59 protein-coding genes, 3 tRNA genes and 1 pseudogene (1 of these 63 cut by a window edge) are annotated in these 54,793 nt (G+C 53.2%); 42 read left to right on the forward strand and 21 right to left on the reverse strand.

Translation table 11 applies throughout. From position 1 onward, the window contains the following. Positions 1 to 660 (forward strand): annotated as a pseudogene (locus tag KCG48_RS11735) (oxaloacetate decarboxylase subunit alpha); the annotation flags it as partial. Positions 661 to 717: 57 nt separating this feature from the next. Here KCG48_RS11735 and KCG48_RS11740 read toward each other — a convergent pair. Beyond that, positions 718 to 918: a DUF4177 domain-containing protein gene (locus tag KCG48_RS11740; RefSeq protein WP_211802395.1), complete on the reverse strand. Its 201-nt coding sequence runs from the start codon at positions 916 to 918 to the stop codon at positions 718 to 720. Between the two features lie 295 nt (positions 919 to 1,213). Here KCG48_RS11740 and KCG48_RS11745 point away from each other — a divergent pair, with 295 nt between their 5' ends. Further along, a complete protein-coding gene (locus tag KCG48_RS11745; protein WP_211802396.1) occupies positions 1,214 to 1,930 on the forward strand; it encodes a hypothetical protein in 717 nt (238 codons plus the stop codon). A gap of 86 nt (positions 1,931 to 2,016) precedes the next feature. On the opposite strand, the gene citF is transcribed toward KCG48_RS11745, so the two are convergent. Genes citF through citD form a run of 3 tightly spaced genes read right to left on the reverse strand, consistent with a single transcriptional unit; the run spans position 2,017 to position 4,768 of the window. Then, positions 2,017 to 3,573 carry a citrate lyase subunit alpha gene (citF, locus tag KCG48_RS11750; protein WP_211802397.1) on the reverse strand — a complete coding sequence of 519 codons (1,557 nt, stop codon included), beginning with the start codon at positions 3,571 to 3,573 and terminating at the stop codon, positions 2,017 to 2,019. Continuing rightward, positions 3,573 to 4,472, reverse strand: coding sequence for an aldolase/citrate lyase family protein (locus KCG48_RS11755; RefSeq protein WP_211802450.1), 900 nt, complete (start codon positions 4,470 to 4,472; stop codon positions 3,573 to 3,575). Before KCG48_RS11755 ends, citF begins: the two co-directional genes overlap by 1 nt. Next, positions 4,472 to 4,768 (reverse strand): citrate lyase acyl carrier protein, encoded by a 297-nt coding sequence (gene citD / locus KCG48_RS11760; RefSeq protein WP_211802398.1) that lies wholly within the window; start codon positions 4,766 to 4,768, stop codon positions 4,472 to 4,474. Before citD ends, KCG48_RS11755 begins: the two co-directional genes overlap by 1 nt. Positions 4,769 to 5,123: 355 nt before the next feature. Between citD and KCG48_RS11765 the strand changes: the two genes are divergently transcribed. The 4 genes from KCG48_RS11765 to trxA all read left to right on the forward strand — a co-directional run bounded on the left by KCG48_RS11765 (position 5,124) and on the right by trxA (position 7,237). Then, entirely contained in the window at positions 5,124 to 5,531 is a 408-nt protein-coding gene (locus tag KCG48_RS11765; protein ID WP_211802399.1) for an OsmC family protein, read from the forward strand. Between the two features lie 28 nt (positions 5,532 to 5,559). Then, positions 5,560 to 5,868 carry a hypothetical protein gene (locus KCG48_RS11770; RefSeq protein WP_211802400.1) on the forward strand — a complete coding sequence of 103 codons (309 nt, stop codon included), beginning with the start codon at positions 5,560 to 5,562 and terminating at the stop codon, positions 5,866 to 5,868. A gap of 427 nt (positions 5,869 to 6,295) precedes the next feature. Continuing rightward, positions 6,296 to 6,688 (forward strand): hypothetical protein, encoded by a 393-nt coding sequence (locus KCG48_RS11775; protein WP_211802401.1) that lies wholly within the window; start codon positions 6,296 to 6,298, stop codon positions 6,686 to 6,688. 234 nt (positions 6,689 to 6,922) lie between these two features. Beyond that, positions 6,923 to 7,237 (forward strand): thioredoxin, encoded by a 315-nt coding sequence (trxA, locus tag KCG48_RS11780; protein WP_211802402.1) that lies wholly within the window; start codon positions 6,923 to 6,925, stop codon positions 7,235 to 7,237. Positions 7,238 to 7,310: 73 nt separating this feature from the next. Here the strand turns inward: trxA and KCG48_RS11785 are convergent, their stop codons facing one another. Further along, positions 7,311 to 7,940, reverse strand: coding sequence for a dUTP diphosphatase (locus KCG48_RS11785; RefSeq protein WP_211802403.1), 630 nt, complete (start codon positions 7,938 to 7,940; stop codon positions 7,311 to 7,313). Between the two features lie 119 nt (positions 7,941 to 8,059). Between KCG48_RS11785 and KCG48_RS11790 the strand changes: the two genes are divergently transcribed. Further along, the gene (locus tag KCG48_RS11790; RefSeq protein WP_211802404.1) at positions 8,060 to 9,046 is read left to right on the forward strand and encodes a Gfo/Idh/MocA family protein; all 987 of its coding nucleotides are present in this window, start codon (positions 8,060 to 8,062) and stop codon (positions 9,044 to 9,046) included. Between the two features lie 186 nt (positions 9,047 to 9,232). On the opposite strand, the gene KCG48_RS11795 is transcribed toward KCG48_RS11790, so the two are convergent. The 3 genes from KCG48_RS11795 to wrbA all read right to left on the reverse strand — a co-directional run bounded on the left by KCG48_RS11795 (position 9,233) and on the right by wrbA (position 10,948). Continuing rightward, positions 9,233 to 9,658, reverse strand: a complete 426-nt coding sequence (locus KCG48_RS11795; RefSeq protein WP_211802405.1) for a class I SAM-dependent methyltransferase — start codon at positions 9,656 to 9,658, stop codon at positions 9,233 to 9,235. A gap of 20 nt (positions 9,659 to 9,678) precedes the next feature. Beyond that, the gene (locus KCG48_RS11800; RefSeq protein WP_211802406.1) at positions 9,679 to 10,152 is read right to left on the reverse strand and encodes a glutathione peroxidase; all 474 of its coding nucleotides are present in this window, start codon (positions 10,150 to 10,152) and stop codon (positions 9,679 to 9,681) included. A 196-nt stretch (positions 10,153 to 10,348) separates the two neighbouring features. Further along, positions 10,349 to 10,948 carry an NAD(P)H:quinone oxidoreductase type IV gene (gene wrbA, locus KCG48_RS11805; RefSeq protein ID WP_211802407.1) on the reverse strand — a complete coding sequence of 200 codons (600 nt, stop codon included), beginning with the start codon at positions 10,946 to 10,948 and terminating at the stop codon, positions 10,349 to 10,351. 394 nt (positions 10,949 to 11,342) lie between these two features. Here wrbA and KCG48_RS11810 point away from each other — a divergent pair, with 394 nt between their 5' ends. From KCG48_RS11810 to KCG48_RS11845, 8 genes are all read left to right on the forward strand, one after another. Beyond that, complete coding sequence (locus tag KCG48_RS11810) at positions 11,343 to 13,064, forward strand: sensor histidine kinase (protein ID WP_211802408.1); 1,722 nt, start codon at positions 11,343 to 11,345, stop codon at positions 13,062 to 13,064. Beyond that, the gene (locus tag KCG48_RS11815; RefSeq protein WP_211802409.1) at positions 13,057 to 13,836 is read left to right on the forward strand and encodes a response regulator transcription factor; all 780 of its coding nucleotides are present in this window, start codon (positions 13,057 to 13,059) and stop codon (positions 13,834 to 13,836) included. The genes KCG48_RS11810 and KCG48_RS11815 overlap by 8 nt, the downstream gene beginning before the upstream one ends. 124 nt (positions 13,837 to 13,960) lie before the next feature. After that, the gene (locus tag KCG48_RS11820; protein WP_211802410.1) at positions 13,961 to 15,115 is read left to right on the forward strand and encodes an ABC transporter ATP-binding protein; all 1,155 of its coding nucleotides are present in this window, start codon (positions 13,961 to 13,963) and stop codon (positions 15,113 to 15,115) included. A 1-nt stretch (position 15,116) separates the two neighbouring features. Then, positions 15,117 to 16,760 (forward strand): ABC transporter permease, encoded by a 1,644-nt coding sequence (locus KCG48_RS11825; RefSeq protein ID WP_408004727.1) that lies wholly within the window; start codon positions 15,117 to 15,119, stop codon positions 16,758 to 16,760. 62 nt (positions 16,761 to 16,822) lie between these two features. Next, complete coding sequence (locus tag KCG48_RS11830; RefSeq protein ID WP_230977115.1) at positions 16,823 to 17,902, forward strand: extracellular solute-binding protein; 1,080 nt, start codon at positions 16,823 to 16,825, stop codon at positions 17,900 to 17,902. Between the two features lie 192 nt (positions 17,903 to 18,094). Next, positions 18,095 to 18,169: transfer RNA gene (locus tag KCG48_RS11835), tRNA-Glu, on the forward strand. Positions 18,170 to 18,374: 205 nt separating this feature from the next. Beyond that, entirely contained in the window at positions 18,375 to 18,764 is a 390-nt protein-coding gene (locus tag KCG48_RS11840) for a VOC family protein (protein ID WP_211802413.1), read from the forward strand. A gap of 187 nt (positions 18,765 to 18,951) precedes the next feature. Further along, entirely contained in the window at positions 18,952 to 19,698 is a 747-nt protein-coding gene (locus KCG48_RS11845; protein ID WP_211802414.1) for a prohibitin family protein, read from the forward strand. Positions 19,699 to 19,860: 162 nt separating this feature from the next. On the opposite strand, the gene KCG48_RS11850 is transcribed toward KCG48_RS11845, so the two are convergent. Beyond that, positions 19,861 to 20,793, reverse strand: a complete 933-nt coding sequence (locus KCG48_RS11850; protein ID WP_211802415.1) for an alpha/beta fold hydrolase — start codon at positions 20,791 to 20,793, stop codon at positions 19,861 to 19,863. 174 nt (positions 20,794 to 20,967) lie between these two features. Between KCG48_RS11850 and KCG48_RS11855 the strand changes: the two genes are divergently transcribed. Both KCG48_RS11855 and KCG48_RS11860 read left to right on the forward strand, forming a co-directional pair. After that, on the forward strand, positions 20,968 to 22,059 hold the full coding sequence (locus tag KCG48_RS11855) for a DUF3048 domain-containing protein (RefSeq protein WP_211802416.1): 1,092 nt from the start codon (positions 20,968 to 20,970) through the stop codon (positions 22,057 to 22,059). 28 nt (positions 22,060 to 22,087) lie between these two features. Next, the gene (locus KCG48_RS11860; protein ID WP_211802417.1) at positions 22,088 to 22,276 is read left to right on the forward strand and encodes a hypothetical protein; all 189 of its coding nucleotides are present in this window, start codon (positions 22,088 to 22,090) and stop codon (positions 22,274 to 22,276) included. A gap of 56 nt (positions 22,277 to 22,332) precedes the next feature. Here the strand turns inward: KCG48_RS11860 and ypfJ are convergent, their stop codons facing one another. Then, on the reverse strand, positions 22,333 to 23,193 hold the full coding sequence (gene ypfJ, locus KCG48_RS11865) for a KPN_02809 family neutral zinc metallopeptidase (protein WP_211802418.1): 861 nt from the start codon (positions 23,191 to 23,193) through the stop codon (positions 22,333 to 22,335). A gap of 488 nt (positions 23,194 to 23,681) precedes the next feature. Between ypfJ and sfsA the strand changes: the two genes are divergently transcribed. The 4 genes from sfsA (at position 23,682) to KCG48_RS11885 (ending at position 26,900) form a co-directional block, all read left to right on the forward strand. After that, a complete protein-coding gene (sfsA, locus tag KCG48_RS11870; RefSeq protein WP_211802419.1) occupies positions 23,682 to 24,380 on the forward strand; it encodes a DNA/RNA nuclease SfsA in 699 nt (232 codons plus the stop codon). Between the two features lie 91 nt (positions 24,381 to 24,471). After that, positions 24,472 to 25,149 carry a beta/alpha barrel domain-containing protein gene (locus tag KCG48_RS11875; protein WP_211802420.1) on the forward strand — a complete coding sequence of 226 codons (678 nt, stop codon included), beginning with the start codon at positions 24,472 to 24,474 and terminating at the stop codon, positions 25,147 to 25,149. Then, the gene (locus KCG48_RS11880) at positions 25,146 to 25,376 is read left to right on the forward strand and encodes a hypothetical protein (protein WP_211802455.1); all 231 of its coding nucleotides are present in this window, start codon (positions 25,146 to 25,148) and stop codon (positions 25,374 to 25,376) included. The genes KCG48_RS11875 and KCG48_RS11880 overlap by 4 nt, the downstream gene beginning before the upstream one ends. A 15-nt stretch (positions 25,377 to 25,391) precedes the next feature. Then, positions 25,392 to 26,900, forward strand: a complete 1,509-nt coding sequence (locus tag KCG48_RS11885; protein ID WP_230977116.1) for a carboxypeptidase M32 — start codon at positions 25,392 to 25,394, stop codon at positions 26,898 to 26,900. 72 nt (positions 26,901 to 26,972) lie between these two features. Here KCG48_RS11885 and KCG48_RS11890 read toward each other — a convergent pair whose 3' ends face one another. After that, positions 26,973 to 27,677, reverse strand: coding sequence for a 5'-methylthioadenosine/adenosylhomocysteine nucleosidase (locus tag KCG48_RS11890; protein ID WP_211802421.1), 705 nt, complete (start codon positions 27,675 to 27,677; stop codon positions 26,973 to 26,975). Positions 27,678 to 27,901: 224 nt separating this feature from the next. On the opposite strand from KCG48_RS11890, the gene KCG48_RS11895 reads away from it, so the two are divergent. From KCG48_RS11895 to KCG48_RS11910, 4 genes are all read left to right on the forward strand, one after another. Continuing rightward, a complete protein-coding gene (locus tag KCG48_RS11895) occupies positions 27,902 to 28,093 on the forward strand; it encodes a hypothetical protein (protein ID WP_211802422.1) in 192 nt (63 codons plus the stop codon). Between the two features lie 131 nt (positions 28,094 to 28,224). Further along, on the forward strand, positions 28,225 to 28,818 hold the full coding sequence (locus tag KCG48_RS11900) for a type IV toxin-antitoxin system AbiEi family antitoxin domain-containing protein (protein WP_211802423.1): 594 nt from the start codon (positions 28,225 to 28,227) through the stop codon (positions 28,816 to 28,818). Continuing rightward, positions 28,815 to 29,654 (forward strand): nucleotidyl transferase AbiEii/AbiGii toxin family protein, encoded by an 840-nt coding sequence (locus tag KCG48_RS11905; RefSeq protein WP_331000395.1) that lies wholly within the window; start codon positions 28,815 to 28,817, stop codon positions 29,652 to 29,654. Before KCG48_RS11900 ends, KCG48_RS11905 begins: the two co-directional genes overlap by 4 nt. A gap of 232 nt (positions 29,655 to 29,886) precedes the next feature. Next, positions 29,887 to 30,630, forward strand: coding sequence for a tRNA threonylcarbamoyladenosine dehydratase (locus tag KCG48_RS11910; protein ID WP_211802424.1), 744 nt, complete (start codon positions 29,887 to 29,889; stop codon positions 30,628 to 30,630). Here KCG48_RS11910 and KCG48_RS11915 read toward each other — a convergent pair. Then, positions 30,627 to 30,839: a DUF4250 domain-containing protein gene (locus KCG48_RS11915; RefSeq protein ID WP_230977117.1), complete on the reverse strand. Its 213-nt coding sequence runs from the start codon at positions 30,837 to 30,839 to the stop codon at positions 30,627 to 30,629. The two genes, KCG48_RS11910 and KCG48_RS11915, sit on opposite strands and share 4 nt — an antisense overlap. 299 nt (positions 30,840 to 31,138) lie before the next feature. On the opposite strand from KCG48_RS11915, the gene KCG48_RS11920 reads away from it, so the two are divergent. The 6 genes from KCG48_RS11920 (at position 31,139) to KCG48_RS11945 (ending at position 35,123) form a co-directional block, all read left to right on the forward strand. Beyond that, positions 31,139 to 32,164: an NADH:flavin oxidoreductase/NADH oxidase gene (locus tag KCG48_RS11920; protein ID WP_211802425.1), complete on the forward strand. Its 1,026-nt coding sequence runs from the start codon at positions 31,139 to 31,141 to the stop codon at positions 32,162 to 32,164. A 60-nt stretch (positions 32,165 to 32,224) separates the two neighbouring features. Then, a complete protein-coding gene (locus KCG48_RS11925; protein ID WP_211802426.1) occupies positions 32,225 to 33,091 on the forward strand; it encodes a DMT family transporter in 867 nt (288 codons plus the stop codon). A gap of 64 nt (positions 33,092 to 33,155) precedes the next feature. Next, positions 33,156 to 33,371, forward strand: a complete 216-nt coding sequence (locus KCG48_RS11930) for a heavy-metal-associated domain-containing protein (RefSeq protein WP_211802427.1) — start codon at positions 33,156 to 33,158, stop codon at positions 33,369 to 33,371. Between the two features lie 206 nt (positions 33,372 to 33,577). After that, positions 33,578 to 33,943 carry a YkvA family protein gene (locus KCG48_RS11935; RefSeq protein ID WP_211802428.1) on the forward strand — a complete coding sequence of 122 codons (366 nt, stop codon included), beginning with the start codon at positions 33,578 to 33,580 and terminating at the stop codon, positions 33,941 to 33,943. Positions 33,944 to 34,095: 152 nt separating this feature from the next. Then, positions 34,096 to 34,419, forward strand: a complete 324-nt coding sequence (locus KCG48_RS11940) for a PTS lactose/cellobiose transporter subunit IIA (RefSeq protein ID WP_211802429.1) — start codon at positions 34,096 to 34,098, stop codon at positions 34,417 to 34,419. After that, positions 34,416 to 35,123 carry a GntR family transcriptional regulator gene (locus KCG48_RS11945; RefSeq protein ID WP_211802430.1) on the forward strand — a complete coding sequence of 236 codons (708 nt, stop codon included), beginning with the start codon at positions 34,416 to 34,418 and terminating at the stop codon, positions 35,121 to 35,123. Before KCG48_RS11940 ends, KCG48_RS11945 begins: the two co-directional genes overlap by 4 nt. A gap of 100 nt (positions 35,124 to 35,223) precedes the next feature. On the opposite strand, the gene KCG48_RS11950 is transcribed toward KCG48_RS11945, so the two are convergent. Genes KCG48_RS11950 through KCG48_RS11975 form a run of 6 tightly spaced genes read right to left on the reverse strand, consistent with a single transcriptional unit; the run spans position 35,224 to position 41,036 of the window. Then, on the reverse strand, positions 35,224 to 36,048 hold the full coding sequence (locus KCG48_RS11950) for an ABC transporter permease subunit (RefSeq protein WP_211802431.1): 825 nt from the start codon (positions 36,046 to 36,048) through the stop codon (positions 35,224 to 35,226). After that, entirely contained in the window at positions 36,041 to 36,835 is a 795-nt protein-coding gene (locus KCG48_RS11955; RefSeq protein WP_211802432.1) for an ABC transporter permease subunit, read from the reverse strand. The genes KCG48_RS11950 and KCG48_RS11955 overlap by 8 nt, the downstream gene beginning before the upstream one ends. Further along, on the reverse strand, positions 36,832 to 37,722 hold the full coding sequence (locus KCG48_RS11960; RefSeq protein ID WP_211802433.1) for an ABC transporter ATP-binding protein: 891 nt from the start codon (positions 37,720 to 37,722) through the stop codon (positions 36,832 to 36,834). The genes KCG48_RS11955 and KCG48_RS11960 overlap by 4 nt, the downstream gene beginning before the upstream one ends. 41 nt (positions 37,723 to 37,763) lie before the next feature. After that, complete coding sequence (locus tag KCG48_RS11965) at positions 37,764 to 39,434, reverse strand: SWIM zinc finger family protein (RefSeq protein ID WP_211802434.1); 1,671 nt, start codon at positions 39,432 to 39,434, stop codon at positions 37,764 to 37,766. Between the two features lie 22 nt (positions 39,435 to 39,456). Beyond that, the gene (locus KCG48_RS11970) at positions 39,457 to 39,840 is read right to left on the reverse strand and encodes a hypothetical protein (RefSeq protein ID WP_211802435.1); all 384 of its coding nucleotides are present in this window, start codon (positions 39,838 to 39,840) and stop codon (positions 39,457 to 39,459) included. After that, complete coding sequence (locus tag KCG48_RS11975; RefSeq protein ID WP_211802436.1) at positions 39,837 to 41,036, reverse strand: class I SAM-dependent methyltransferase; 1,200 nt, start codon at positions 41,034 to 41,036, stop codon at positions 39,837 to 39,839. The genes KCG48_RS11970 and KCG48_RS11975 overlap by 4 nt, the downstream gene beginning before the upstream one ends. Before the next feature lie 213 nt (positions 41,037 to 41,249). Between KCG48_RS11975 and KCG48_RS11980 the strand changes: the two genes are divergently transcribed. The 4 genes from KCG48_RS11980 to KCG48_RS11995 all read left to right on the forward strand — a co-directional run bounded on the left by KCG48_RS11980 (position 41,250) and on the right by KCG48_RS11995 (position 45,471). Next, the gene (locus KCG48_RS11980; RefSeq protein ID WP_211802437.1) at positions 41,250 to 42,440 is read left to right on the forward strand and encodes an MFS transporter; all 1,191 of its coding nucleotides are present in this window, start codon (positions 41,250 to 41,252) and stop codon (positions 42,438 to 42,440) included. Further along, the gene (locus tag KCG48_RS11985; RefSeq protein ID WP_211802438.1) at positions 42,440 to 43,372 is read left to right on the forward strand and encodes a GNAT family N-acetyltransferase; all 933 of its coding nucleotides are present in this window, start codon (positions 42,440 to 42,442) and stop codon (positions 43,370 to 43,372) included. The genes KCG48_RS11980 and KCG48_RS11985 overlap by 1 nt, the downstream gene beginning before the upstream one ends. Before the next feature lie 66 nt (positions 43,373 to 43,438). Further along, positions 43,439 to 44,686: an MFS transporter gene (locus tag KCG48_RS11990; protein ID WP_211802439.1), complete on the forward strand. Its 1,248-nt coding sequence runs from the start codon at positions 43,439 to 43,441 to the stop codon at positions 44,684 to 44,686. A gap of 146 nt (positions 44,687 to 44,832) precedes the next feature. Beyond that, positions 44,833 to 45,471: a nucleoside/nucleotide kinase family protein gene (locus KCG48_RS11995; RefSeq protein ID WP_211802440.1), complete on the forward strand. Its 639-nt coding sequence runs from the start codon at positions 44,833 to 44,835 to the stop codon at positions 45,469 to 45,471. Positions 45,472 to 45,554: 83 nt separating this feature from the next. Here the strand turns inward: KCG48_RS11995 and KCG48_RS12000 are convergent, their stop codons facing one another. Genes KCG48_RS12000 through KCG48_RS12010 form a run of 3 tightly spaced genes read right to left on the reverse strand, consistent with a single transcriptional unit; the run spans position 45,555 to position 48,068 of the window. Further along, positions 45,555 to 46,292 carry a DUF975 family protein gene (locus tag KCG48_RS12000; RefSeq protein ID WP_211802441.1) on the reverse strand — a complete coding sequence of 246 codons (738 nt, stop codon included), beginning with the start codon at positions 46,290 to 46,292 and terminating at the stop codon, positions 45,555 to 45,557. A 48-nt stretch (positions 46,293 to 46,340) separates the two neighbouring features. Further along, positions 46,341 to 46,958: an SOS response-associated peptidase gene (locus KCG48_RS12005; protein WP_211802442.1), complete on the reverse strand. Its 618-nt coding sequence runs from the start codon at positions 46,956 to 46,958 to the stop codon at positions 46,341 to 46,343. Positions 46,959 to 46,970: 12 nt separating this feature from the next. Next, entirely contained in the window at positions 46,971 to 48,068 is a 1,098-nt protein-coding gene (locus tag KCG48_RS12010) for an iron-containing alcohol dehydrogenase family protein (protein ID WP_211802443.1), read from the reverse strand. Positions 48,069 to 48,205: 137 nt separating this feature from the next. Here KCG48_RS12010 and KCG48_RS12015 point away from each other — a divergent pair. The 7 genes from KCG48_RS12015 to KCG48_RS12045 all read left to right on the forward strand — a co-directional run. Beyond that, positions 48,206 to 48,281: transfer RNA gene (locus KCG48_RS12015), tRNA-Lys, on the forward strand. A 227-nt stretch (positions 48,282 to 48,508) separates the two neighbouring features. After that, a tRNA-Lys gene (locus tag KCG48_RS12020) sits at positions 48,509 to 48,584 on the forward strand. 259 nt (positions 48,585 to 48,843) lie between these two features. Then, the gene (locus tag KCG48_RS12025; protein WP_211802444.1) at positions 48,844 to 49,029 is read left to right on the forward strand and encodes a hypothetical protein; all 186 of its coding nucleotides are present in this window, start codon (positions 48,844 to 48,846) and stop codon (positions 49,027 to 49,029) included. Positions 49,030 to 49,283: 254 nt separating this feature from the next. After that, positions 49,284 to 50,417 carry an aminopeptidase gene (locus KCG48_RS12030; RefSeq protein ID WP_211802445.1) on the forward strand — a complete coding sequence of 378 codons (1,134 nt, stop codon included), beginning with the start codon at positions 49,284 to 49,286 and terminating at the stop codon, positions 50,415 to 50,417. Positions 50,418 to 50,459: 42 nt separating this feature from the next. Beyond that, complete coding sequence (aroA, locus tag KCG48_RS12035) at positions 50,460 to 51,704, forward strand: 3-phosphoshikimate 1-carboxyvinyltransferase (protein WP_211802446.1); 1,245 nt, start codon at positions 50,460 to 50,462, stop codon at positions 51,702 to 51,704. A gap of 225 nt (positions 51,705 to 51,929) precedes the next feature. Next, positions 51,930 to 53,213 (forward strand): uracil-xanthine permease family protein, encoded by a 1,284-nt coding sequence (locus KCG48_RS12040; RefSeq protein WP_230977118.1) that lies wholly within the window; start codon positions 51,930 to 51,932, stop codon positions 53,211 to 53,213. Between the two features lie 214 nt (positions 53,214 to 53,427). Beyond that, a protein-coding gene (locus KCG48_RS12045; protein ID WP_211802447.1) for a Mur ligase family protein crosses the window boundary here: on the forward strand, positions 53,428 to 54,793 show its 5' portion. It continues 185 nt past the right edge of the window; only the first 1,366 of its 1,551 coding nucleotides appear in the window; its start codon is at positions 53,428 to 53,430; the stop codon falls past the right edge of the window.

Genomic DNA, 54,793 nt, shown 5'->3' on the forward strand with positions numbered 1-54,793 from the left:
ACGGAATCCCTGGGCATCGCCCTGGAGGAACTGGGTTACCATACGGGCCTGCATTTTGACAAGATCAAGATCGTGGCTGAACACTACAAGCCCATCAAGGAGCAGCTCCGAAAAGACGGCCTCCTGAACCCCAAGGTCATGGACGTGGAGCCGGACACCCTGGTGTACCAGGTGCCGGGCGGCATGCTGTCAAACCTTCTCTCCCAGCTGAAGGACGCCAAGAAGGAACACCTCTATGAGGAAGTTCTCCGGGAAGTCCCCAAGGTTCGGGCAGAGCTCGGCTATCCGCCGCTGGTTACCCCCCTTTCTCAGATGGTGGGCACCCAGGCGGTGATGAATGTCTTAAGCGGAGAACGCTACAAGATGGTCCCCAAGGAAATCAAGGACTACGTCAAGGGTCTCTACGGCACGCCTCCAGGAGAAATCTCCCAGGAGATGAAGGAAAAGATCATCGGCGACGAGGAAGTCTTAACCATGCGTCCGGCGGATCTTCTGAAGCCCGAGATGGAGAACTTCAAAGCGGAACTGGGCGATCTGGCCGAGTCCACCGAGGATGTCCTCATGTACGCGCTTTTCCCCACCCTGGCTCTGCCTTTCCTGAAGAAGCGGAAGAATCCCTTCTACGACATCCAGGAACAGACCGTCACGGTGATTCTGTAAAACAAATACTCCCTCCAGAAAGTTTTTCTGGAGGGAGTTTCGCATTCAAGGGATCATTTATCGGGTTAAGGTTCTTTCCAGAATAAAGGTGGCCTCATGACCATCCACAGCGCCCATAAGGCTTCCTCCACCCCCCTGGATATGGGGGATGATGCTGGAGATTTTCCACCCTTCCCGGGCATGCCCATTCAAGGTTTCCTCCAGTTCTTCTGCACTGCTGCGGTCAAATCGCCACTTAAACACGTTGTACTCCACCATGGTGACCTTCCTCCTCCTTTGACGAAAATGAAGTGATGCGCTAATCATAACACATTTGTTATATATCATAAAGCTATTGAAGATATTGCTCCGTAAAAAGACTCCGTTCAGCACTCAGCTTCCCGTTCAATTTTTTGTGATATCCATATCAATCCTTTCATCATGGGGAAACAGTTTGTTCAACAAAATCAGCTATGATGAACATGGATAGAGAACTGCCTTTACCTTTACGGATTTGATCTTCGGGAAGACAAGGAGCTCGCCAAGGCATATCCCGTGCCTGAAAGGAGTAACGATGAAAAGGAGAAGATGGGTTGCCGCTTTTATGGTTCTCTCTCTTTTACTTGCTCTAGGCTGTACAGGAAAGTCCGGAGATGCCGCGTTCACCCTCCAGGTGGTGCCCGAGGAGCTAAAGGGATTTGCCATTGCCGGGCAGCGGATCCACTATCTGGTCACCCTGGGCGAAGAAAATACAGCGGATCCGGTGCAAATCACCGCGTCCACCGCTGGAGCCCAAGTGGAGGTGTTCCAGGGGAAGATTACTGCGGGGCAGGTGGCGGAGGTAGTCGTCGTTCCGAATAAAGAAAGTGTAGGGAAGAGCATTTCGGTGGAGATTCAAGGCACCCGGGGCGCCGTGACGGAAAAAAAGACCCTGACCTTTGAGGTGATTGAGGGGGAAGATGACCGGAAAGCCTATGCAGAGGAACTCCTGAAGATGTTCCTTCCGTACCTTCGTGAAAAGCAGCCGGAGCTGAAGATCAAAGAGGATACGGTGTGGACGGGGACCATGGTGAGTCCCCAGTGGCTGGTGGTCTCCCACTATCTGTTCTTTTCCGAGGAATGGGAGCTGCATCTGGAGTGGCATGTCATGATTGCGCCGGATGACTGGGCGAGAATTGATCTTCGGCACCGGTTTGATGAAGCGGTTCCTTCCAAGGCCTTTGAGATCTCCTCCGTGAGCCAGAAGGTAGCGCCCGCTCCCATGGCGATCCCTGAGGAAGTCTGGCGCTGACCATTTGTCTTCCCTTGAGGTTACGCGAAAGTCCATGAAAAAAACGCAGGCATCGCGCCTGCGTTTTCATTTGGCTTTCCGATAGTTTAGGGCAGAACTACAGCTTTGGGTTTTCGAATGACGTCGATGAGGGTACCGTCCCGGTACTCCACCAGAGCCACCACCCGATCCTCAAACTCGATGTCCTGGGGTTTGCCGGCTAGTTTGTAGGCTTCATCCCGGAGCTCTTCGATGGTCATGAGGGGAAGACCAGAGTTCTTCAGGGAATCCAGAAGATCCTGACGCCGAGGGTTCACGGCTACGCCCACTTCCGTGACGATGATGTCCACGCTCTCGCCGGGGGTGGTCACGGTGATGACGGAGTCCTTGATGGTGGGGATGCGGCTGCGCACCAGCGGCGCCACGATAATGGAACACTTGGATCCGGCTGCCGTATCCACATGGCCGCCTGGGGCTCCTCGAACCACACCGTCGGAACCGGTGATGACATTGACGTTATAGTCCAGATCCACTTCCAGGGCCCCCAGAATGACAAAGTCCAGCTGATTGACGAAGGCGCCCTTGTTCATGGGGTTGGCGTACTGGGAGGTGGAAATTTCAAAATGACGGGGATGGGTGTTCACGGAAGCGATGGAGGTAAGGTCAAAGTCCTGGGCATCCACGATAGTGCCGATGAGCCCCTCCTCCAGTAGATCGATCATGGGTTTTGTAATCCCGCCGATGGCAAAGCCCATCTTGATGTTCTTCTCCATCATATAGGGTTTCAGGAAACGGGTCACGGCTAAGGAAGGACCGCCGCCACCGGTCTGGAAGGAGAAGCCGTCCTGAAAATAGGGCGTGTTCACCAGGGCCTTGGTGGCATATTCCGCGATGAGCAGTTCCCGGGGATCCGTGGTGAAGCGAAGAAGGGCATTGGCAATCTTCTTGGGATTTCCGATCTCCGGCACCACCACCACATAGTCCACGTCCACCTGCTCGATGCTGGGCGGGAAGTTGGGGAAGGGCACCAAGGTGTCCGTGACGACGACGACCTTGTCCGCATAGCGGGCATCCACCATGGCATAGGACAGGACGCCGCAGTCGGATTTTCCGCCTTTTCCCCGGGCATTGCCGGCAAAGTCGGAGGTGGGAGCGCCGATGAAGGCCACATCGATGTGGATGTCGCCGGATTCGATGGCGCGGACCCGGCCGCCGTGGCTGCGGATAAAGGCCGGGTTCTTCAGCTTGCCCTGGGAGATGGCGTCGCCAATCTCGCCCCGAACGCCGCTGGAGGAAAGTCCCGTGACGGTGCCATCCTCAATGTACTTCACAATGGGGGCATGGGCGGTACCCAAAGAACTGGCACAGATGGTGATGTCCCGGATGCCCAAGTCATGGATGACGTCCATGACCATGTTCACCACGTAGTCTCCATCCCGGAAGTGGTGATGGAAGGAAACGGTCATGCCGTCCTTCAGGCCACAGAGGCGCACCGCCTCGGCCAGATCCGCCACCACCTTGTTGGCGCTGGGCTTCACATAGGCCTTCACCTTCTGTGCGGCTTTTTGGTATTCATACTGATCCCGGTGGTAGATGCCCTGATAGACCTCCACCCCGTCCTTGAGATAAACTTCGGGAATGTCTCTTCCCACTGCATTACGCATTACAAATCCCCCCTGTACACTCCGGAGGCCTTGGCCAGGTCGATGACCCGGCGGGCGCCCTCCACCATGGCGATGTCGATCATCTGACCGTCCACCACAAAGACTCCTACGCCATCCTTTGCCAGTTCCTCCACGCCGTAGATGGTCTTTTCCGCCATCTCGATTTCTCGAAGGGTGGGGGTGAAGACCGAATGAATGGGCGCAATCTGCTTGGGACTGATGACGGATTTGCCGTCAAAGCCCATGTTGCGGATGAGCTCGGTATCCCGAAGAAGTCCCTCCAGATCGTCCACGTCCGTATGGACGGTGTCAAAGCACTGGACATCGGCAGCCCGAGCGGCCAGGACCAACTGGCTTCTGGCGGCCAGCATCTCATAGCCATCCGGGGTTCTTCGGGCATGCATGGTCCGCATGAAGTCTCCGGCACCGATGGAGATGCCGAAAATCCGGGGAGAGCTCTGGGCCAGTTCTAATGCTCGGATGACCCCCAGGGGCGTTTCAATGGCGGCCATGAGAAGGGTAGAGCCTTCGGGGCGGCCAAATTCCTTCTCCGCCTTCAGCACCCATTCCTCCACTCGAAGCACATCTTCCTTGGATTCGCACTTGGGAATTCGGATGCCGTCGCATCCGCCGGCCACGGCGGCCCGGATGTCTTCCTTCCAGTGGGGCGTATCCTGGCCGTTGATGCGGACAATGCGCTCCACACCCTTATAGTCGGCATACTTCAGGGTGTTATAGAGCTGGATTCGGGCGGAGTCCTTCTGGTTTTCGGACACCGCATCCTCCAGATCGAAGATGATGGAATCGGGACGGTACACATAAGGGTCTTTCACCAGACTGGCCCGATGGGCATTGAGGAACATCATGGTGCGGCGAAGCCGTTTCTTTTTATCCTGCATCACATGCTTACCCCCCAAGGCAGATTTTCCGTCTGATCCACAGCGCGGAATACGGCGGTCTGGACGCGGGAACGGATGGTGCAGTCCAAGGCCCCCTTGTCGATGGCCACGACTTTGGCATCGGTGACCTCCAGTTTTTCCAGGACATCCAGAATGGTCTGGCGAATCTGGAGACCGTACTGGCTAAGGACACTGCTTTCCAGGTTCAGTTCAATCCCCTGATCTGCGGGAGAAAGCAGGATTTGGATATCGCTGGATTCCAGGGTTCCCGCCATGGATGGATGGTTCAGTTTCACGCTCTTCACTCCTCTCATACAAAGCCATCAAAAAATGAGGCTTATTCCAAAAACAATATCGTTTTCAATCATTATAAGGGATAGAGAGGGGAACGGTCAGAGCCATCCCAGAGAAAAACAGCGAAAATACAGTGGGCGAAGAGGGGGAAATGCCAAGGGAGAGAACGAGCCGGAAGGCTTCTACAAAATCCTGGGCATCCGCTCGGAAAAGAGTAGCGGTGGAAAAGAAAGAAAGGTCCGGAGCCCTAAGGGAAATCGAGGAGGGGGGAAGACCTTTGGAGAAAGATATGATACAATGGAATTGATCCCACGCAAAAGCATGGGATTCAAGACAAACCATATGGAGGGAATTAAAATGAAATGGGTCAATATAGATTTTGAGAATGAGTTCCGCGGGGTCATGCATGCCAAGCGCGGCGATGTGGTCATCGGCGTGGAAGAGGGAACCATCGAGCCCTATGACATGGTCTTCGGAGCCTTGGGCTCTTGCCTGTACTCCACGTTCCTGGATATTGCGGTGAAGAAGCGCATCACCTACGATAAGGTGCGCATGAAGGTTTCCGGCGAGAAGCGCACGGAGATCCCCACGACACTGAAAACCGTCAAAGTTGAAGTGGTGGTGGTGAACCCCACCAAGGAAAAGGGACTGGATCAGGCCATGCAGCTGGCCACGGAGTACTGCTCCGTCTATCAGACGCTGGCGAAAGTGGCGGACATGGAATACACCCTGTCCTTTGCTTATGAGAATGGGGAAGAAAAGTAAAAAATAAAGAATATCGAGGGGAATTTGAATGTTTGAACTGACGAACACCTGGTCGAAAATTCTGCGTTATGTGGCCATCGTCATGGCCTGCATCTATTTCATTCTGGCCTTTGCCTCATCCATGACCAATTACTACATGCAAGATTTCTACAGCATGGGCACCTTCAGCTGGACGATTTTCTTCAGTGTCATTATGGAAGGAACCTTCCGCATCATCATGGTGCTGGGACTGTCCGAGGTCATTGAGCTGGTCACCCTGAATCGGGCCAAGGTCCACGAAACCCAGGTCCGCCTTCGGGAGGAGCTCAGCAGTTTAAAGTCAGAGGAAACCCCGTAAAAGCTCAAAGAAGGTCTGCTTTTCTCGCTAAAGAGGAGCAAACCTTCTTTTATTACGGGGATTATCAGGGAAAAACATATATTTATATTCATCGGTGTTTACGAATTTCAAATTTAATAAAGACAAAATGTTATTTATCATTTTTTGTTTGATTATTCTTATAATAGTATCCTATACTATTAATAAAAACTCGTTTTAGATTAGTCGCATCATAAGTATTAAATTAATAATGGAGGAAGTATAAGTTGGAGTTTATAAGTGTATTTCTTGATACAATAATAGCATTGACTGCGATTATAAGCATAGCCTATAGTATAGCGTACTCACGTAAAACAATGAAAGAAGTAATCGACCAAAAAGAGTTGCAATATCGCCCGTTAATCAGGCAAATTTTTCTTGCTAAAAATTCGAAAACCTTCAAGAACTTTTGCGAATTCAGAACATCGGAAGTGGTCATGCTCTGAACGTTAAGTTATGGTGGAAAATTCAAGATTTTGGTGGAACCTTTAAAGAAAATGCGATAGTGCAAGATAAAATAAACTTCGGAATTATTGGTAAAGATGAAATTCGTCAGTTAAGAGTTTTTGAGAACAAGAGAATGTTCCAATCGATTGATGAATATTGTAGATTTCAAACAGATAAAATTTATCAGTTGGCTTATTTGATATCTTACGAAGATATATTTGACAATTCTTACATATATTTAGCTTATTATAAAATTCATGATGGGAAGATTGAAGAAATAAAAAGTTTTCCTATATCTCGCAAAGCCTCGGAAGCTGAAATAAATGTGTACGGCTTGAACAAATTAGAACACTAAATATCAGAGTTGATCTCTTTATTTCCTCTATCAATTTTGATATAAAATTGAATTATTGCGTAATCTAAAGTGCATTTATCAATTTTATTGCGATATTTGATGGTAAATAACTTTACATCATACGGGAGAACAGCTTTCCTTAAATTGAAAAAATAGATTGCACAAAAGAGAATTCTGCGCTATAATTAATTGTATAAAATTAAATTTTATCAGTTAACGGAGTAGTGAAGAATCATGATGAATACAACGGAAATGTCCTTTGAAAATGATGTGCTGAAGAAGCGCGGGTTGGTCCTGGTGGACTTTTGGGCACCCTGGTGCGGACCCTGCCGCATGGTGGCCCCGGTCCTGGAAGAGCTGGAGAAGGATCATGGCGCGGATGTGGCCATCCGCAAAGTGAATGTGGACAATGAAGGCCGCCTGGCCCAGCAGTTTCGCGTATCCAGCATCCCTACCCTCATCCTCTTCAAGGATGGAAAGCCCGTGGACGGCGTCATCGGCGTCCGGCCCAAGGAATATTTCGAAGAGCTCCTTCGAAAACACAAATAAACTGAACCGCATCAAGGCCTAGTAAGAAAAAGAAAGGTGGAAACTGATTAACCAGTTTCCACCTTGTTTTTTCTTATTTCAGCCCGGTGCTTCCATATCCGCCGCCCCGGTCTTCGCCGAAGGCCCGGACATCGGGAACGACCTCAAACTTGGCGTGAACCACTTCCAGGAACACCACCTGGGCAATCTTCATGCCCTTTTCCAGGTAGAGGGTACCCCAGGGGTTACCTTGGGCATCCAGCACCAGGAAGGGGAAAAGGGCCAGGGTTTCCGGTGTTTCCAGGGAAGACCCGCTGTAGGTGCTGAAAATCGCCTTGGCCTCGTCAGGCTTCAGGATCTTTCCTTCCTTCTGAACCTTTGTGCGGAGCTCTTCATCATAGAGGAGGGCATAGGGAAGCTGCGCGATATTATAGGTGTTCTCCACGATAACGCCCACGGGGTCCCGGTAGCCGGCATCCACCGTTCCCGGACTGTTGGGGATAGCCAGGGTGGTTTTCAGGGAAAGGCCGCTGCGGGGCCGCACCTGCATTTCCAGATGATCCGGCAGCGCCACGGAAAAGTTCAGGGGGACCACCAGCTTTTCCATGGGCCGAAGGACCAGATCCTCTGCGGCAAAGACATCGGCACCGGCGTCATTGTAGTTGGCGTAAACGGGGATCTTTCCGCCTTCCTGGAGCTGAATGGGGATAATTTCGTATTTCATGGGATGTTCCTCCAAAGTTTCAATGACTTCATTTTAGCATATTTTCCTCCCCCCTTGGGTTCCACTTCTGCGGGAGAAGGCTATAATGGGAGAAAGAGAAGAACGAAGGAGGAAAAGGAATGAACATGGTACGATATGGGATCTTAGGCTGTGGCGATGTGACGGAAGTCAAAAGCGGCCCTGCCTTTCAAAAAGCAGAAGGGTCAGAGCTCATGGTCGTCATGCGCAGAGACAAAGAAAAACTGGAAAGCTATGCCCGGCGCCATGGGGTAGACCGGTACACTACGGATTACAAAGCACTGCTTCAGGATGAAGAGGTGGACGTGGTCTATATCGCCACTCCGCCCAAGTGGCATGAATTTTATACCTTAGAGGCTGCCCGGGCCAAGAAGGCGGTTTATGTGGAAAAGCCCATGGGCATGACCGTGGCCCAGTGCCGCACCATGCGCAGCGTCTGCCAGGCCCAGGGGGTTCCCCTCTTTGTGGCCTATTACCGCCGGGAGCATGAAAAGTTCAAGACGGTGAAAGCGCTCCTGGAGCGCGGCGACATTGGAGAGGTGCGCTCCTTTGCCTATCTCTATGTTTCCCCCGTGCCCCAGGTTCCTGCCCATCGGGCCTGGCTCTATGACAAGGATATTGCCGGCGGCGGAAAGCTCTTCGACATTGGCTCCCATATGGTGGACACTCTCCGGTTTCTCCTGGGTGAAGTGGACATGGTCCACGGATTATCGGCCAACCAGTCCAAGGCGCTGGAAGTGGAGGATGTGGTCTCCGGGGTGCTCCGTTTTGAAGGCGGGGTCCAGGGAACTCTTCAGCTCACCTTCAACGGCCGCGAGGACCAGGATCAGCTCCTCATCTTCGGAAGCCAAGGAAGCCTACGGCTATCCCTCATGGACAATGCCCCCGTGACGGTGACCACGGCAAAGGGAACCCAGGAGCTCTCCTTTTTGGATCTTCCCCATGTTCATCAGCCCCTGGTGCAGCGCATCACAAACACTCTGCAGGGAACGGACCATCTGGAGGATACAGGACTTTCCGCCCTTCGGACCCAGGCCGTGCTGGAAGCGTTAGCCACCGGAGAGCCGCTGCAAAGGGAAAATATGTAAATTTGGCCGAAAATAAAGACTTCTGCACTGCTGCAGAAGTCATGTCTTTTTGCAAAGCAATTTGAGGTTACCCTCGGGATTCCTTTTGTCCGTGTATTGGTGGAAATCACAGTGAGAAATACTGAACTTCCAACTTCAGTATACCAAAGGAAAAGAAAATATCCTAGTAGCTGAAGAAAATAAATCTCAATTTCCCTGAAAAATCCAGAGATCCGGTTCGGTTTTTTCCTGGTTCACCAGGAAGTAGTTTTTCGCGCTGGTCATGATGATATCGGAGTATCGGCGCTCCCGGACTTCATGGGATTTTTCCGATTTGGGGGTCATGAAGTAGCTGGTGGCGAGGAACTGGGTTCCGTCATACTCCACATGGACCACATACTGGCTGCCCGTGAGGTCAAAGATCACTATATCCAGGGTATCGGCACGCTTGGCCCCGATATTTTCCAGGAAGACTTCAAAGCGTTCGCTGTTTTCCGTACGAAGACCGTCCATGACGACAAAGCCCTGGGACAGGGCTTCTTCTTTGGGCAGATACTTTTCCTGGGGACCGCAGCCGGTCAGCAGGAAAAGGAAGAGGAAAAGAGGGGCCAAAAGGCGCAGGGGGTTTCGCATAGAACATACTCCTGTAAAGACTAGATGAGCTGACGAATATCCTTTTCAATGTCCAGAGGATCCACGGTGGGGGCATAGCGGCGGATGACCTTGCCGTCCTTGTCCACGAGGAACTTGGTGAAGTTCCACTTCACGCTGTCACCCAGGAGTCCTTTGGTTTCCTTCCGCAGGTAACGGAAGAGTTCATGGGCATTCTCGCCATTGACGTCGATTTTTTCGAAGAGGGGAAAGGTCACGCCATAGTTGATCTCGCAGAAGTTCTTGATGTCCTCTGCGTCACCGGGTTCCTGACTGTTGAACTGATTGCAGGGGAAACCCAGAATTTCAAAGGGCTCGCCGCTGAGCTTCTCATAGAGTTTTTCCAGGCTCTTGTACTGGGGGGTGAAGCCGCACTTGCTGGCCGTATTCACGATGAGGGTAACTTTTCCGGCATACTGCTGAAGGTCCTGTTCCACACCGTCAATGTCCCGGGCTTTGAATTCATAAGCATTCATAAAAACACCTCATAAAGTTTAGAATTTCTTTACATTCAGCATAAATCAAAAATTATCTATTGTCAAATAGTATTGTGTAAAATTTAAAGTGAACCGGAGGGTTCGGAGACATCGCACAGATGCTTTTTTCATTTTTCCCCGAGAAAAACCCCTTTTCGGGATCTCCGAAAAGGGGCGAAAGGGGAAAGGGGAAAGATTAGTTGAGGAACTTGGAGGTGACTTCCACCACACGCTTGGCCTGGTGCTTTACCGCTGCCTCAGCATCGTTCTGGATGACGCCATCGAGGATTCGGGCGGAGGTGCCGTAGGGGTTTCCACCGGAGGCGTAGATCACAGGATCCGTGTAGCCGGGGGTGACGATGATGGCGCCGAAGTGCATGGCAGAGGTGTAGAGGGACTGGAGGGTGGCTTCTACACCGCCATTGGTGTTCATGGCGGAGGTCATGGCGGAGAAGACCTTGTTGACCAGGAGTCCCTGGGCCCAAACCGGTCCGAGGGTATCAATGTACTGCTTCATCTGGGAAGAGACGTTGCCGTAACGGGTGGGGGTGGTGAAGATGACGGCATCGGCATCCACGAAGTCCTGGGGGGTGGCCACGGGAATGTCCTTGGTGGCATCCACATGCTTTCTCCACAGGGGGTTGGAGTCGATGGCGCTATCGGGAGCCAGCTCCTGTACCTTGAAGACCTTCACCTCGGCACCGGCAGCCTCGGCAGCTTCCTTGGCCCACTGGACCATCTGGTAGTTCCCTCCGGTGGCGCTGTAGTATATAATGGCTAGTTTCACTTTATTCATGAATTCTTCGTCCTTTCATTTGTCGCAATGACATGTTTTTTTATTTATTGGAATAATTAAGTTATACCATCCAATTGTGTACAATTTATTAGGAAAATGTGTCTTGGTGGTGAATTTTGTACTAACTAGTACAATTAAAAATTTAGACATGTTTTAGTGCGCTGAATACCTTCTTAAAAAGGCCTTCGGGGCATCGCCTGGGCGGAAGGGAAGGTTTTTCTCTTGTCATGGAGGATCTCTTCCCGAACGCGGAGAGCGCCAGGGTGCCCTTGCTTTTTGCCCCTGATGTTTGTAAAGTTAAAAGAGTGTGAGGACGATTTCAGTGAAAGACTGAGGGGAACGTTTTTCCCTGGAGGCTTGCCCTCCAAGGGAAATCGAAGAATGGAGGCGGAAGATGGACAATACCGGACAGTTTCAAAAAGAAATGAAAAAATCCGTACTAAAGGAAATTATCTCGCTCTTGGTGAAGGTTTCCGCCCTCTTTATCTTCGCGCTCCTTTCCGCTACCTTCGTCAAGAATGAGCTGGCGGCGGACAAAAGCATGAAGCATCTGGAGACGGCCTTTGTGGAAGCCTTCGACAGCCACAAGACCTTTCTCCTGGAGGAGAGCACCCAGGCGCTTTGCCGGGAACTGCTGGCGGGGGAAGAAGAGGCGGCAAGCTTCCAGAACCTTCTCTACCGCCATAATCTCAATCAGAAAATCCGGTCCAAGGCCATCGTCATGGACAGCCAGTTTAACATCAAGTATTCCTCCTTCAGCAATGAGGAGATTTCGGCCTATCATTACAGCTACAACAATGCCATCAGCAACAATGCCCGAAAAATCGGGGAGAATGAAGTGTATACGGCGGTATACAACAACAGTACGGGGTACAGCGACTATATGATGGTGAAGCCTCTGCGCCAGGGGGAGGATATTATAGGCTACATTTCCCTCTTCCTGTCCGGGGACGACTGGAGCTACTACATGTCCCACTTCAGTGACAACGGCGTCATCACCGATACCCGAAACAATGTGATTTTCTACAATAAGCCCAGCCTCATGGAAAACAGCTACAAGTTTGACATCAAGAAGTCGAAAATCACCTACATCAGCGGAGAACGGTACTGGCTGAAGCATGCCGCCCTTCCCGTCTACGGTATCCAGATCTATTCCCTGGTCCTGTATCCGGGGAATCCGGAAATCATCATCGGTCTCATCATGGTCATCATCATCGGAATCCTGTGGTTCAATCTGGCCAGCCGGATTTCCGAGACCATGGCGGAAAAGAATGCCCAGTCCATCAATAAGCTGGTCAGCGAGATCCGGATCATCCGGAAGTTTGACCAGACCCACCGGATCCAGATGGATTCCAAGGACGAGTTTGAGGATGTGGCCCACCACATCAACCAAATGCTGAACACCATCACCCATCTCCATGAAAAGAACACGGAGCTTTTAAAGCTCAACAATCTCATTGAGATCAACCATCTCACCGCCCAGATCAATCCCCATTTTCTCTACAACACCCTGGAGATCATCCGAAACCTGCTGATCTTTGACGCCGACCAGGCGGGAAAGCTCATCGTGAAGCTCACGAAGGTTTTGCGCTACAGCATCAACAACAGCAAACGGGATGTGACCCTGGAGGAGGATCTGCAGTTCATCCATGACTACCTCTCCATTCAGAAGACCCGTTTCGGGGAGCGGCTCCAGTGCACCATGGATATCGACGAAAACTGCTACAGCTGCGTTGTGCCGAAGCTGGTGTTGCAACCCCTCATCGAGAACAGCATCAAGTACGGTTTCCAGGATCAGATGGAACTCTCCATTCGGATTAAAGGTTACCTCAAGGACGGGTACCTGATCCTCCAGGTGGAGGACAATGGTCCAGGGATGGGCGAGAAGGACCTGGAGGAGCTAAAAGATATGCTGAGTAAGGACGTGAATGAAACCCGCGCCAACGGGCTGTACAACATTATGCGCCGGCTGAAGCTGAAATATACGGAGAAAAGCGGCATGGAGATCACTGCCCGCCCTCTGCGGGGGCTCACCATCACCCTGAACATCCTGCAGCAGCCTGAAGAGCCCGGAGTCCTGCAAAGGATCCGCTTTGAGGAGGAAGAACATGTATAAGATTGTCATCGCCGAGGATGAAGAAATCATCCGCAAGGGCCTGGTCTACAGCATCCGCTGGGAAGACTACGGCTGCGTCGTGGTGGCGGAGGCCCAAAATGGCGTGGAAGGGGTGGAGGCCATCCGCAGACATTCCCCGGACATCGTCATTGCCGACATCAACATGCCCATCATGGCCGGGCTGGAGATGCTCAAAGAAACCCATGAGGACCATGACTATTCCGCCATTATCCTTTCCGGCTACTCCAGCTTTGAATACGCCCAAAAGGCCATTGAGCTGGGCGTCCTGGGCTATCTCTCCAAGCCCCTGGACCTGGAGGAGCTAAAGACAGTGATCTCCAAGGCTAAAAAGGATATTGAGCTGAAAAAGCTCGTGCAGCAGAACCGGATGAGCAAAAACGAGCTGAAGGAAATCAACCTCTTCCGGGACATGTACAACGCCCACTATGACAATGCCGTGGTGGATCAGATGCTGCAGATGATCTTCAAGGACTTCGACAAGAAGATCGTCATGCGGGATGTGGTGCAGAAGCTCAACTACAGTGAAACCTTCCTCAACCGGAAGTTCAAGGAAACCGTGGGCACCACCTTCAATGAGTATCTCAACCGATACCGGATCCAGAAAGCCATTGTGCTGCTCATGACGGAAAAGGACATGAGCATCCAGGAGATCGCCTGGAAATGTGGCATCAGCGACTACAAGTATTTCGGGTCCGTCTTCAAGAAGTATGTGGGCTGCAGCCCCAAGGAGTATGTGGCCAAGATCCAATAGGGGGAAAACCAAACAAGCATTTTTTGTTTGGTTTTTTCTCTTTTTGTTTGGGATATTCGGTTTAAACGGTTTCACCCTCTTGTTAAGCTAGGTAGGAGAGTACAAAAGAACAGAGGAGGTTACCATGAGCGTAAATATCACGGTGAAAAACGCCACAAAACGCTACGGTCAGGCCACAATTATTCCGGATCTGTCCGTGGACATCCGAAACGGGGAGCTGTTTACCCTGCTGGGCCCTTCGGGCTGCGGAAAAACCACCCTTCTTCGGATGATCGCCGGCTTCAACAGCATTGAGGGGGGCGATTTTCTCTTCAACGGCAAGCGAATCAATGATCTGGATCCGGGTAAGCGAAATATCGGCATGGTGTTTCAGAACTATGCCATCTTCCCCAACATGTCCGTGCGGAAAAATGTCGAGTTTGGCCTCAAGCAGCGGGCTTTGCCCAAGGCGGAAATCGCTGCGGAAACGGATAAATTTCTAAAACTCGTCCATGTGGACCAGTATGCGGACCGCATGCCGGACAAGCTGTCCGGCGGACAGCAGCAGCGGGTGGCCCTGGCCCGGGCCCTGGTCATCAAGCCCGATGTGCTTCTCATGGACGAACCCCTGTCCAATCTCGATGCCAAGCTTCGGGTGGAAATGCGCACCGTCATCAAGGACATCCAGAAGGAAGTGGGGATCACCACCGTCTATGTCACCCATGACCAGGAGGAGGCCATGGCCATCTCCGACCGCATCGCGGTGATGAAGGACGGCGTCATCCGCCACTGCAGCAGCCCCCAGAATATCTACCAGCGGCCCGCGGACATCTTTGTGGCTACCTTCATCGGCAAGTCCAATCTTCTCCGGGCTCAGCTGGTAAACGAGGGGGAGCGCACCTTCGTGGAATTTGAAAGCGGCTACCGGGTGGAAGCCCAAAACCTCCGGCCCGAGGAATGCCAAAACCGAAAGGTTCTCGTGTCCGCCCGGCCGGAAGAGCTTCTGGTCAACGTGCGGCCGGAAGGGGAGGTGTCAAAGGGCATGGTGGCCGTCATCAAGGACAGCGTGTTCCTGGGCTACAACACCCATTATTTTGTAAAGCTGGAATCCGGCGAGGAAGCGGAAATCATCCAGGAATCGGAGATTAACGCCCTCATCGCTCCAGGCACCACGGTGTATCTGACCCTGAACCTAAAAAAGATTAACATCTTCGACGCGGAAACCGAAGTTAGCCTCATGACCGGCATCATGAACAGCACCCAGATCCCCAGAAGCGATGCCACGAGGGAGGGTGAATAGTGTGACCCGAAAAAAATATGATCTCTGGACCCTGGTGTCCCTGGGGCTCCTCTGCCTTTTCCTCCTCTTTCTGGTGTACCCCCTTCTCAATCTGTTGAAGGAATCGGTGTACAGCGGAGGAGAATTCACCCTGAGGGCTTTCCAGAAGTTCTTCAGCAAGTCCTACTACTACACTTCTATCTTCAACAGCGCCAAGGTGGCTCTCACGGTGACCGTGGTGAGTCTCCTCCTGGGCATCCCCTTTGCCTACTTTTATTCCTTCTATCAGTTAAAGGGGAAGAAGCTCCTCTTTGTCCTGGTGCTGTTGTCCACCATGTCCGCTCCCTTCATCGGCGCCTATTCCTGGATCCTTCTCATGGGAAACTCCGGCCTCATCACCACCTTCCTGAAATCCTTCGGGATCCGCGGATTTTCCATTTACGGCTTTGGCGGAATCGTCCTGGTGCAGTCCCTGAAGCTCTTCCCTTTAGTGGTCATCTACATGAACGGCGCCTTCCGGGACATTGACAATTCCCTCCTGGAAGCGGCGGAGAGCATGAACTGTACTGGGTTTGACCGGTTCAAACGCGTGATCATGAGTCTCACCATGCCCACGATTTTGGCGGCAGCCCTCCTGGTCTTCATGCGGTCCTTTGCGGACTTTGGCACCCCGGTGCTCATCGGCCGTGGCTACTCCACCTTCCCCGTGCTCATCTACAACCAGTACCTGGGGGAAAACGGCGCGGATTATCATTTTGCCGCGGCCATCAGCGTCATCGCGGTCCTGGTCACCGCTGCCATCTTCATCCTCCAGAAGGTGACCACGAATAAGTTTAAGTTCACCATCAGCGCCCTGCACCCCATCGCCCCGAAGATCACCAAGGGGATCCAGAGTCTAGGGATGCACGCCTACTGCTACTTTCTCGTGGCCATTGCCATGCTGCCCCAGCTCTATGTCATCAACATGTCTTTCCGAAACTACAACAACAGCATCCTGCGGTCGGGCTACTCCCTGGTGAACTACCAGAAGGCCCTGGAGAAGAATCTCTTCCGGTCCGTGAGCAATACGCTCCTCATCAGCTTCATCACCCTGGCCATCATCATCCTCATTGCGGTGCTCATTGCCTATCTGGTGGTTCGAAGGAACAATCTCCTCAATAACGCCATCGATGTGATCTCCATGATGCCCTACATCATGCCCGGCGGCGTCATTGGCATCGCCCTCATCATCACCTTCAGCAGCAAGCCCTTCTCTCTCACGGGTACGCTGCTCATCATGGTCATCGCCTTGGCCATCCGCCGCATGCCCTTCACCAGCCGGTCCGCCACGGCGGCCATGATGAAGATTTCTGAAAGCATCGAGGAGGCGTCTATCAGTCTGGGAGCCTCCAAGCTCAAGACCTTTGTGCGGATCACCATCCCCATGATGTCCAGCGGGATCATCTCCGGCGCGGTTTTAAGCTGGGTTTCCGTCATCACGGAAATGTCCTCGGGGGTTATCCTCTACAATAACCGGACCATCACCCTGACCCTCAGCACCTATGCTGCCATCAACAACGGAACCTATGGGGTGGCGGCGGTGTTTGCCACCATCACCACCCTCTTCACCGTCATCTGTCTCGGGCTTTATCTGAAGCTCACCAAGATGGAGGATGTGCGACTCTAGTCCACTCAAAATATGAGTCGGCTTCGCCGATTGATATAATAAAAATGAAGGAGCAACGAAACATGAAAAAACTTCTAATCACCCTTATGGCTCTCATGATGCTTCCTTTGGCTGCCTGCGGCGCCAAAACCCCTGCTGGCCCGGAAACGCCGGCAGAAACCCCGGTGGAAACTTCCGCAGAACGCCCCAGCTATGTGCGGGGAGAAGATGAGGTCACGGGGAAGATTACCGTATACACCACCATGGAAGAGACTCAGCAGGAAGCCCTGAAGACCATCTGGAACAAGTACTACCCCAACTCCCAGATCGAAATCCAGGCAGACTCTGTGGGAACCCTGGCTACCCGGATCCGCGGGGATGAGTCCAGCGATGCCGATGTGGTCATCGGAGGCCTCTTTGCCGCCGACGGCACCACCTACCATGACATTCTCCAGCCCTACACGGCGGTGAATGACAAAGAGCAGCTGTACCATGACAAGTCCGGCTACTACACCTACTATGATGTTCAGGTCATGAGCCTCGTGGTTAATCCGGAACTTCGCAAAGAACTGGGCATTGAGATCAACGGATACGAAGATCTACTTAATCCCAAGCTGGAAGGCAAGATCATTCTGGCCGCTCCCGATGCTTCTTCTTCAGGCTGGAGACAGCTCCAGACCATGCTGGCTGTCATGGGGGACAAGTTTGACGATGAAAAGGGCTGGTCCTATGTGGAGAAGCTCATGAAGAATGCCTTCAGCACCACTTCCTCCAAGGATGTCTACAACCTCGTCATCAACGGCGAGTATGTGGTGGGTCTGTCCTATGAATCCACCGTGGCTGCCCTGATCAAGGATGGCGCACCTGTAGAGAACATCTACATTGAAGAAGGAAACACTGCCATGGCCGGTGGCGCAGCCATCGTAAAGAACGCCCCGAACCTCACCGCAGCCCAGGCCATGATGGACCTTCTGGCCTCCACCGAGTTCCAGGATATGCGGGCAAAGGAATCCTCAGGACGCGGCTCCAACGGCAAGAGCATTCTTGTGGACCTGCCGAAGGAAGACACCCTGAACATGGTGGAGCTGGACTTCGACTATCTGGCCACCAATAAAGCCAGCATGATCGAAAAATGGAACACCCTGTGGGCAAAGACTCACTAAACTAAAGATCAGGCTAACTCCATGGATTTTCCCAAGAAATTCATGGAGTTTTCTCCTGAGTCCTCCCTGAAATGAAGAAGCTTACAAAACACCAGATGCAGGGTCTTTCAGCAGGGAGATTACCCAGAAAATTCCAGGGAAAATTCTTGACTTGCCTCAGAATTGATGATATTATTTAAAAGTCATGAATGTGGCCCCTTGGTCAAGCGGTCAAGACGCTAGCCTCTCACGCTGGAATCAGGGGTTCGATTCCCCTAGGGGTCACCAGTAGACGAAACACCCATGAAGGAAACCGGAAACGGATTTCTTCATGGGTGTTTCTTTTTGTTCAGCACTCTTTTCTGCGCAAACTCATGGGGGAGTCAGATACCCTAAACGGTTGAGGAATAGGTCTGAAAAAGCTTATAATGAAGAAAAGACCCAAGGAGGAAGAGTAAATTTTCCTTGGGCATCAAAGAAAGAAGGGAATACCATGAAAATTGAACATGTGGCCATGTGGACAGAACTCCTGGAAGAGATGCGCGACTTTTATACCATGTTCTTTGAGGGGGAGGCCGGACCGAAATATGAGAATCCGGCTAAAGGCTTTGAGTCGTATTTCCTGCGATTTTCCTCCGGGGCAAGGCTGGAGCTCATGCGCAGTCAGAACATGCGGGAAGGGGTCATGGATGAGCACTATGTGCAAATTGGGCTTGCCCATCTGGCATTTTCCGTGGGCAGCGAAGAGAAGGTGCGGGAACTGACGGAGAAAATTCGCCAGGCGGGCCATGAAGTCGTCAGTGAACCCCGAACCACCGGGGACGGCTACTATGAAAGCTGCATTCTGGATCCCGAAGGGAATCGTATCGAGATTACGGTGTAGCAAAAGAAAGGCAAGGCGGCCATCGGAAATTGTGCGAAAGTTTAATGAAATACAGCTTGAATAATGAGGCTATATCCAGTATATTTAACTGTATTGGGATTCTGTTAAAGAAGAAACAAAGTCTGTGGATTTCTTCCGGAAGATCCCGCATCAACCTGAATGAAATCAGGCTATACAGGAGGATAACATGAAAAAGATCATCATCGGTATTGCCGCATTCTTCGTTTTCGCCATCGTCGCCTTAGGCTTTCGAACCATTAAGCCAGGTGAGGTGGGCGTCGTCGTTCGCTTCGGTAAAGTAGTCTCCGTGGAGAACTCCGGGGTTTCCTGGCAGCTACCCTTGGTTACCCGCATTGTGCGTATTCCCGTAAATCAGCAGAAGATTGACGGAACCTACTCCACCTCCACCAAGGATATGCAGACCACCACCGAGTTTGTCACCACTCAGTATGTCGTAGATGTTTCCAAGGCCAAGGAGCTCTATACCTCCTTCCTGGGAAACCATGAAGCTAGCATCATCATGCCCATCATCGCCAGCGTGGTGCAGGACGGAGTCTCCGAACTCACCATTGAAGAGCTGGTCAGCCAGCGTGTTGAACTGGCCAACAAGATGACGGACAACGCTAAGGCGCTGTTGTCCCCCTATGGCATCACCATCGTCAGCATGCAGATCACCGACCACGACTTCAGCGACAGCTATGAGGCTGCTGTCGAGGCCAAGAAGGTCGCCGAGCAGAAGGTGCTCACCGCCATGCAGGAACAGGAAGCTGCCAAGATTCAGGCAGAAACCAACCGCATCATGAGCCAGTCCTATGACCAGAACGTGAAGTTCAAGCTCTTCCTGGAAAAATGGAACGGCGAACTACCCAAGTACATGAGCGGGGACAATGAAATGCTGAATTTCCTTCTTCCCACGGAAACCCCCGCAAACTAATCCATCGTAGCTCCATAGGTTAGAACAAAGTGAGGACAGCGAAAGCTGTCCTTTTTTTGCACCAAATTCCGAGGAAAAGAGAAGACCCGGCATCCTCGGTCTTCCCCCATGAGCCAGGTCCTTGGCGTATTGATCCTCTCCACGATCTTTAGTTCTGCTTGATTAAGGTATCCTTCGGTTCAGCCAGGAAAGAAGATCCCCATAGACCTCTTCCCGATTCACCTCGTTCAGCATCTCATGGCGGCCTTCGGGATAAAGCTTCAGGGTGAGGTCCGGGCGCTGGGTTTTGGCCAGATGCTCATAGGTTTCCCGCACACCCTTGCCAAAGGCTCCCACGGGGTCCTTTTCCCCGGAGAGGAGGAGAAGGGGAAGAGAAGTGGGCACCCCCTGAGCCCATTGGGGCTGGGTGACCTCATTCATGATCTGGAGGAGGTGCTGAAAACCGTTGAGGGTAAAAATAAAGTTGCAGAGGGGATCCTTGGCGTAAGCTTCGACCACGCCCTTATCCCGGGAGAGCCAGGCGAAGGGAGAACCTTCTGCTTTAAAGGGCTTCTGGAAACTGCCAAAGAAGATCTGGTTAAAAAGAGGACTGCGGTAATCTTCCCCTTTGAGCATCCCTAACCCCTGGCTGAGCCAAAGGCCCGGCAGGCTCAGCGGATTTTTCCCGCTGGTGCCGCTGATGACGGCTCCGGAGAGATCCTCACCGTAGAGGGTGAGATACTTTCGGAGAATGAAGGAGCCCATGCTGTGCCCCAGAATGAAGTGGGGAAGCTCCGGATAGTCTTTGGCCATTTTCAGCCGCAGGGTCCGCAGATCCTCCACCAGGTGAAGGGGGGCGTCCTGGGCGGAAAAATAACCTAAGCCCCCTTCTTTTGGAAGGCTTTTTCCATGGCCCAGGTGATCGTGGCCGCAGACGAGGATGCCCTCTTTTTCCATGGCAGCGATGAAGGGCTCATAACGCTCCACATACTCGCACATGCCGTGGGAAATCTGCAGGATGGCCCGGGGCGGGGTGAGCGGTTCATAGACATAACAGGCGATGGGGGTTTTTCCGTCGCTGCTGGGGTAGAAGGAGACGGTTTTCCGGTCATTCATGGACAGTTCCTCCAAACATTGATGCCTTCATTATAAAGGGAGGAGAGACTGGAAGAAAGGGTGAAAATCTGATTTTTCAGCCAAAATTTCCCAGCAGATGTGGTAAGATAAGGGAAGGAATAATCAGAATTATTGAGGTGGACCCCAGGTCCATCGCCAATCGGGAGGCAAAACATGAGAAAATGGATGATCCTGGCCGTTTTAAGCTGTACGATCCTGGCTGCAGGCTGCAGCAAACCCTCCGTCTCGCCGGGGGAAACCCCCGCTGAGACCCCCGCGGAAACCCCCATTGAAACTCCAGCCGAGACTCCGGGGGAAACCCCCGCAGAGACTCCCGTAGAGACCCCTGCTGAGGTACCCGTGGCCCGGTACGGTCAGGTTCCCGACGGCATCTCCCCTCTGACAGGTCTTCCCTATACGGGAGACGGCAAAGTGATCATGGTCCAGATGGAGAACACCGCAGCGGCAAGACCCCACAGCGGCTTATCCCAGGCAGACCTCATCTATGAGATGGAAGTGGAAAGCACCATCACCCGGCTCACCACCTTCTTCCTCAGCAGCTATCCGCAGAAAGCCGGTCCCGTGCGCAGCGCCCGGAAACAGCATATTTTCCTCTGGAGCGAGTGGCGTTACCTCTATGCTTTCTACGGCGGATCCCAGCCGGAAGGTCAGAATATCTACGACTGGATCAGGGAGCTGGGGATCACCAGCCGCTATCTGGACGGCACCAAGGGAGCCAAGTCCTTCTCCCGGTCCACGGACCGCGTAGCGCCCCATAACGCCTACACCAATCTCACCTACATCATGGACAATCTCTACGACTTCACCCCGGTGGACCGCTCCCTCTACTATGACGGTGCCGCCGACATGACGGGAACCCCAGCTACCAAGGTGTCCCTGTCCTACCGATCGGACAACAACATCACCTATACCTATGATGCCGCCACCAAAACCTACCTCCGGGCCATCAACGGGAAGCCCATGATGGACAAGGAGAATGATCAGCAGATTGCTGTGACGAACATCATCATTCAGCATGCGGGCCACCACAAGGTCCCCAATCTGCCCTATACGAACATCGACCTCATCGGCAGCGGTACGGCGGAGTATTTTTCCCAGGGGATGATGCGCAAAGGCACCTGGGAAAGAAAAGATGCAAAATCCTTCACCATCTACTATGATGAGAATGGACAGGAGCTTCCCCTGACACCGGGAAAAACCTTCATCCAGATTGTCCGTCCCGAGACGGCGGTGACGGCGGAGTAAGACGTCTAGAGAAAAAGGAGCACAGATCATGGAGTTTATTAAAGACAATTGGTTCGGGGGACTGGTTCTCCTGGCCCTCGTCTACTATTTACTAAAAGGCCGAGGAAAAGGGATCTTCACCACGAAGGATTCCCAAGGGAACAATCTCTACCACGGCGGATGCTGCAGCGGCAATCCCTTCGATGACGGCCTGAAAAAACCGGAAGACAAGGAATAGGAAAGAGCCCCGGAACCCTTCCTGACGAAAGGTTCCGGGGCTCTGCATTTTCAGGGTTAGAGATCATTGGTGTTGAAGGTGTCGCCGTGCTCAAAATCGCCGTACTGGAAGCCCAGCTTGAACCACTTCATCCGCTGGGCCGAAGTGCCATGGGTGAAGGAATCGGGGACGGCATAGCCCTGGGCATTCTTCTGGAGACGATCGTCGCCGATGGCGTTGGCGGCATTGAGGGCCTCCTCCACATCGCCAGCCTCCAGGTAGCCCTGGCTGGCGGCATACTTGGCCCAGACCCCGGCGTAGTAGTCGGCTTGGAGCTCTAACATCACCAAATACTTATTGAACTCGGTCGGACTCAGCTGTCCGCGCAGATCCTGAACCTGCTGGGAGGTGCCCAGAAGCGTCTGCACATGGTGTCCCACTTCATGGGCTACCACATAGGCCATGGCGAAATCTCCCGGGGCGCCGAAGCGCTGGCTCAGCTCCTGAAAAAAGCTCAGGTCGATGTAGACCTTCCGGTCTCCCGGACAGTAGAAGGGACCTGTGGAGCTGCCGGCAGTGCCGCAGGCCGACTGGACGCTGCCGCTGAAGAGCACTAAAGTAGGTTTTTCATAGGGCTTGAGGTTATACTCCCGGAATATTTGCGTCCAGGCATCCTCCGTATCGGCCAGGACCACGGAGACAAAGTCCGCCAATTCCTGCTCTTCTGGAGTTCCCTGGTAGACCCCACCTGGATCCTGGGGGGTAATGCCTGGGCTGAGAATGGAGCCCAGATCGCCGCCCATGAGGGCAAAAATGAGGATGAGGATTATCCCCAGTCCTCCGCCGAACATGCCTTTTGTGCCGATGCCACCCATGCCGGATCCTGATCCGCGTCGATCCTCCACATTGGAGCTGGCTCTTCGGTTTTTCCATTTCATCACAATCACTCCTCTTCATCGGACCTTGCCGGTCCCGGTGGTGATAAGGGGGTTCTAACCCAATTATAGCATTTTTTTCGGGGAAACCTTCTCAGCCGCAAGAGAAGACACAAAAGGGCTGTGAATATTGCATGAACAATCCCCAGGAGGGATCTTCATTAAAGGTTAAGGTAAGGTTCATCGGGTACGTTGAAGGAAGAATCCCATGGTGCGGTGGAATTGATTCATAATTCAGAAATACGAAACAAGTTATAAATATGTTAATCCCATGTTAAGAAATAACAAACGAATTTTGAGCAGAAAAAACTTATCCACAGCGAATGGGGATAAGTCGGGGATTTTGTGGATAATTCTCCCATTGATTCTGTTATGTTTTCGGGGGGGCTGAACATTATCCACAGAAGCGGGGATAAGTCATACACAGATTGGGGATAACTTTTCCCGGTGGATTCTGCACAAAACTATGAGGAAAGCAAGGAGAAATAATTATGAAATTCACAAAAAATACACGGCGAGCCACCTTCCTGTCCCGGCCCAACCGGTTCAAAGCCCTGGTGGAACTGGAGGGGGAAACCCTGGAAGTCCATGTGCCCAATACTGGGAGAATCCGGGAAATTCTTCTCCCGGGCTCCACGGTGATCCTTCGGGAGGAAGCCAATCCCCTGCGAAAAACCCCCTACAGCCTCATCGCAGCCTACAAAGGGGAAGCGCTCATCAACATCGACTCCCAGATTCCCAATAAAGTGGTGGAGGAGGCCCTCCTGGAGGGAAGGGTGGAAGCACTGAAAGGCTATCGCCGCGTCCATCGGGAAAAGTTCTATGGGAACAGCCGCTTCGATTTTCTCCTGGAGAACGATGAGGGAAAGAAATACTATCTGGAAGTGAAGGGCGTGACCCTGGAGCACGAAGGCTTAGCCAGCTTCCCCGATGCGAAAACCGAGCGAGGCGCCAAGCACGTGGGGGAGCTCATGGAGGCCAAGGCCGAAGGCCATGGGGCCGGCATTCTCTTTGTGCTCCAGATGGAGAACATGAAGGGGTTCACCCCGGCCTATGCCCTGGATCCCTACTTTTCGGAAACCCTGGAAAAGGCCCATGCCCAGGGGGTGGAGATTTTCGCCTACGGCTGCAGGGTGACGGAAAGTTCCCTGGATCTTCAGGAGGAAGTGCCGGTGCATTTCCGGGGCTAGGCGCCTGTGGTATAATGAAAGCAATGCGGCCGGAAGAACGCTCCGGCCCGATTTGAAGCCTGTTACTCCCCGCCTTGAAAGGAGCATCACCATGAATACTGAAAAACGTCATGTACCGGTGATCACCACGAACCTTCGGGGACATATGATCGAAGTTCCGGAGGTCATCCGGAAGGCCACAGGAATCGTCATCCTGGGCAAGCGCATCAAATCCCTCCTGTTCTCCACGGATGTGGCGGTCATTAAGAATACCAATGCCGACGCCGTCATGAGCGTCTATCCCTTTACCCCCCAGCCCATCATCACCCAGAGCCTCATTGCAGCCTCCGATGTCCCCGTGTTTTGCGGGGTAGGGGGCGGCACCACCAACGGCAAGCGTGTGGTGAACCTGGCGCTGGATGCGGAGTTTAAAGGCGCCATCGGCGTGGTGCTGAATAGTCCCATCAAGAATGACCTGCTGTGCCGGGTGCGGGATATGATCGACATTCCCATCGTCATCACGGTGATCTCGGAGCATGAGGATCTGGAAGCCCGCATTGAAGCGGGAGCCACGATTTTCAACGTCTCCGGAGCCAAGGACACCGCCAAAATCGTCCGGAAAATCCGGGAAGCCTATCCGGAGTTTCCCATTATCGCCACGGGAGGGCCCACAGAAGAGAGCATTCTGGAAACCATCGAAGCCGGGGCCAACGCCATCACCTGGACGCCGCCCTCCAACACATTGATCATGAAGGCGCTCATGGACAAATATCGGGGGCAGATGCCATGAATCAAGGAATACTCGCCGAAAACTGCAAACACTGTCCCGAATACGGGGAAACCTGCGAGGGAAACGAACCCTCCTGCATCTGCTTCCGCTGTCCCCGAAACCTGGGGCAGTGCATCATCGTGAAGTACTGCCGGGAGACGGAGTCGGTGCTGGAGCTGGCCACCCCTTTGGACAGCGAACGGGAAATGATGATTGAACGGTACTACAAGCTAAAAAATATGGAATAGAATGGAGTGAAGGTATTGGAAAATTACAAAGACGGCATTGCACAGTTTCAGAAGGTTCAGCGCGAACTCTCCAATCTTCGGGATGCCCAGGGAGTCCTCTATTGGGATATGTCCACCATCATGCCGCCCAAAGGTGTAGAGCGAAGATCCGAGGTCATCAGCTACCTCTCCGCCCAGGTCTTCAAGATTGAGACCGATCCGAAGTACGGCGCCCTCGTGGATGAGCTCTATACCCATCTGGACGATATGGACGACCGGGAAAAGGCCATGATCAAGGATGCCAAAAAGAGCCTGGACTTCATGCGCAAGATTCCGGAAAGCGAGTACCTGGAGTACAGCAAGCTGGTGGCTTCCGCCGAAACCTACTGGGCCGATGCCCGAGCCAAGAATGACTACGCCGCATTTCGGCCCATCCTGGAAAAAATCGTGGGCTTTAACAAGAAAATCGCGGAATACATCGGTTATGAAGACACGCCCTACGATGCGCTGCTGGATCTCTATGAGCCCGGCGCCACGGTGAAGAGCCTGGACAAGGTCTTCCAGGAGCTGCGGGACGGTCTGGTGGAGCTGATCCAGAAGATCAACCAAAGCCCGGTGACCATCGATGCCTCCATTCTCCAGGGAAACTATGCCGTAGAGCCCCAAAAGGAGTACAATCGGGCACTGGCCCAGCGCCTGGGCTATGACTTTGACCGGGGAGCCATCGCAGAAAGCGCCCATCCCTTCTCCACGAATTTTGGAAACTCCGATGTCCGCATCACCACCGCCTACAGCAAAGAGGATCCGGTGACGGCCATGTACTCCACCATCCATGAGACGGGCCATGCCATCTATGAGCAGAATATCCCCGACGATCTCACCTATACCAACATCGGCCGGGGAGTCTCCATGGGAATCCATGAGTCCCAGTCCCGATTCTACGAAAATATTCTCGGCCGCAGCCGGGAGTTCCTGGAAGCGGAGTTCCCCAATATGGCAGAAGCCTTTGCGGGGCTGAAAGCCTACAGTGTCGATGACGTGTATCGAGCCATCAACAAGGTGGAGCCTTCCCTCATCCGCATCGATGCGGACGAACTGACCTACAGCCTCCACATCATCATCCGCTATGAGCTGGAAAAAATGCTCATCAATGGCGAGGTGAACTTCGACGAGCTGCCCCAGCTCTGGGCAGACAAGTACACGGAGTATCTGGGCGTAACCCCGGACACCTATGCCAACGGCGTCCTTCAGGATGTCCACTGGGCCGGCGGCATGATCGGCTACTTCCCCAGCTATGCCCTGGGCAATCTTAATGGCGCACAGCTCCTCTACAAGGGAATCCTTCGGGATCTGCCCGACTACCAAGAGCTCATCCGCACCGGTCAGCTGGACAAGATCACGGCCTGGCTGGCGGAGAATGTCCACCAGTATGGCGCCACCTATGAGCCCCAGGTCCTCATCGAGAAGATCACCGGGGAAAAGCTCAATGCCCAGTACTTCCTCCAGTACCTCAAGGAAAAGTACAGCAAAATCTACGAGTTCTAATAACGCTAAAGTCCGGGGAAAAGCAAATCTGCTTTTCCCCGGACTTTCCCTTGGGATCAATTGGATGACACGTTAGCTGCGCAGGGCTTCCACCAGATGGAGGATCAGCTCCACGGTGTTCTCCACCGCCAGATCCTTGAACTTTTCGTAGTCCATGCTAGCGCCGGTGCTGGCGTTGTCGGAAATGGCCCGGATGACGGCGAAGGGGATGTTGTTCAGGTAAGCCGTCTGGGCGATGGCTGCTCCTTCCATTTCGCAGGCGCTGGCTCCGAAGGTGGTGGCCAGATCCTGAATCCGCTCCTTGCTGCTGATGAATTCATCACCGCTGACGATGATCCCCTTGTGGGTGCTGTAGGCGGTGTTTTTCCGGGAGTAGGCATAGGCCGCTTCCGTGAGGAAGGGATCCGTCGCAAACGTTGAGGTTTCGAAGCGGGGAATTTCCCCGCGCTTCAGTCCAAAGGCCGTCACATCCATATCATGCTGAATGAGGGAGGTGGCTACCACCACGTCCAGAGGAACGATGGCTTCGCCGATGCCCCCGGCGACCCCTACATTGACCAAGTGGGTGATGTGGAAATCATCCACGAGGATCTGGGCGCAGACTGCGGCGTTCACCTTGCCGATGCCCGAGACCACCATGACCACATGGACATCCCGGAGAGTTCCTTCGTAAAACTCCATGCGTGCTTTGGTTTTCTGCCGGGACAGGGTTAAGAGCTCCCGGATGGGGGCCAGTTCTTCTTCCATGGCACAGATGATGCCGAATATCTTTTTCATCGTAAACTCCTTCTTGGGTTTTTCTCCAGGAAAACCCGATCATTTCTTCTTTATTCTATTGTAGTATATTCCGGCATAAAAGACATTCCTTCCCGTGGTGCTTTTTTGGGCAAGATAATTGGAGCTAGGGATTTTGAGGACAAAGCCTCAATTCCAAAAGGCAAAGACTGCAGGCCTTGTCAAAAGAGATTGGATAATGAGCGGGTTCGTTTAAAAAGGCGAGGTTGGATTTAGGACTGACAAGGCAGGTTAGAACTCTGATGGTTGCTTTTGAAAAGGAAGAAGAAGCAACAGCAGCAGCTGCAGAAGAAGAAGAAAATGTTGACTTTCATGCACAACAAATTATTGAAAATGAGTTTAAAAGTCAAATTTTTTCACTCCAAATGATGAAACAGGATTTTAGAAGGACCTTATGATTACGGAGATAGATCATGAGAATAATCAAAATAGAGGAGAAAAGAGAAATATAATCAGACATGATGATTTGACATTTATGCTCAATAATGCAAGAATTATGAGTATAAATGTCTAGTAAAGGCGGTGCATCATGACAAACTCAAAAAAGATCATGGAAATCATGGAGAAAAACAATGGAATCATTACCTCATCGGAAGTGACTAATGCTGGAATTTCACGAGGAAGTCTGAAGCATCTTGTTGATACGGGACGAATAGAAAGAGCAGCTCGAGGAGTTTATCAAACGAAGAATGTTTGGGATGATGAGATGTATCATCTTCAGGTTCGTTATAAAAAAGGGATTTTTTCTGGGGAGACTGCATTGTTCCTGCACGATTTAACCGATAGAACTCCGATGCAATATCAAATGACCTTTCCCAGCAGTTATAATCTAACGAATGTGAAGCACAATAAGGTTAAGGGCAACAGAGTCATTCCCAAACTTTATGAGATGGGAGTTGTGGTGGTTAAAACACCAGCGGGTAATCGGGTTCGGGCATATTCCGTTGAACGGACACTGTGCGATATTTTACGAAAACAGAATGATGTGGATATTCAAGTCGTTTCAGAGGCTTTCAAACGGTATGTTGAAAGAAAAGATAAAAATATCCCCTTGCTTTCGGAGTACGGGAAAAAACTTCGCGTTGAGGGGAGACTGCGCGCGTATCTGGAGGTGTTATTGTGATAAATGCTATGCAACTCAAAGCGGTGATCAAGCGTATCGCAACGGAAAGCAATATCTCTGCTCAGCTGGTTCTTCAAAACTATATGATGGAAAGATTCTTGGAAAGAATTGCTGTTTCCGATTACCAGAGGAACATTATTATCAAAGGCGGGCTCTTGATTGCAGCCATGGTGGGGCTAGATACCCGGGCAACGATGGATCTCGATGTCACGATGAAAAGAATCAGCGTAACCGAGCAAAGCATAAAGACGATGCTTGAAGATATTTGTCAGATTAAGCTTCAGGATGATATTTCTTTTACCATCATGAATATTCATGAAATTCGTGCAGGTGATGAGTATCAGGGGTATCGTGTCTCCCTAACAGCGAACCTTCCTCCTCTGGCAGTACCCTTTAAAATGGATATTACTACGGGGGATCCAATAACACCTCATGAGATTACCTTTGATTTTAAGTTATTACTTGAAGATCGGAACATTCAAGTTCTTGCATACAATCTCGAGTCGATCATCGCGGAAAAAATAGAGACGATTCTCACTCGGGCCGATCAAAATACAAGGCCTAGGGATTTTTATGATGTCTACATTTTGCATCAGTTTTATCATCATCAATTTGAAGCCAATGCATTAAGAGATGCGATCAGGGCAACAGCGGAGAATAGAAGTTCATTTTCTGTTATTCGCGATCATCAAAGTATCCTTCCAGTTATTCGAGACAGTATGATCATGAAACAGCGATGGAGCAGTTACCAACAGGATTTCGATTACGCCAGGGGGGTTTCTTTTGATGACGTATGCGCAGTTATTGCTGATATTGCCAATCGATGCATCCCCTAAAAGAAGAGGTAGAATGACCTAAAGAATGAATTTGAAAAAGCGTGCGGGATGCGTATAATAAGAACAGTATATTTGAGGAAGATACCGAAAAAGGGGAGTTTGAAAAAAATGCACCCAGGGGTTGATCCTTCCAGCGGAAGCAAAACAGAAGGTTTTTCGCTTCGGGCACCTCTTTGAAAGGAGGAGCAGGGACTTGGCGATACCGATCTTGAAGAGAAGAAAAGGATGGAAAATGATGCAGCATGAATTAAGAAGAACGGAGATGCTCCTGGGAGCAGAAAATCTGGAGAAGCTCCACCAGGCGAAGGTCGTCCTTCTGGGGCTGGGCGGCGTCGGCGGGGCAGCCTTTGAAGCCCTGGTCCGGGGCGGTGTGGGACACCTCACCGTGGTGGACAATGATATCTTCACCGTGTCCAACCTCAACCGGCAGCTTCTGGCCACCTATGACAATCTGGGGCAGTCCAAGGTGTTCGCAGCCCTTGCGCGGGGAAAGGCCATCAACCGCTACTGCACGGTGGTGGGCATGGAAGCCTTCATCAACGGTGAAAATCTGGCGGAGCTCATCGCCGAGGATACGGATTATGTCATCGACGCCATCGATACCGTCACCGCCAAGCTCCAGGTCATCACCTACTGCAAGGAAAAGAACATCCCCGTCATTAGCTCCATGGGAACAGGCAACAAGCTGGATCCGGGACAGCTCCAGGTGACGGATCTGGCGAAAACCACCATGTGCCCCTTAGCCAAGGTCATGCGCCATGAACTGCGAAAGCGGGGCATTACCTCGGTGAAGGTGGTGGCCTCCACGGAAAAACCCCGGGTCCCCCACGTGCTGGAACCCGTGGCGGAGGAAGGCCCCGTGAGCCAGATGAAAAAAAGAAGCGCTCCGGGGAGCACTTCTTTTGTACCGCCCACGGCCGGATTTCTCCTGGCGGGTGCGGTGATTCGAGATCTCTTGGGTTCAGACTTGGATTAGGGCATACGGAACTGATTGATTTCGCCGATGTACTCATAGCCGTATTCGCCCAGTTTGTTCACCAGATGGGACTGATCCAGCATGTAGTTGTCGCACAGCGCCGGCAGCGAATGGAACTCATCCCGGAGTTTCGTGTTCACGAGGCTGAGCAGGATAAACGGATCCATCTCCCGGACGGTTTCATTGTTCAGCAGGGTGTCGTTGGTCATGACGATCGCTCCTTCAGTTTGAATTTGTTCTCTATCATAATTATAGAGGATTGCCTTGGACTTTAGGGAATTATTAACAAGAGTTTGATTTTTGTTCGAATATCGTTAATTTATTGTCGATTTTTGTATGTATTGTGACATACACTATCCAAGAAATGTCCGTGAGGCCCCGGGGGGAACCCTTGGGGCTTATGGACATTCTTTTCAATTGACGGTAAAATTGAAAGGAAGTGTTATGAAAATTCAAGAAAGAGGAGTTGAAAAGCCTGACTCTTGCGGGGAACGAGCGGGCGATGAGCATGAAGACATTCGACGAGTACACCGTAGGCAACCTGGTGCTGAAAAACCGCGTGGTTATGCCGCCCATGTGTATGAATATGGCCCATGACGGCATGGCCACGGATTTCCACTATATCCATTACGGCAATGCCGCCCTGGGGGAAGTGGGACTCATCATCGTGGAAGCCACCGGCGTTACCTCCGGCGGGCGAATCAAGGACCGGGATCTGGGTCTGTACCGGGATGATCAGATTCCCGGCCATCAGAAGATTGTGGAGCTGGCCAAAAAGTACGGTTCCCATATCGGAGTTCAGCTGGGCCATGCCGGCCGCAAATGCCTCATCGAGGGCGAAACCATCGTGGCGCCTTCACCCTTAGCCTTCAGCGAAGACTATTTCCTGCCCCATGCCCTGACGGAGCCGGAGCTGAAAGACATTGTCCAGGCCTTTCAGGATGCAGCAGTGCGAGCCTTGAAAGCCGGGTATGAGCTCATCGAGCTCCATGGAGCCCACGGGTATCTCCTCCACCAGTTCTTAAGCCCGCTGTCCAATCAGCGCACCGACGCCTATGGCGGTTCCCGGGAAAACCGGGTGCGGCTCCTGAAAGAAGTCACCGCTGCCGTGAAGGCCGTGCTCCCGGAAAACTTCCCCCTGATCCTTCGGGTCTCCGCTTCCGACTATGTGGAGGGGGGGATCGATCTTACGGAAATGGTGGAAATCATCCAGCTGGTGAAGGAGGACTTCCACATGATCCATGTGAGCTCCGGCGGACTGGATGTCCGGCAGGAAATCACCCTCTATCCCGGATATCAGGTGCGGTTCTCCGAGGAAATCCGGAAAATCTGCCAGATTCCCACCATCGCCGTGGGACTCATCACGGAGATTGCCCATGTGGAGGAAATCCTCCAGAATGACCGGGCGGACCTGGTGGCCCTGGGCCGCGTCCTCCTTCGGGACCCCTTTGTCATCATCAAGGAAGGCCATGGTCATGTTTCCCCTCTCTTCGCCTACAAGCGGGGATTCAATGTGAACTGGGCCAGAAAATAGCTCATCGGCTCTCCTTTTTTGGGAGAGCCCTTTTCAACACAAAAGATAAGGAGGACAACCATGTCCGCAAGAAAGAAAGCCATCCTACAGCTCATCATCGCCTCCATTCTCTGGAGCACCGGAGGCATCCTCATCAAGCTCATCGACTGGAATCCCGTGGCCATCGCCGGCTCCCGAAGCCTTATTTCGGGCCTGGTGATTCTCTTCTACCTGAAGCGGCCCAAAATCACCCTCTCCAAGGCCCAGGGCATCGGCGCCCTGGCCTATGCCTCCACGGTGATCCTCTTCGTCATGGCGAACAAGATGACCACGGCGGCCAACGCCATCCTTCTCCAATACACCGCTCCGGCCTTTGTGGCGGTTTTGGGGGCGTGGCTCCTGAAGGAAAAGGTCCGCTGGTATGATCTGCTCTCCATTCTCTGTGTCTTCGGAGGCATGATCCTCTTCTTCACCGATTCCGTGGGCCAGGGAAGCGCAGCGGGAAATGCGCTGGCTGTGATCAGCGGCTTCATGCTGGCCTGCGTCACCATCGCCCTTCGGTTCCAGAAGGACGGGTCCCCCGTGGAAACCATGCTGCTGGGCAATTTCCTCACCTTCCTGGTGGCCATTCCCTTCATGGGCGGCGGCCTTCCCTCCACCCAGGGACTCCTGGCCATCCTGGCCCTGGGCGTCGTTCAGCTGGGCATCTCCTATATCCTGTATGGATTAGCCATTAAGCACCTCAGCGCACTGGAAGCGGTGCTCATCACCGTCATCGAGCCGCTCCTCAATCCCGTGTGGGTCTTTCTCTTCAACGGGGAAAAACCCACGCTGCTCTCCCTTCTGGGAGGTCTTGTGGTGGTGGCCGGCGTTTTCAGCCGAAACATCTTCTACGCCCAGAGCATGGAAAAGGAACGGAAAAAAGCCGGAGAATCTTTTGAATCTTGACCAAAGTCAAGGAATCCCTGTCTTCCTCAGGCTATACTGAAGAAAACGAAGAGGAGTGAACCCCATGAAAAAGAATACCCTGCAACTGGATACCCTTACCTGCCCCAGCTGCGTACTGAAGATCGAATCAGCCCTGAAGCGCCTGGACGGCGTGGAAAGCGTCGATGTCCTCTTTAACGCCAGCAAAGTGAAAGTCCAGTACGACGAAAGCCGTCAGAGCACCGACTCGCTGAAAAGCACCGTCACCGCCCTGGGCTATGATGTCCTGGCGGTGAAATAGACCAGGGACCATCAAGAAGGATGAGGTTATGGATTCCGAGGGTCCCCCTATAGGAAATCTTTAACACCCAAAAGCACTGCGGAGAAAGGTCTCCCGGTGCTTTTGGCGTTGAAGCCTGTTATGCCCCAAAGGAAGGGGCTTCCCGCAAAAAAAATCTCTACCCGGGATGGGACTTCCCCCAAATAATGGATCAAGGAGGATGGAAAATGAACCTGAAGGAAAAAGCCAAGGGGCTAAAGCGGGATATTCCCGCAGTGTTTCTCGCGCTGAAGAAGAGAGAAACCCCCTGGTATGCCAAAGTCATAGCCTTTTTGACCGTGGGTTATGCCCTCTCTCCCTTAGACCTGATCCCGGATTTAATCCCGGTACTGGGATATTTGGATGATCTCCTGATTCTGCCGCTCATGGTGGCCTTCACCATCCGCCTCATTCCGAAAGAAGTCATGAAGGGGTGCCGGGAAGAAGCGGTCACCCTCTGGGTTTCGGGGAAACCGAAAAAATGGTACTACGCCCTGCCGGTGGTTCTCCTCTGGCTCCTTCTTCTGGGCTTTCTCCTGCGAAAACTGCGCTGATGTCCATCATCTCCCCAGTCCAAGACAAGGCTTTCCCTTAAGGGGAGCCTTCTTTTTTTTTCCTGCCTTGCCCCGGCGTTCATCATCTTGTATGATTTGACTAAGAACGGCATAAGACGGGACCCCGAGGGTCCGGTCTGAAGGGGAACACCATGAAGGAATTGGAGAAAGAAAGTTTTGCCATCATCGCCCATACGGGAGAAGCCCGGTCAGCCTACCAGGAGGCCGTGCGGGCAGCCAAGAGCGGAGACTTTGAGGCCGCGGAAAAGCTCCTCAAAGAAGGCGAAGAGGCTCTTCTCGCCGGCCATATCGTCCACGGAAAAATCCTTGCCCGGGAAGGGACCCCGGAGCGCGCTGTGGTGGACCTGCTTCTGGTCCATGCGGAGGATCAGCTCATGAATGCGGAGACCTTCCGCTTCATGGCCCGGGAAATGGTGGAAATCCATCAGAAACTCGCCGGGGAGGGGAAGCTGTGAGCATCAAGTACAAGGATATCAGCAATCGGCTGGAGGAAGAAATCCTCCAGGGGATCTACGATAAGGGGGACAAGCTGCCCACGGAGGAAAAGCTCGCCGCCCGCCATGGGGTTTCCCGGAACACCATCCGAAAGGCACTGGAGATCCTCGTCCGCAAAGGACTCATCATTTCCATCCAGGGCAGCGGGGTCTTTCTTCGCCATGCCACGCCCCAGGGAGCACTGAATCTGGAGGACTTCAACGGCCTCACGGAAAGTTTCTCTGGCCAGGAGGTCACCTCCGAGGTGCTGGAGCTGAAGCTCATCCGGGCCGATGAAAAGCTCTCCTTGGCCATGGGCTGTCGGCTGGGGGCCCCCATCTACTTCGTGAAGCGCATGCGCCGCATCGATGGCGTTCCCTACGTGGTGGAGTATGCCTACCACAACCAGGAGCACATCCCCTACCTGGATGAGAAGATCGCCGCCGGTTCCATCTTCCGCTACATCCGGGAGGAGCTGGGCAAGGAAATCGGCTATCTGGACCGGGAGATCAGCGCCGCCAAGCTGGGGGAGGAGGATGCCCGTCTTCTGGGCCTCCAGGCTGGGGATCCGGCCCTCATCTCCACCAACCGGGGATTTCTCAAAAATGGGGAAATCTTTGATTATTCCGTGGATATTCACCACTATCAAACCACCCGATTTTTGAAGCTGTCCGATTACCGGTGAAGGAAGAAGGAAAACAAGCCAGAAAAGTCAGGATTAAGAAATGTGCCCGAGAAAAAGCCAAGGCTTTATCTCGGGCACATTGGATTTCCTAGGTTTTTTACTAAATGCTCATGTCCCGCTGGGTATACGTCTTAAAAGCCAGGGCGAGAAGGGCTCCGGCGAAGATGAGGGTCAGGAGGGCATAGAGCAGGGGAAGCTTTGCCGTGTCCACCACCTCTGCCATGGGGAAATAGCGAAGAGGGGTGAGGAGCCGAAGAAGTCCCGGTTCTTCCAGAAGGTCTGTGAAGACGGAGAGGGCGTAGGCGAAAAATACCGCGCCTAAAGTCAGCCCCTGGGCCTGCCGTGGTTTTTTCAGGGCGCTGGCCGAAAAGATTCCCAGGGCCAGGTAGAGGAGCATGAGGAGGAAAAGCCCCAGGGATTCTATGCTCAGGATCCTCGTGACCTGGGCCTCAGGCACATAGAACCAGAGGGTATAGCGGCTGATGCCGTAAAGGATCAGGGAGAGGAGGAGAAGAAGAAGCATCCCGGCCAGAAGCTTTGTGGCCAGGAGGTTTTTGCGGGACCTCGGTTTCACCAGAAGAAACTCGGAGGTTTTGCCCAGCTCCTCCTTGGCCACCAAGCGAGAGCCCAGCATGGCGGCATAGATGACGCCCCCCAGGACCACATAGTTCATGAGGATGCCGTGATAGCCCTGGGCGGTGGAAAGATCCAGATCCGAGAATCCGAAGACCGCCAGGAGCACCCGGGGCATAGCCTCCATGAAACTGGAGAGGTCCCCCATATCGGTGCCCATGAAGGAGTATTCGCTCATGCCCCAGAAGATCAGGGCGCCGAGGGAGAGGGTCCACAGGAGGAGGCCCTTGGCTTCCACCCGAAGTTCCCGGAGAAAAAGACTGGTGCTAAACGTTCGTGGAGACTTAGGCATGGATCTCCCTCCTTTCCAGCAGGGCATAGGCAGCGCCGGTGAAGAAGACCGTGAGGAGGAGGGACAGGAGAAGGTGCGGTCCGTCCAGATGGCGATTCTCCAAAATCGGCATCAGTTCAAAATACCGAAAGGGGGTGAACCAGGTGAGGTAGGCCTTGTCCAGGATCTGGCTCACCATGGCCAGGGCGAAGAAGCCAAATACTGTGGACAGGGCTAAGGAGACCGTGAACCGAATTTTTCGAAGGAGCACCCCCAAAAATGCGCCAAAGGCATAGAAGAGAAGACTTAAGAGAAACCCTGCCAGCTGCAGAAGAAGGAGGAGCCGAAGATCCCGGGGGCCTTCCTTCAGCAGGGCTTCCGCCAGGGTTGCCGTGAGGAGAAGGAAGAGATTGGTGACCAGGAGGATGGACAATCCACTGAGGAGCTTTGGGGTGAAAAGGGCAAAACGCCGCCGGGGTTTCGTCAGGAGAAAGTCTGCGGTTTTTCCGCTGATCTCCTTCCCCAGGAGACGAAGGCCCAGATTCATGGCCAGAACCGCCAAGGCGAGAAACAGATAAAGATCCACATAGGACAGGAACCCCTCAAAGGTGAGGAGAAGCTTGGCATTGATCGATAAGGCCGCCAAAAGCTCCGGGGGATACCCCTCCAGAATCTTCAGGTAAGCATCCCCTTCCTTGGCCATGGCCGGATACATGAGGAGAAAGAGAAAGAGGGTGCCGCAAAGGGAGAGGATCCAGAGGAGCGCTGCGCGCCGGTTCTTCCGGAGCTCATGCCAGAAAATATTCATTTTTGGTCCTCCTTCTCGTAGTAGTGGAGGAAGACCTCCTCCAGACTGGGCTCCTCAATGAGCATGTCCCGAAGGGGAGCCTGGGCTAAAAAGGGCAGGATGCGGCTCATGTCCCCCTTGTAGATGAAGCTCACCGTGTGGTTTTCCCGGGTCACATGGGTGATGCCTTCCACCGCCAGAAGCTCCTCCAGGGACCCTTCTTTGGTCTCCAGAGTAAAGCGCCGGTAGGACTCATCCCGGAGATTATTGATCTCGTCCAGCTTCACCAGATGACCCTCCCGAAGGATCGCCACCCGGTGGCAAAGCTTCTGGACTTCACTGAGGATGTGGGAGGAGAAGAAGATGGTTTTCCCCCGCTCATTCTCTTCCTTCAGGAGGTGGAAAAACTTCTGCTGCATGAGGGGATCCAGACCGCTGGTGGGTTCATCCAGGATGATGAGCCGCGGGTCGTGGAGAAGGCCCTGGACGATGCCCACTTTCTTCCGGTTGCCGTAGGAGAGGTCTTCGATCTTTCGGCTAAGATCCAGCTCCAAAAGCTCCGACAGCTCCGCGATGCGCTTTTTGCAGTCCTTCTTGTAGAAGGAGGCGGAGTAGGCCAGAAGCTCGCCCACCTTCATCTCCTCATAGTAGTACACCTCCGAGGGAAGATACCCGATGTCCTCGGCAATGAGGGCAGCATCCTTTCGGGAATCTTTCCCGAAGATTTCAATGGAGCCTTTTGTGGGGGCGATGAGGTTCAGCATGGTCCGGATGGTGGTGGATTTACCGGCCCCGTTGGGACCGATGAAGCCGAAAATCTCCCCTTCCTTCACGGAGAAGCTGAGATCTTCCACGCCGCGGTGTTTGCCGTAGTATTTGGTCAGGCCGTTGATTTCGATGATGTTCATGGGGCGCCTCCCTAAAGACGGTGGACAGAGGAGTGCGGGCACTATTCGGGAATGTAGGTGCTACTTTGGGCATAGCGGTCCTTCAGCTGAAGAAGGGCGCTGTGGAGGAGCTTTTTGCTCTTGTTGCGCATGACCAGGGTGAGGATCAGTTCATTGGCTAACTTTTCCTGGCCGTAGACGTAGAGCTTTTCCACGAGATCGGCGATGTGCTCGTAGTCCTTGCGGCCGGTGAGGTGCTGAGCCCGGCTTTCAATGTGGGCCGACAGGAGCTTTGCCGCTTCCTGGCCGTATTCGGGATTGAGGAAGGCGTAATGCTCCACAATGAGCTCTGGGTTGTCTTCCAGGAACTCCAGGAGCCTGCGCTTGTCCTTTTCCTCCAGGAGGATCCGCTTGTAGATGCCTTTGGTGTTCTTTTGCAGTTCCTCATCCATGATGAGGCGTTCATAGACCCCGGGCCAGTCGTGGGGACTGATGGATCGCTTGAGGTCGGCATAGGCTTTGTACTCCCCCAGCTGCAGGAGCCTGCGGGAGGCGGCGATATAGCTTTCCTGATCCTGGAGGAGCTTGCGGATTCCCGCCTCGAGGGTCAGCCAGCGGATGAGTTCATCCCAGTTCTTGCCCGACCTTTCCACCCCTTCCCGGACGATGAGAAGGGCTTCGTGAAGCTTTCCCCGGCCCAGGAGGGACTCCGCTTCCATGAAGCGGAAGTCGGTGACCTGGGGGTTTTCCCGGCGAAGCTCCAGGGCTTCTTCGGCCTTGCCGATCATCATGAGGAGCTCATATTCTAAGAAGAGGAGATTGTTTCGGTCGTGGGGAAGAAGACCTTCCTCCTCGTAGACGAGAAGCAGGGTCTCGTAGAAGTGGTCAAAATCCGTTTCCGTGGTGATGTAGCTCTTCATGATCCGAAGAAGCGTGGTCACTTCGCTGAGGTCCTTCAGGTTCTGGCAGATCCGCCGAAGCTCCCGGAAGAGGAGCTGGCTTTCCCGGGCAGTGTACTTCTTCTCCGCCAAGGGGATCAGGGCTTCTTCATAGATTTTCAGGTAATGGGCATTGAAGAGCAGCTGGTCATAGCCCTTGTGAGGAAGGCTCACCATTTCAAAAAGCAGAAGGTAGAGGAGAACGCCCCGGAGGTAGTTCCGTTCCTTCACCGCCTGGCGGGCGTCCTCATGCGTTGAGAGGAGGAGATTGAAATACTTCACGAAGGATTCCCGGGGGGAGCGGGTTTTCAGCGCCGAATAGGCGGAAAGGAGCTCATCCCGGGTATTCTGGAGATGCTCCTCATCGGTGGTGCTGATGAAGCTCTTGCGGATGATCACGGGAATATCCTTATAGTAGCTGCGAAGAGAAAGGATGAAGGCGATGAGCTCCTCCTTCTCCGCCCCTTCCAGGATTTCCTTAAGGCTGCTTTTGCTGCTCTTCAGGGAGGCCTTGGGGGTCTTGGGCAAAGGGACTTCCTTCCCGGGGAGGTCCTTTTGCAGGAGAAGGGCCAGAACATGGGGACAGAGGGTTTCCGCATGACAGGTGCAGGAATAGTGGAGAATCTCCTCCCCCTCCAGCTGGATCTTCTGCCGGTAGTCTTTTCCGTCGCTGATCACGGCGCTGAGGACGCCCCCGCTGAAGAGCCTTTTTTTCACGTGGCCCTCCTGTAGGAGCTTCATGGCTTTCAATTTGGGAAGTTCCGGGGACTGGTCAATGAGGGTTTGTCTGTTCATGAAGACCTCCTTTGCGATGGTGCTACAGGGCAGGAATGGGGAGGAAGGTGAGATAAATGGAATAGAGAAGAAGTGCCCCCAGGAGGTTGAAGAGAAGCATGATCCATACTTTCTCCTCATTTTTCCCCGTGGTCAGGGCGATGAGGTAGAGCACATCCTCCATGGCCAGGATAAAGAGCAGAATGTAGATGACATAGTACGTGCGAAAATACGTGGATCCGATGAAGGGGAGAAAGAGCCAGGGCAGGATCCAGGCCAGGGAAAAGCGGTTGAAGAGGCGCATGCCGTTTTGCTCCTTCCGCCAGATTCGGTTGAGTTTATAGGTCATCTTGGAGCCCAGGTGCAGGGTGGACCAGAAGACCACCACCACAAGGGTGAGGAAGAGACCCAGCACGTAGGCCGTCATGGAAGCACGTCCAGATCATGAAGATTTCCGTAGGTGTACTGATCCAGGTGGTAGCGGAAGGCAGGGTAAATGCCTAAGGCGCGGATCAGGTCTTCCGCTTCCTTCCTGGAGGCCTCATTGGGCTTTCCCGTGCGGAGGGCTCGGATCATGAGGTTTTTCGGCGTTTCCAGGGGAGAAATGTATTCCACGATGGACACCTCATAGCCATGCTCCTCCAGGAGCAGTCCCCGGAGTCCGTCCGTGAGGGTATCCGCCATGCGGGCCTTCAGGATGCCGTGCTTCAGGATGCCCTCAAAGGGGGCATAGTGGTAGGTGCGGAGCATCTCCTTGTGGCAGCAGGGCACCGCCACGATGAAGTCCGCCTCCTTGGCCACGCCGAAGGCCAGGGCCATGTCCGTGGCTGTATCGCAGGCGTGGAGAGAGAGCACCACATTGATCTTCCGATCCGACTGGAAGTCCTTCACGTCCATGGCATGGAACTCCATATTCCGGTAGCCCAGCTGCTGCTGGATGGCCCGGGAAGCCGCGATGACCCCTTCGGAGATATCGATGCCGATGAAGTGGCACTTCATGCGCTTCACTTCCGTCAGGTAGTAGTTAAGGACAAAGGAAAGGTAGCTCTTGCCGCAGCCCACATCCACAATGGTCACGGTGCTCTGGCGCTTCAGGGCTTCGAAGTTCTTTTCCAGAAGCTCCACATAGTGGTCGATCTGGTTGTATTTTCGGATTTTGTCGTTGCGGATTTTGCCGTCGGGGCTCATGATGCCGATGGCCTTGAGGAGCTCCGGTGCCTCCGTGGCTTTGATCCAGTAGTTCCGGTTGAGGAGGGTGGAGGTTTCCTTGGCTTCCTCGCCGATTTCCGTTTTCAGCGCCTGGGTGGTCATGCCCACGTTTTTCGGCGTGGCGGTGATGATGAGGGCAGAGCCCCGCTCCTTGTAGGTGGCGGTGAGCTCCTCATACCGGGAAGCTTCCGTGAGCACATCCGCCAGGACTTCTTTCCAGGGGAGAAGCCGGGTGACCCCGCCGAAGTTGTAGGAGAGGGTGCCTTCGCCATTGGGGAGGGCCTGTCCTTTAAAGGTCTTGAGTCCGGCTTTGAAGCGGACCTCGAAGGAGAGGAAGATGGCCTCATTGTCCGCATAGCGGCTCTCCAGGCCCAGGAAGAAGAGACGCAGTTTATCCAGGGATGTTTTATTCATCAGATCCGATCCTTTCTCCGCAGACAGCATTTTCCGTAAAGAGGTTCACCCCTTGGCCGCCTGCCGGATCCGGGAGGAGCCCTGGGGGCTTCCCGGCAATTTAATTTGAGCTTTGCTTCTATTTATATTATATCTCAATGGCTTATAATTATGTATAGATTATTGAGGTGGAGTCCTTGGGCCCCGCCGCAAAATAAAGAAATGGAGAGTCCCATGCAGAAAAACAAAAGAACGCAGTTTGGCGTTGTCGTCATCTTTCTCCTCATGTTCCTGTCTCCTTTTATTGAAAACACCCGGGGAATTTTTATCCCCATTTTCAAGGAGGAGTTTTCCGTTTCCAACACCCTGATTTCCGGCATGATCACCGGCGTGTCCCTTTTGGGCATGGGGGTGACGTTTTTGGGCGGAGCCATTACGGAAAGGATCGGCCAGCGAAAGACGATTTTTCTGGGGATTTTGCTGCTTCTTGGCGGCATCCTCATTCAGTCCCAGGCGCCCACCTTCTTCTGGTTCTTCCTGGGCTTCATTCCCATCATCGCGGGAATTAACCTTTACAACGTGGCGGCCAACACCCTGGTGCCCATCCTCTTTGCCGGCACCTCCACCCTGGCCATGAATCTTTTCCACTTCATGTACGGCGCCGGCTCCACCGTCTCCCAGAATGCCATTGGCTTTCTTCTGGAGCGGAACGTCACCTGGCGCAGCATCTATGTGTACATCGCCGTCCTTTATCTTTTGATCCTCCTGGTGTTCCGCTTCACCCACATCAGCGATGCGCCCAAGGTGGAAGGGGCAGAAAAAGGCCCCAATCTTCTCAAGAGCCCCCTGCTCTATGCCTTTGGCTTTGCCCTGGGATTCTATGTCTTTGCGGAGCAGGGCCTTTCCCTGTGGCTGACCAATTATCTCAAGGTGGCCTTTGGCTTTAAGGAAAGCCTGGGGGCCCGCTATATTGGAATCTTCTTCCTGGTCTTTGCCCTGGGCCGCTTCTTTGGCGGATTTCTGGTCCAGAAGACCGGGGTTCTCCGCTCGGTACTCGTCTCCCAGATCTTGGCCCTTCTCACCCTCACGGCGGGGATCATCCTGGGCGAGACTTACGTCATCGTCATCAGCATTTCCGGTCTCTTCTTTGCCGTGGTCTATCCGTCTCTGCTGTCCCTGGTGACGGGGATTTTCCGGGAGCGGCCGGGCTACGCCACGGGCATGGTCATCACCCTCATCGCCCTGGTGAATAACCTCATGACCCTTCTCATGGGCATTCTTACGGATCTTCTGGGGGAGGCCAAGTCCATCTATATGCTGCCCCTGTCCCTGGTGCTTTCCATCCTCCTGGTGGTGTACATCCGGAAAGAGGCCGAAAAGCGGAAAAGCCTGACCCCTAGAGGGAAGAAAGGGGAGGAAGCCTAATGGAAAAGAAAAGAGTGCACATGGAGGAAATCCGGGAGTCGGAAGGCAAAGAATACATCATCCGGGATGCGGACCGCATCACCGTGGGCCGGTTCACCATCATCGAGAAAAATGAGGCCCAGAAGAGTGTCCTCCTTCGGCTCCGGTTCTACATCGCCACGGAGAAGGGACTCCTTAAAGAGGCTCTTCGGGTTCTGGTCCGGGGATTTCTCCGGGAAGGGGCCTTCTTCAAAATCAACATCATCGTCACCGACGAGATCAGCACCACCCCCTTCACCGAGCTGGGCTTCACCCTGGAAGGCATCCTGGTGAACAACAGCTATTCCCACGCCGAGATCACCAACGAGTATCTCTTCGGCACGGACAACACCCGCTTTGACCAGTTTCGGGAGTTCAAGCTCCTGGCCCTGGAAGGAGAACGCACCACGCTGAAGCTGGCCTCTCCGGAGGATGCCGAGGCCTTTGCCCAGTATTACACCTGGAACCGGGAATATCTGAGACGCTTTGAGCCTCTCCGGGACAAGGAGTTCTACACCGTGGAGGGACAGCGCAAAGCCCTGGAGGAGTCCTACCGGAACTACCTCAACGGCCTGGCCATTAATTTTGGCATTTACAGCGGGACCACCCTCATCGGGAAGGCCCAGCTGTCCAACCTGGTGTATGGGGGTTTTCGCAGCGCCAATCTCGGCTACAGCCTCCATCGGGACTATGAGGGCAAAGGCCTCATGCAGGATGCCTTGAAGGCGGTCCTGGCCTATGCGGGCGAGGAGCTTCGCCTGCACCGGATTGAAGCCTCCACGCTCCTGGAAAATGCCAGGTCCCAGAACACCCTGAAAAAGCTGGGGTTCAAGCTGGTGGGACTCAATGAGAAATACCTCTACATCAACGGACAATGGCAGGATCACTACACCTTCTCCCTCATTCTGGAATAACGAAGGCTCCGCGTAGAGCGGCTGATCAGCGCAAATCATCCCCAATGACACTGCAGGAGGCGTACCATGACCAAAGAAGAACGAAGCTGGATTTTACAGGATTTCGGCAACTCTGCCTACTCCATCACCATCACCACCGCAATTTTACCCCTGTTTTTTAAAGGGGTCGCCGCAGCGAATCTTTCCGATGCCACATCCACGGCGTACTGGGGGTATGCCAATTCCATCTCCACCCTGCTCATCGCCCTCTTGGCGCCCCTTTTGGGAACCATCGCGGATTTTAAAGGGGTGAAGAAAAAGCTGTTCACCACCTTCACCCTGGTGGCCATCCTTTCTTCCGCCCTCCTGGCTACGGTGGGAGAGGGCCAGTGGGTTTATGCCCTCATCATCTACATCATCACGGCAGTGGCCTTCAATGGATCCAGCATCTACTACGATGCCTTCCTCACCGATGTGACCACCGATGACCGCATGGATGACATTTCCGCCAAGGGCTTCGGCTTTGGCTATCTGGGGGGAACCATTCCCTTCATCATTTCTCTCGGCATCATCTTAAGCGCCGACAAACTGGGGCTCACGGGCACCTTTGCCACCCAGCTGGCCTTTGTCATCACCGCCGTCTGGTGGCTGATCTTCACCCTCCCCATGCTACGGAATGTGAAGCAGAAATATTTTATTGAAGGGAAGCCCTCCAAAATCCGGGAAAGTTTCCAGACCCTGGCCGCCACGGCGAAAGAGATCCTCGGGAACAAGATCGTCTTCTACTTCATGGTGGCCTACTTCTTCTACATTGACGGGGTACACACGGTGATCACCATGGCCACTGCCTATGGGGTGGATGTGGGCGTGGATTCCAATCGCCTCCTCATCATCCTGGTGGCCATCCAGATTGTGGCCTTCCCCTTTGCCATCCTTTATGGGAAACTGGCCAAGCGCTTTGGGGCCCGAAACATGATCATGGCGGGCATTCTCACCTACGTCGTCATCTCCATCTACGGTTTCTTCCTGAAGACGGAGCTGGACTTCTGGGTCCTTGCCATGCTGGTGGCCAGCGCCCAGGGCGGTATTCAGGCCCTCTCCCGTTCCTATTTCGGGAAGATCATTCCCAAGAACAAGTCGGCGGAGTATTTCAGCATCTTTAATATTTTCGGCAAAGTGTCCTCCATCTTTGGGCCTCTGCTCATGGGCGTGGTGGCCAGTCTCACGGGGGAGACCCGCTACGGGATCCTCAGTCTCATCATCCTCTTTATCCTCGGCGCCTTTTTCTTCCTGAAGGTCAAGGATGAAAAGCACGTGAACCTGGACTTGTCGTGATGAAGGATTCTCTTGAATTTCGGGGAAGTTCTCACTATACTATTTAAGATAGTATGATCCTGGTCCGAAAAAACGCGAACGAGACAAGACTGCGGATCCTGTGGGCCCCTGGGGCAGGAAAGGATTGCAGCAATATGGAGGTAAAGATGAATTATAACGGTATTATTATTTTTGGTGAGATGGGTTCAGGCAAGGATGCCCTAGCCGATGAGATCATCCGCTTAGAGCCCAAGACCAAGAAGTACGGCCTCGGGGATGTCATCCGCGGCATGAAGCCCATTGTTCAGGTGTCTCCGGAGTGGAAGGGCAATGAACGCGGTTTCTTCCAGCTGGTGGCCGACAAGCTTCGGGAAATCGACATGAACATTCTCAATAAGTATGCCTTGTCCCGGATGATCACGGAAAACGCCGAGCTTCAGGAAATTACCCAGGAGAAAAAATGGGAAGATCTCTATGAAAATCTGCGCCGGGTCAACGAAAACATCCTCCCCATGATCGTGGGCGGACGGACCAAGGATGATTTTGATTTCTGGAAGAAGGCCGGATTCCTCATTGTGGGCATCAGCGCTTCCAAGGAAAACCGCTTCAAACGGCTGGTCCTTCGGGATGGGGAAGAAGTGGCGAAAAACAGCAACCCCAACCACAATACGGAAAAGGAAGTGGCCCTCCTGGTGGAGAAGGCGGATCTCATCGTGAACAATGATGGTACGCTGGAAGACCTGAAAACGGAAGCAGCCCATGTACTGAACTATTTCCGCACGGAATCCCGAAAAACTGATTTTTAAGCAATAAATTATCCCCTGAAGATGAGCGATCATTTCGCTCCACTTCAGGGGATTTCCTTTTTTTTTGCAGATTTTGCGTAAGGCTAGAGAACGCCCTGTTTCAGCACATCATAGAGCTCGGCCATGGTCGCGTGGCGATAGGCGGAGACGAAGGGCGTCGCCACCCCCAGGGTGGGAATGGCCAGGAGATACCAACCGATGAAGGAGAGCTCCAGGACGAAGATGTCCCATTTGTGGCCGTCGGTCATTCTTGTGCTGAGGGCCAGGGCTTCCTGATACTTGGTATCGGGATATTCCGCCATGATCCAGGGAGTGAAGAAGTAGGCAAAACTTTTAATGATGCCGGGGATGATGAGAAGAAGGGCCCAGAGGAACTGGAAGAGATTCCGCATGAAGGCCACGGTGACATTGTTCAGGTAATGCTCGCTTTTAAAGGCATAGAAGAGGCTGGAGATGCCGTTTTCCCGGGCGTCCTCCCGGTTGAGGGAAAAGTAGCGGGAAAGGCCCATCTCCAAAGGTCCGGCGATGAAGATGCTCCAGAGAATGGAGAGAAGAAAGGCCGAAGCCCCGAAAAGAGCGGTGAGGAGGCTAAAGGGATAGGTGACGATGCGGTCAAAAACATTAAACCTTTGCGGATCGGCGGTGATGTTCTCGGGATAACCGGGAATCTGCGTGGTGGCTTCCTGGCCGAAGTTGAAGGTGATGTTGCTGCTTTTTCCCCCGGTGAGGAGAAGATAGAGAAAGACGATGAGGGCGCTGATGACGAAGGTTCGCCGAAGGGCGGCCTTAGCCCGGGTTTTCAGTTCAGAACGTGTCCACATAAGTTTGTACTCCTCTTCAAGATATTTGAGTGAAATGGCGGGCGAAGATCAGAAAAAGGAAAGCTGGGAAGGGCCTGTTTGGCGAATGATGAGGCCCTGGGGCGGGGTTTCCAGGATCCTGCGGACCTGGGTTTCCGAGGCCAGGGGATCCAGATAGACCCGAAGATCGGGGGGGCTTACGATGAGGGGTGTCCGGGGATGAAGGTTCAGCATGGGGCCCTGGGAGGCCGTGGTGATGATGGAGAAGTGCTCCTCGGGTTCCCCCTGGGCATTGGGAAAACGGCTGTAGAGGCCGCCCAGATAGAAGAGGGGGGAAGCTTGGCTCACTTCATGCTTGATTTTCTCCGGCCCCTGCCACTCGTAGAAGAGATTGGCGGGGACCAGGCAGCGCCGCTCCTTGGCTGCCTGGCGGAAGAAGGGTTTCTCATAGAGGCTCTCCGCCCGGGCGTTGAAGACAAGTTTTTTCTCCAAAGGGAATCCCCAGACGGGCTCTTTCAGCCCTTCCCGGGTCAGGACCAGAGCCCGGGCGCCGGGGAAAATATCTTTTTTGGGATGGGTCATGGCCTGGAGCTCCTCCGCCTGATACCGGTCCTTGACTTCCCCCAGGACATCGATGAAATTCAGGATCTCATCCAGGCTGATTTCCAGCTGGTAACGACCGCACATGAGGAAACCTCCTTATTTTTTCAGCATATTTTTGTAGATGGAGATGAGCTCGTCCCGGGAAACCCGCTCCGGATGATTGCGGAGCTTTTTCTCATTGGAGAGAAGCCCTTCCACATACCGGCGGATCTCCTCATCGCTGAGCTGCACCTCGAAGTCCAGAATGTCCTTGAAGAAGGCGGAGAGGGCATCAATGGAGTCCATGCGAATGAGGGACAGGAGACGGGTGAGCTTCTCCGTTTTCTTGAAGATCCGAAGATAGCCGGGATAGAGGATGCCGTTGGCCGTGCCGTGGGGAACTCCCTTCTCATAGGTTAGGGCGTAGCCCATGCCATGGGGAAGGCTGGTGCCCGTCTGGGCGATGACCATGCCGGCGATGCTGGAGGTGAGCAGAAGCTTTTCCCGGATGTCGATGTCGCATTCCCGGCTTTTCAGTGCCGGAACGCACTCGCCAAAGAGCTTCAGCCCTTTTTCGGCTAAAGTGTCGCTGAGAAGGTTCGCCCGGGTATTAAGATACCCTTCCGCCAGGTGGGTGAAGGCATCCACCGCCGTGGAGGCGGTGATGGAAAAGGGCATATTCAGGGTATAGCGGGCATCCAGGAAAGCCACGTCGGGAAAAATCGACTGGCCGATGTTTCGCTTGGTTTTTTCCTCATGGAGGGTCAAAATGGCATAGGGGGTTGTTTCCGAACCGGTGCCTGCCGTGGTGGGCACTGCCACCAGGGGAATGCCCGTGAGATTTCGAAGCGACAGGATTTCCTTGGCGGAAATGCCGTTTCGGAAAAGGATGGCAATGGCCTTTGCCGCGTCGATGGCGGAGCCTCCGCCCACGGCCAGGATGAAGTCGATGTCCTTGTCCCGGTTCTCCACATAGGCGCGCTCCACGGTTTCCAGGGTGGGGTCTTCCTCCACCTTGTCAAAGATCGTATAGCGGATGTTCTCATTTTCCAGGGCTAAAATGCTGTCCTCCAGGGAACCGTTGAGCTTGGATGAATGGGTCCCGGTGACAATGAGGGCATGATGGCCATACTTTCGGAACACATCACTGTTCTCCACCAGACAGTTGCTTCCGACGATGAGGGTGGTGGGCATACCGTACGTGAACTTGTACAATTTAAAAATCCTCCTCTGCGAGTTTTCTTCAGCATCAAGGGGTCAGGGTTTTCAGGGGGTAAAGCATAGGTTTCGGGGTAAAAATTGGGGTTGACAATGATCCTTCCCCTACGTATAATAATTTATGTCAGTAACGTGGTTGATTAGCTCAGCTGGTAGAGCATGCGACTCTTAATCGTAGGGCCCAGGGTTCGAACCCCTGATCGACCACCACAGCATCCGGTTTTCAAACCGGATGTTTTTTTATCCCTTTTTATTATACGCAATAAGTTTGAACGAAATCTTAAGACTTTTCGAAAAACCCGCTTTTCTTCGCCTTTTCGGGCATCTTGTTGCGGGTTTGGAACAGGGGCTGGAGGGGCTCAAAATCCGAAGGGGAATTTTTGATTTTAGGGTTGACAATCCCCCCTCCTTCTCCGTATAATACTTTTTGTGACTTTGGTTGATTAGCTCAGCTGGTAGAGCATGCGACTCTTAATCGTAGGGCCCAGGGTTCGAACCCCTGATCGACCACCACAGCATCCGGTTTTAAAACCGGATGTTTTTTTTATCTTTTTTTCGAAGTGCCGCTTAGGCGGTCAAAGGACACTGGGCAATGAGGTTGTTCATTCAAAGTGGATTGAGTGCTTCAGAATGAAGGAGTCACGTGGAGAGTTCAGGAGGCTAAGCCGAATCTCCTCCACCGAGCCCCATCGAGGAAAAGATTGAATTAATAGACGAATAATTCTGAATATGGTATAATGGATCTAACTTCAAGGGGAAAGGAGTCAGTTCAATGTACAATTTCAATGAACAGGGAAAGTTTGAGTCCTTCGATGCCGCCAAGGAACACTCGCAGAATTTCGAGGGAGGTATTTCCATTCAGGGAAGTCACCGAAAGAAAGAGAACGTCTGGGGCATCGCCGTCATCGTTGCGCTCCTGGCGGGACTGCTGAGGCTGATCTTCGTGCTGAAGGACTAAAGGATGATATTGCCCAGGGGCGGAGCCATGCTGGGGATGACATCGGAATATCGGATTCTCGAGGGAGTGATCCCTCTTTTTTTATCCTTAAAACCAGGGGAGAGAAGGGTTTAGTGGATAATCCCGGGGAGAAGCCTGTTTTTCTTTATTGTATGAAATTTTCATGAAAATTCCCGCGAAGGGCTTCTCCACCGGGCGTTTCCCGACCTTGGATGCTATAATGGAATAAAAAAAGAGCTAAAGGAGAAGACACAATGCGCGATGAACGACTGGAGAAGCTGGCCCGGATCCTGGTAAATTATTCCACGGAGGTAAAACCCGGGGATTTTGTCTATGTCCGTGCCGATGAAGTGGCTACCCCATGGGCGAAAGCTGTGGTTCGGGAAGCGGTGAAGGCTGGAGGGCATGTGGAAGTGGTCCTCACCTCTGAAGAGATCAACGAAGTGATCCTGAAAGAGTCCACGGCGGATCAGCTCCATGAGGGAAGCCTGATCAACGAAACCTTACTTGCCCGGGCCGATGTCTGGCTCACCGCCTGGGGCTCCCGCAATCCCAAGTACGGCAGCAATATCGATGCCCAGAAGGTGAAGGATGCCTCCATCGGCGCCAAGGGCTGGCGTAAATTTTACTCGGAAAGAATGGGCGACGGGTCCCTCCGCTGGTGCGGAACCCAGTTCCCGGCCATGGGGGATGCCCAGGAAGCCGGAATGAGCCTGGAAGAATATGAGGACTTTGTCTACGGCGCAGGGCTACTGAATGAGGAGGATCCTGCAGCGGAATGGAGACGCATTTCCAAGGAGCAGGACCGCTGGGTGGCCTATCTCAATACCAAGAAGTCCATCCGTATTGTCACGGCGGATTCGGAAGTGGTGGCCAATGTGGAAGGCCGCACCTGGGTGAACTGCGATGGGAAACTCAACTTCCCCGATGGGGAAATCTATACCTCCCCTGTGGAGGATGGTGTGGATGGCCATGTGTACTTCGAGTTCCCACTAATCTACTCCGGCAAGGAGATTCAGGGGATCCGGCTGAAGATTGAGAAGGGGCGCATCACGGAAGCTTCCGCAGAAAAGGGCGAGGATCTTCTTCTCACCATTCTGGATACGGATGAGGGGGCAAGAACCTTTGGCGAGCTGGCCATCGGAACAAACTACGGCATTCAGAAAATCACCAAGAATATCCTCTTTGACGAAAAAATCGGCGGAACCTTCCATATGGCCATTGGCGATTCCTTCCCTGAAGCTGGGGGCAAGAACCGCAGCGTGATCCATTGGGACATGATTGGCGAGCTGCGCAAGGGCGGCAAGATTTACGGGGACGGCGAGCTGTTCCATGAGAACGGACATTTCCTTCCGGAGGTTCTAGAGAAGTTTGAAGCGGGCCGCTAAGGGGGAGATCCCAGGCGGATACAACCTGAGGAGGTGCATACAATGATCAAGGAACTGAATTTTCACAGCGCCCAGGGCACGGTGGAGGCGCCCGCCTCCAAATCCTATGCCCACCGCGCCCTCATTGCCTTGTCCCTGTCCAGGGGGAAGGGCGTGATTCGCCATGTGGATCTTTCCATGGATATCATGGCGACCCTCAAGTGTCTGGAAGATCTGGGGGTGGATTTTTTCATCCGGGAAAAGGATATCCTCATCGATGCCACAAGTTTTGGTCAGCGTCGGGATCGGGTCCTGAAACCTGAGGAATCCGGCTCCACGCTGCGGTTTTTTATTCCCATCACCCTGCTCTTTGATGAAGTGTATGAGTTCCGGTGCAAAACCGGCCTTCTGAAGAGGCCCATCAGTGTGTACGAGGAACTCTTCCATGATCTGGACATCATGATGTACAAGGACAGTCTGGAAAGCCTTGTAGTGAAGGGGAAGCTGGAAAGCGGAGATTTCCGGATGCGCGGAGATGTGAGCTCTCAATTTATTTCCGGCATGCTCATGGTCCTGCCGCTCCTCGATGGAGACAGCACCCTCACGGTGACGGGGGACTTCCAGTCCCAGGGATATGTAAACATGACGCTGCAGGTCATGCAGGATTTCGGCATTGTGGGTCACCGGGAGGGGAACACCTTCTTTGTGGCGGGAAACCAGAAGTATACGGTGCGAGATTACGCGGTGGAAGGGGACTATACCCAGGCCGCCTACTTCCTGGCGGCGGGAGCTCTAGCCGGCGATGTGTCGGTGACAGGATTGAATCTGCATTCCGTCCAGGGAGACCGGGAAATTGTGGATCTTCTGCAAAAGATGGGTGCTGCACCGGAAAAGATCGAAAATGGCTACCGGGTGAAGCGTCATCCGCTGAAGGCTTTGGATATCGATATCTCGGACATTCCGGATCTGGCTCCCATTCTGGGCGTTCTTCTCAGCCTTTCGGAAGGTACGGGAAGACTCCTTAGGGGCGATCGCCTCCGCTACAAGGAATCGGATCGGATCAAGTCCACCGTTTCCCTCATCAACAGCCTGGGCGGCGATGCCCGGGAGGAGGGAAATACCATTGTGATCCAAGGCAAGCCGGAGCTTCAGGGCGGACGGGTCAATGCCCAGAGCGATCACCGTGTGGTCATGGCCACGGCTATTGCGGCTCTTCGCTGCCAGGGTCCCGTGATCATCGACGGCTATGAGGCAGTGAATAAGTCCTATCCGGAATTTTTCAAGGATCTGGAGGGCATTGCCCGGTAAAAAACGGAGCTTAGGGAAAAATCCCGGGTATTTTTCGGGAAGTTTTGCTTGCTCTAAGGGGGAAGCCTATGCTATAGTACTAGAGAAGAAAATCTTTAACCCGGTCCAGAGAGACTGAGAAGATTCAGATGTTTAGCTTAAGTGCGCAGATGTATCCTCTTGTCCTTTCGGACAAGAGGATTTTTTATTAAACCGGTACAGCGATACCGCATAAGGAGGCTATTTATGGTAGCAGTTACAGCAAAAAGCAAAATGGTGGAGGAAAGCAAGTTTCTATCCATCACCTCAGGAAAGGACATCATTCTGGCTCTGCAGCACCTCATCGCCATGTTCGGCGCAACGGTTCTCGTGCCCATGCTCACCGGAATGAATCCATCCGTAGCTCTGTTTTCCGCCGGCGCCGGAACGCTGATCTTCCATCTGGTCACGGGAGGAACCGTGCCTGTATTCTTAGGATCATCCTTCGCCTTCATCGCCGTCATTAATATTGTCAAAGAAGCCAACGGGGGAGACCTGGCCTATGCCCAGGGCGGCATTTTTGTCGCTGGTATGCTCTATGTCCTCGCCTCTGCATTGGTAAGAAAAGTAAAATACGAGACGATCAAGAAGTTCATGCCCTCCTATGTGGTTGGTCCCATGATCATCGTCATTGGCCTTACCCTGGTGCCCACCGCCTTTGGCATGGCCAAGGGAAATCTGGTTCTGGCCGGAATTACCCTGGGTACCGCTCTTCTCATCAACATTTTCGGAAAAGGCCTGCCCAAGCAGATGTCCATCATCATTGCGGTTACCGTGGGCTACCTGGCAGCCTTTGTGCTGAACCAGGTGGATACGACCATCATCTCCGGAGCTCCGCTCCTCCAGATGCCGGCCTTCACCCTGCCCAAGTTCAACCTGAACGGCATCATGACCATCGCGCCCGTTGTCCTGGCGGTATTCATGGAACATGTGGGCGACATCACCACCAATGGACAGGTGGTGGGCAAAGACTTCATCAAGAATCCCGGACTCCACAGAACCCTTCTGGGTGACGGTTTAGCCACCTCCTTCGCCGCCCTGGTGGGTGGACCCGCAAACACCACCTACGGCGAAAACACTGGTGTTCTGGCCATCACCAAGAACTACAATCCTCAGCTTCTGAGACTGGCGGCAGCCTTCGCCGTGATCCTGGCCTTCGTCGGAAAACTGGGAGGCGTGCTCCAGAGCATCCCCACCCCGGTCATGGGCGGAATCAGCATCATCCTCTTCTCCATGATCTCCTTCATCGGGGTCAAGACCCTGAAGACCGCTTTCAGCGCCAAGGAAATCAAAGTAGAAGCCAAGACCGTCATCACCATGGCGGCCATCCTGATCATCGGCCTGGCTCCCACCTACCTGCCTGCCGAACTGGCTTCCATCTTCAGCATCCGCCTCACGGAGTCCCTGTCCCTCAGCGGACTCAGCCTGGCTGCTCTTGCAGGAATCATTCTCAACAGCTTCTTCTCCCTGCTGAGCCGAAAGAAAGCATAAAGCAATTCAGCTGCAGGATTTTCCGGACTTTTCGGAAAATCCTTCAGCTTTCTATTTTTTTCTTATTATACGGATGATTTTCGCAAATGCCTGGGCTTGAGAAGCCATGACTAGGAAATGCGGGGGTGTTGGTGTAAAATAAGTTCATTAGAGTAAGGGCAGAGGCCCTAAGGGAATCCGGACTAGGATCCCTGAAGGAGCGAGAGGTGAAGAAATGAAGCTGAGTCAGTTGGCTGGGGCAATCCCGGTTTTGGAGGTTCGCGGGAAAGATTGGGCGGATCTGGAGATTCTAAATGTGTCCAATGACTCCCGGAAGATTCGCGAGGGCGGACTCTTTGTAGCGGTGAAGGGTTATCTTCAGGACGGCCATGCCTATTTGGCCAAAGCTCAGGAAATGGGCGCATTGGCTGCCGTAGTCACGGAGTTTCGGGAGGAGTCTTCCTTGCCGCAGATTCGAGTGGAGAATGCCCGGGAATCCCTTTCCCGTTTGTCGGCGGAGCTTCTTCACCATCCATCCAGAAAGCTTCGGGTCATGGGCATTACGGCCACCAATGGAAAAACGACCACCAGCTATATGCTCGATCATATTTACCGCCGGCTGGGGGTAAAAACGGGCCTGGTGGGCAGCGTGGTCATCAAAGTGGGGGAGGAGTTTGTCCATTCGGAACTGACCACTCCGGAAAGCAGCGATCTGCAGCTGATTTTTGATCGGATGGTTCAGGCGAAGGTCTCCCGGGCGATTATGGAGGTTTCCTCCTCGGCCCTGGAACTGTATCGGGTCCATGATGTGGATTTTGATATCGTAGCCTTCAATAACTTCAGCCGGGAGCATATCGATCAGCACGGAAGCCTGGAGAAATATTATGAAGCCAAATCGTCCCTCATCCGAAAAGCCAAGTCAGGTTCCTTTGCGGTGCTGAATCGGGATGATGACATGACCTACCGTCTCCGGGCAGAGACTAAGGCGCAGGTGGTGGCTTTTTCCACCAAGGATGATCAGGCGGATGTCTACTGCAGCGATCTGGATCTTTCCTCGGGACGAGGAAGGTTCCTCTTGAAGATTCGAAAGGATATCGTGGGCTTGGACGGCGTTGTGGAGAAGGGGGAATATCCCGTTTCGCTGCGCGTTCCCGGATTCCATTCTGTGGTCAATGCCCTGTCTTCGCTCTCCATGGCCATCATCGACGGCGTGGGCATCCAGGAGGCCATTGCCGCCCTGGAAACCTTTGGCGGGGTGGAACGGCGGTTCCAGTATATTTATGACCGGGAGTTCATCATCATCGATGATCATTTTGCCAATACGAGCAACATCAACATGAGTCTGGAGAGCCTCGTGAAGCTTTCCTACCGAAAACTCCATCTGGTATATGCCATTCGGGGAAACCGCGGGGTCACCGTCAACGGCGAGAATATCGAAACGCTGCTGAAATGGCGGGAACAACTGCCCATGGATGAAATCATCGGCACTTCCAGTGTGGAATTCGTGGGGGACAAAGACCGGGTGAGGGAAGAGGAACTGGCGGTGTTCACCGAAGAGCTTCGGGATTCCGATCTGAAAGTCACCCTTATTGATTCCCTGA

Source organism: Proteiniclasticum sediminis, from assembly GCF_018128025.1.
GTDB classification, from domain to species: Bacteria; Bacillota; Clostridia; order Clostridiales; family Clostridiaceae; genus Proteiniclasticum; species Proteiniclasticum sediminis.

Bases quoted from the DNA above. Each gene is read 5' to 3' on its own strand.
- KCG48_RS11740 (WP_211802395.1), bottom strand. From the start codon at position 918: ATGGTGGAGTACAACGTGTTTAAGTGGCGATTTGACCGCAGCAGTGCA.
- KCG48_RS11745 (WP_211802396.1), top strand. From the start codon at position 1,214: ATGAAAAGGAGAAGATGGGTTGCCGCTTTTATGGTTCTCTCTCTTTTA.
- citF (WP_211802397.1), bottom strand. From the start codon at position 3,573: ATGCGTAATGCAGTGGGAAGAGACATTCCCGAAGTTTATCTCAAGGAC.
- KCG48_RS11755 (WP_211802450.1), bottom strand. From the start codon at position 4,472: ATGCAGGATAAAAAGAAACGGCTTCGCCGCACCATGATGTTCCTCAAT.
- KCG48_RS11765 (WP_211802399.1), top strand. From the start codon at position 5,124: ATGAAATGGGTCAATATAGATTTTGAGAATGAGTTCCGCGGGGTCATG.
- KCG48_RS11770 (WP_211802400.1), top strand. From the start codon at position 5,560: ATGTTTGAACTGACGAACACCTGGTCGAAAATTCTGCGTTATGTGGCC.
- trxA (WP_211802402.1), top strand. From the start codon at position 6,923: ATGATGAATACAACGGAAATGTCCTTTGAAAATGATGTGCTGAAGAAG.
- KCG48_RS11785 (WP_211802403.1), bottom strand. From the start codon at position 7,940: ATGAAATACGAAATTATCCCCATTCAGCTCCAGGAAGGCGGAAAGATC.
- KCG48_RS11790 (WP_211802404.1), top strand. From the start codon at position 8,060: ATGAACATGGTACGATATGGGATCTTAGGCTGTGGCGATGTGACGGAA.
- KCG48_RS11795 (WP_211802405.1), bottom strand. From the start codon at position 9,658: ATGCGAAACCCCCTGCGCCTTTTGGCCCCTCTTTTCCTCTTCCTTTTC.
- KCG48_RS11800 (WP_211802406.1), bottom strand. From the start codon at position 10,152: ATGAATGCTTATGAATTCAAAGCCCGGGACATTGACGGTGTGGAACAG.
- wrbA (WP_211802407.1), bottom strand. From the start codon at position 10,948: ATGAATAAAGTGAAACTAGCCATTATATACTACAGCGCCACCGGAGGG.
- KCG48_RS11810 (WP_211802408.1), top strand. From the start codon at position 11,343: ATGGACAATACCGGACAGTTTCAAAAAGAAATGAAAAAATCCGTACTA.
- KCG48_RS11815 (WP_211802409.1), top strand. From the start codon at position 13,057: ATGTATAAGATTGTCATCGCCGAGGATGAAGAAATCATCCGCAAGGGC.
- KCG48_RS11820 (WP_211802410.1), top strand. From the start codon at position 13,961: ATGAGCGTAAATATCACGGTGAAAAACGCCACAAAACGCTACGGTCAG.
- KCG48_RS11830 (WP_230977115.1), top strand. From the start codon at position 16,823: ATGAAAAAACTTCTAATCACCCTTATGGCTCTCATGATGCTTCCTTTG.
- KCG48_RS11840 (WP_211802413.1), top strand. From the start codon at position 18,375: ATGAAAATTGAACATGTGGCCATGTGGACAGAACTCCTGGAAGAGATG.
- KCG48_RS11845 (WP_211802414.1), top strand. From the start codon at position 18,952: ATGAAAAAGATCATCATCGGTATTGCCGCATTCTTCGTTTTCGCCATC.
- KCG48_RS11850 (WP_211802415.1), bottom strand. From the start codon at position 20,793: ATGAATGACCGGAAAACCGTCTCCTTCTACCCCAGCAGCGACGGAAAA.
- KCG48_RS11855 (WP_211802416.1), top strand. From the start codon at position 20,968: ATGAGAAAATGGATGATCCTGGCCGTTTTAAGCTGTACGATCCTGGCT.
- KCG48_RS11860 (WP_211802417.1), top strand. From the start codon at position 22,088: ATGGAGTTTATTAAAGACAATTGGTTCGGGGGACTGGTTCTCCTGGCC.
- ypfJ (WP_211802418.1), bottom strand. From the start codon at position 23,193: ATGAAATGGAAAAACCGAAGAGCCAGCTCCAATGTGGAGGATCGACGC.
- sfsA (WP_211802419.1), top strand. From the start codon at position 23,682: ATGAAATTCACAAAAAATACACGGCGAGCCACCTTCCTGTCCCGGCCC.
- KCG48_RS11875 (WP_211802420.1), top strand. From the start codon at position 24,472: ATGAATACTGAAAAACGTCATGTACCGGTGATCACCACGAACCTTCGG.
- KCG48_RS11880 (WP_211802455.1), top strand. From the start codon at position 25,146: ATGAATCAAGGAATACTCGCCGAAAACTGCAAACACTGTCCCGAATAC.
- KCG48_RS11890 (WP_211802421.1), bottom strand. From the start codon at position 27,677: ATGAAAAAGATATTCGGCATCATCTGTGCCATGGAAGAAGAACTGGCC.
- KCG48_RS11900 (WP_211802423.1), top strand. From the start codon at position 28,225: ATGACAAACTCAAAAAAGATCATGGAAATCATGGAGAAAAACAATGGA.
- KCG48_RS11910 (WP_211802424.1), top strand. From the start codon at position 29,887: ATGATGCAGCATGAATTAAGAAGAACGGAGATGCTCCTGGGAGCAGAA.
- KCG48_RS11915 (WP_230977117.1), bottom strand. From the start codon at position 30,839: ATGACCAACGACACCCTGCTGAACAATGAAACCGTCCGGGAGATGGAT.
- KCG48_RS11920 (WP_211802425.1), top strand. From the start codon at position 31,139: ATGAAGACATTCGACGAGTACACCGTAGGCAACCTGGTGCTGAAAAAC.
- KCG48_RS11925 (WP_211802426.1), top strand. From the start codon at position 32,225: ATGTCCGCAAGAAAGAAAGCCATCCTACAGCTCATCATCGCCTCCATT.
- KCG48_RS11930 (WP_211802427.1), top strand. From the start codon at position 33,156: ATGAAAAAGAATACCCTGCAACTGGATACCCTTACCTGCCCCAGCTGC.
- KCG48_RS11935 (WP_211802428.1), top strand. From the start codon at position 33,578: ATGAACCTGAAGGAAAAAGCCAAGGGGCTAAAGCGGGATATTCCCGCA.
- KCG48_RS11940 (WP_211802429.1), top strand. From the start codon at position 34,096: ATGAAGGAATTGGAGAAAGAAAGTTTTGCCATCATCGCCCATACGGGA.
- KCG48_RS11950 (WP_211802431.1), bottom strand. From the start codon at position 36,048: ATGCCTAAGTCTCCACGAACGTTTAGCACCAGTCTTTTTCTCCGGGAA.
- KCG48_RS11955 (WP_211802432.1), bottom strand. From the start codon at position 36,835: ATGAATATTTTCTGGCATGAGCTCCGGAAGAACCGGCGCGCAGCGCTC.
- KCG48_RS11960 (WP_211802433.1), bottom strand. From the start codon at position 37,722: ATGAACATCATCGAAATCAACGGCCTGACCAAATACTACGGCAAACAC.
- KCG48_RS11965 (WP_211802434.1), bottom strand. From the start codon at position 39,434: ATGAACAGACAAACCCTCATTGACCAGTCCCCGGAACTTCCCAAATTG.
- KCG48_RS11970 (WP_211802435.1), bottom strand. From the start codon at position 39,840: ATGACGGCCTACGTGCTGGGTCTCTTCCTCACCCTTGTGGTGGTGGTC.
- KCG48_RS11975 (WP_211802436.1), bottom strand. From the start codon at position 41,036: ATGAATAAAACATCCCTGGATAAACTGCGTCTCTTCTTCCTGGGCCTG.
- KCG48_RS11980 (WP_211802437.1), top strand. From the start codon at position 41,250: ATGCAGAAAAACAAAAGAACGCAGTTTGGCGTTGTCGTCATCTTTCTC.
- KCG48_RS11985 (WP_211802438.1), top strand. From the start codon at position 42,440: ATGGAAAAGAAAAGAGTGCACATGGAGGAAATCCGGGAGTCGGAAGGC.
- KCG48_RS11990 (WP_211802439.1), top strand. From the start codon at position 43,439: ATGACCAAAGAAGAACGAAGCTGGATTTTACAGGATTTCGGCAACTCT.
- KCG48_RS11995 (WP_211802440.1), top strand. From the start codon at position 44,833: ATGAATTATAACGGTATTATTATTTTTGGTGAGATGGGTTCAGGCAAG.
- KCG48_RS12000 (WP_211802441.1), bottom strand. From the start codon at position 46,292: ATGTGGACACGTTCTGAACTGAAAACCCGGGCTAAGGCCGCCCTTCGG.
- KCG48_RS12005 (WP_211802442.1), bottom strand. From the start codon at position 46,958: ATGTGCGGTCGTTACCAGCTGGAAATCAGCCTGGATGAGATCCTGAAT.
- KCG48_RS12025 (WP_211802444.1), top strand. From the start codon at position 48,844: ATGTACAATTTCAATGAACAGGGAAAGTTTGAGTCCTTCGATGCCGCC.
- KCG48_RS12030 (WP_211802445.1), top strand. From the start codon at position 49,284: ATGCGCGATGAACGACTGGAGAAGCTGGCCCGGATCCTGGTAAATTAT.
- aroA (WP_211802446.1), top strand. From the start codon at position 50,460: ATGATCAAGGAACTGAATTTTCACAGCGCCCAGGGCACGGTGGAGGCG.
- KCG48_RS12040 (WP_230977118.1), top strand. From the start codon at position 51,930: ATGGTAGCAGTTACAGCAAAAAGCAAAATGGTGGAGGAAAGCAAGTTT.